Annotated in this window: 56 protein-coding genes, 1 other RNA gene, 2 pseudogenes and 2 other annotated features (1 of these 61 only partly in view); of the genes and pseudogenes, 53 read left to right on the forward strand and 6 right to left on the reverse strand. The window is 31.4% G+C overall.

Annotated features, from left to right (window positions below; translation table 11 throughout):
- From hemB to HMPREF2953_RS05175, 3 genes are all read left to right on the forward strand, one after another.
- On the forward strand, positions 1 to 868 hold the 3' portion of the coding sequence (hemB, locus tag HMPREF2953_RS05165; protein ID WP_002455232.1) for a porphobilinogen synthase. 107 nt of this gene lie to the left of the window's left edge; only the last 868 of its 975 coding nucleotides appear in the window; its start codon lies beyond the left edge, outside the window; its stop codon occupies positions 866 to 868.
- Between the two features lie 21 nt (positions 869 to 889).
- Positions 890 to 2,173 (forward strand): glutamate-1-semialdehyde 2,1-aminomutase, encoded by a 1,284-nt coding sequence (gene hemL, locus HMPREF2953_RS05170; protein WP_002455233.1) that lies wholly within the window; start codon positions 890 to 892, stop codon positions 2,171 to 2,173.
- A 103-nt stretch (positions 2,174 to 2,276) separates the two neighbouring features.
- Complete coding sequence (locus HMPREF2953_RS05175; protein ID WP_070672145.1) at positions 2,277 to 3,347, forward strand: AbrB family transcriptional regulator; 1,071 nt, start codon at positions 2,277 to 2,279, stop codon at positions 3,345 to 3,347.
- Between the two features lie 48 nt (positions 3,348 to 3,395).
- On the opposite strand, the gene HMPREF2953_RS05180 is transcribed toward HMPREF2953_RS05175, so the two are convergent.
- The gene (locus HMPREF2953_RS05180) at positions 3,396 to 3,953 is read right to left on the reverse strand and encodes a DNA-3-methyladenine glycosylase I (RefSeq protein ID WP_049335986.1); all 558 of its coding nucleotides are present in this window, start codon (positions 3,951 to 3,953) and stop codon (positions 3,396 to 3,398) included.
- Between the two features lie 58 nt (positions 3,954 to 4,011).
- Positions 4,012 to 4,238 (forward strand) — a binding site (T-box leader).
- Between the two features lie 39 nt (positions 4,239 to 4,277).
- Here HMPREF2953_RS05180 and HMPREF2953_RS05185 point away from each other — a divergent pair.
- From HMPREF2953_RS05185 to HMPREF2953_RS05215, 8 genes and pseudogenes are all read left to right on the forward strand, one after another.
- Positions 4,278 to 6,908, forward strand: coding sequence for a valine--tRNA ligase (locus HMPREF2953_RS05185; RefSeq protein ID WP_070672148.1), 2,631 nt, complete (start codon positions 4,278 to 4,280; stop codon positions 6,906 to 6,908).
- An 11-nt stretch (positions 6,909 to 6,919) separates the two neighbouring features.
- Complete coding sequence (locus HMPREF2953_RS05190; protein WP_070672150.1) at positions 6,920 to 8,188, forward strand: bifunctional folylpolyglutamate synthase/dihydrofolate synthase; 1,269 nt, start codon at positions 6,920 to 6,922, stop codon at positions 8,186 to 8,188.
- Between the two features lie 249 nt (positions 8,189 to 8,437).
- The gene (locus HMPREF2953_RS11035) at positions 8,438 to 9,127 is read left to right on the forward strand and encodes a prepilin peptidase (protein ID WP_083310588.1); all 690 of its coding nucleotides are present in this window, start codon (positions 8,438 to 8,440) and stop codon (positions 9,125 to 9,127) included.
- Between the two features lie 23 nt (positions 9,128 to 9,150).
- Positions 9,151 to 9,690, forward strand: a pseudogene (radC, locus tag HMPREF2953_RS05195) (DNA repair protein RadC); the annotation flags it as partial.
- Positions 9,691 to 9,823: 133 nt separating this feature from the next.
- On the forward strand, positions 9,824 to 10,909 hold the full coding sequence (locus HMPREF2953_RS05200; RefSeq protein WP_000868132.1) for a tyrosine-type recombinase/integrase: 1,086 nt from the start codon (positions 9,824 to 9,826) through the stop codon (positions 10,907 to 10,909).
- The gene (locus HMPREF2953_RS05205) at positions 10,906 to 12,798 is read left to right on the forward strand and encodes a site-specific integrase (RefSeq protein ID WP_001557544.1); all 1,893 of its coding nucleotides are present in this window, start codon (positions 10,906 to 10,908) and stop codon (positions 12,796 to 12,798) included. The genes HMPREF2953_RS05200 and HMPREF2953_RS05205 overlap by 4 nt, the downstream gene beginning before the upstream one ends.
- A gap of 6 nt (positions 12,799 to 12,804) precedes the next feature.
- Complete coding sequence (locus tag HMPREF2953_RS05210; RefSeq protein WP_000361059.1) at positions 12,805 to 13,182, forward strand: DUF6262 family protein; 378 nt, start codon at positions 12,805 to 12,807, stop codon at positions 13,180 to 13,182.
- 150 nt (positions 13,183 to 13,332) lie between these two features.
- A complete protein-coding gene (locus HMPREF2953_RS05215; RefSeq protein WP_000067268.1) occupies positions 13,333 to 14,115 on the forward strand; it encodes an aminoglycoside nucleotidyltransferase ANT(9)-Ia in 783 nt (260 codons plus the stop codon).
- Positions 14,116 to 14,240: 125 nt separating this feature from the next.
- On the opposite strand, the gene erm(A) is transcribed toward HMPREF2953_RS05215, so the two are convergent.
- Together erm(A) and HMPREF2953_RS11800 are read right to left on the reverse strand one after the other, a co-directional pair.
- A complete protein-coding gene (erm(A), locus tag HMPREF2953_RS05220; protein WP_001072201.1) occupies positions 14,241 to 14,972 on the reverse strand; it encodes a 23S rRNA (adenine(2058)-N(6))-methyltransferase Erm(A) in 732 nt (243 codons plus the stop codon).
- A gap of 57 nt (positions 14,973 to 15,029) precedes the next feature.
- Entirely contained in the window at positions 15,030 to 15,089 is a 60-nt protein-coding gene (locus tag HMPREF2953_RS11800) for an erythromycin resistance leader peptide (protein WP_010959190.1), read from the reverse strand.
- Positions 15,090 to 15,480: 391 nt separating this feature from the next.
- On the opposite strand from HMPREF2953_RS11800, the gene HMPREF2953_RS05225 reads away from it, so the two are divergent.
- The 3 genes and pseudogenes from HMPREF2953_RS05225 (at position 15,481) to HMPREF2953_RS05230 (ending at position 16,874) form a co-directional block, all read left to right on the forward strand.
- On the forward strand, positions 15,481 to 16,143 hold the full coding sequence (locus HMPREF2953_RS05225; RefSeq protein WP_001092058.1) for a class I SAM-dependent methyltransferase: 663 nt from the start codon (positions 15,481 to 15,483) through the stop codon (positions 16,141 to 16,143).
- Between the two features lie 228 nt (positions 16,144 to 16,371).
- Positions 16,372 to 16,515, forward strand: a pseudogene (locus HMPREF2953_RS11045) (JAB domain-containing protein); the annotation flags it as partial.
- Between the two features lie 77 nt (positions 16,516 to 16,592).
- Positions 16,593 to 16,874, forward strand: coding sequence for a hypothetical protein (locus HMPREF2953_RS05230; RefSeq protein WP_002455240.1), 282 nt, complete (start codon positions 16,593 to 16,595; stop codon positions 16,872 to 16,874).
- Positions 16,875 to 16,965: 91 nt separating this feature from the next.
- Here the strand turns inward: HMPREF2953_RS05230 and HMPREF2953_RS05235 are convergent, their stop codons facing one another.
- Positions 16,966 to 17,145 (reverse strand): hypothetical protein, encoded by a 180-nt coding sequence (locus tag HMPREF2953_RS05235; protein ID WP_002455241.1) that lies wholly within the window; start codon positions 17,143 to 17,145, stop codon positions 16,966 to 16,968.
- Between the two features lie 167 nt (positions 17,146 to 17,312).
- Here HMPREF2953_RS05235 and HMPREF2953_RS05240 point away from each other — a divergent pair, with 167 nt between their 5' ends.
- The 24 genes from HMPREF2953_RS05240 (at position 17,313) to HMPREF2953_RS05350 (ending at position 40,543) form a co-directional block, all read left to right on the forward strand.
- Positions 17,313 to 17,783 (forward strand): DUF4930 family protein, encoded by a 471-nt coding sequence (locus HMPREF2953_RS05240; RefSeq protein ID WP_002448941.1) that lies wholly within the window; start codon positions 17,313 to 17,315, stop codon positions 17,781 to 17,783.
- 80 nt (positions 17,784 to 17,863) lie between these two features.
- Positions 17,864 to 17,992, forward strand: coding sequence for a hypothetical protein (locus tag HMPREF2953_RS11650; RefSeq protein WP_049335993.1), 129 nt, complete (start codon positions 17,864 to 17,866; stop codon positions 17,990 to 17,992).
- Positions 17,993 to 18,162: 170 nt separating this feature from the next.
- Positions 18,163 to 18,996, forward strand: a complete 834-nt coding sequence (mreC, locus tag HMPREF2953_RS05245) for a rod shape-determining protein MreC (protein WP_070672155.1) — start codon at positions 18,163 to 18,165, stop codon at positions 18,994 to 18,996.
- Positions 18,996 to 19,496: a rod shape-determining protein MreD gene (gene mreD, locus HMPREF2953_RS05250; RefSeq protein ID WP_049335997.1), complete on the forward strand. Its 501-nt coding sequence runs from the start codon at positions 18,996 to 18,998 to the stop codon at positions 19,494 to 19,496. Before mreC ends, mreD begins: the two co-directional genes overlap by 1 nt.
- Before the next feature lie 54 nt (positions 19,497 to 19,550).
- Positions 19,551 to 19,635, forward strand: a sequence feature (ribosomal protein L21 leader region).
- 13 nt (positions 19,636 to 19,648) lie between these two features.
- Positions 19,649 to 19,957, forward strand: coding sequence for a 50S ribosomal protein L21 (rplU, locus tag HMPREF2953_RS05255; RefSeq protein WP_002448968.1), 309 nt, complete (start codon positions 19,649 to 19,651; stop codon positions 19,955 to 19,957).
- 2 nt (positions 19,958 to 19,959) lie between these two features.
- The gene (locus HMPREF2953_RS05260; protein WP_002448953.1) at positions 19,960 to 20,280 is read left to right on the forward strand and encodes a ribosomal-processing cysteine protease Prp; all 321 of its coding nucleotides are present in this window, start codon (positions 19,960 to 19,962) and stop codon (positions 20,278 to 20,280) included.
- Positions 20,281 to 20,291: 11 nt separating this feature from the next.
- Positions 20,292 to 20,576 (forward strand): 50S ribosomal protein L27, encoded by a 285-nt coding sequence (gene rpmA / locus HMPREF2953_RS05265; RefSeq protein ID WP_002449010.1) that lies wholly within the window; start codon positions 20,292 to 20,294, stop codon positions 20,574 to 20,576.
- A 143-nt stretch (positions 20,577 to 20,719) separates the two neighbouring features.
- The gene (gene obgE / locus HMPREF2953_RS05270) at positions 20,720 to 22,012 is read left to right on the forward strand and encodes a GTPase ObgE (protein ID WP_049336000.1); all 1,293 of its coding nucleotides are present in this window, start codon (positions 20,720 to 20,722) and stop codon (positions 22,010 to 22,012) included.
- A gap of 12 nt (positions 22,013 to 22,024) precedes the next feature.
- Positions 22,025 to 22,480: an ACT domain-containing protein gene (locus HMPREF2953_RS05275; protein ID WP_049336002.1), complete on the forward strand. Its 456-nt coding sequence runs from the start codon at positions 22,025 to 22,027 to the stop codon at positions 22,478 to 22,480.
- An 11-nt stretch (positions 22,481 to 22,491) separates the two neighbouring features.
- Entirely contained in the window at positions 22,492 to 23,097 is a 606-nt protein-coding gene (gene ruvA / locus HMPREF2953_RS05280) for a Holliday junction branch migration protein RuvA (RefSeq protein WP_049336004.1), read from the forward strand.
- Between the two features lie 29 nt (positions 23,098 to 23,126).
- Complete coding sequence (gene ruvB, locus HMPREF2953_RS05285) at positions 23,127 to 24,122, forward strand: Holliday junction branch migration DNA helicase RuvB (RefSeq protein WP_049336006.1); 996 nt, start codon at positions 23,127 to 23,129, stop codon at positions 24,120 to 24,122.
- A 9-nt stretch (positions 24,123 to 24,131) separates the two neighbouring features.
- A complete protein-coding gene (queA, locus tag HMPREF2953_RS05290; RefSeq protein ID WP_049336008.1) occupies positions 24,132 to 25,157 on the forward strand; it encodes a tRNA preQ1(34) S-adenosylmethionine ribosyltransferase-isomerase QueA in 1,026 nt (341 codons plus the stop codon).
- A gap of 19 nt (positions 25,158 to 25,176) precedes the next feature.
- A complete protein-coding gene (gene tgt / locus HMPREF2953_RS05295; protein ID WP_049336010.1) occupies positions 25,177 to 26,316 on the forward strand; it encodes a tRNA guanosine(34) transglycosylase Tgt in 1,140 nt (379 codons plus the stop codon).
- Positions 26,317 to 26,332: 16 nt separating this feature from the next.
- A complete protein-coding gene (yajC, locus tag HMPREF2953_RS05300) occupies positions 26,333 to 26,593 on the forward strand; it encodes a preprotein translocase subunit YajC (protein ID WP_002448938.1) in 261 nt (86 codons plus the stop codon).
- Between the two features lie 196 nt (positions 26,594 to 26,789).
- Positions 26,790 to 29,075, forward strand: coding sequence for a protein translocase subunit SecDF (gene secDF, locus HMPREF2953_RS05305; protein ID WP_070672157.1), 2,286 nt, complete (start codon positions 26,790 to 26,792; stop codon positions 29,073 to 29,075).
- A 125-nt stretch (positions 29,076 to 29,200) separates the two neighbouring features.
- Positions 29,201 to 31,474 carry a single-stranded-DNA-specific exonuclease RecJ gene (gene recJ, locus HMPREF2953_RS05310; protein ID WP_070672159.1) on the forward strand — a complete coding sequence of 758 codons (2,274 nt, stop codon included), beginning with the start codon at positions 29,201 to 29,203 and terminating at the stop codon, positions 31,472 to 31,474.
- Positions 31,475 to 31,495: 21 nt separating this feature from the next.
- The gene (locus tag HMPREF2953_RS05315) at positions 31,496 to 32,014 is read left to right on the forward strand and encodes an adenine phosphoribosyltransferase (protein WP_002448963.1); all 519 of its coding nucleotides are present in this window, start codon (positions 31,496 to 31,498) and stop codon (positions 32,012 to 32,014) included.
- Between the two features lie 335 nt (positions 32,015 to 32,349).
- Positions 32,350 to 34,539 (forward strand): RelA/SpoT family protein, encoded by a 2,190-nt coding sequence (locus HMPREF2953_RS05320; RefSeq protein ID WP_049434667.1) that lies wholly within the window; start codon positions 32,350 to 32,352, stop codon positions 34,537 to 34,539.
- A gap of 15 nt (positions 34,540 to 34,554) precedes the next feature.
- Positions 34,555 to 35,007 carry a D-aminoacyl-tRNA deacylase gene (gene dtd / locus HMPREF2953_RS05325; protein WP_019835426.1) on the forward strand — a complete coding sequence of 151 codons (453 nt, stop codon included), beginning with the start codon at positions 34,555 to 34,557 and terminating at the stop codon, positions 35,005 to 35,007.
- Entirely contained in the window at positions 35,004 to 35,879 is an 876-nt protein-coding gene (locus HMPREF2953_RS05330; protein ID WP_070672161.1) for an N-acetylmuramoyl-L-alanine amidase family protein, read from the forward strand. The genes dtd and HMPREF2953_RS05330 overlap by 4 nt, the downstream gene beginning before the upstream one ends.
- Positions 35,880 to 36,230: 351 nt before the next feature.
- Entirely contained in the window at positions 36,231 to 37,508 is a 1,278-nt protein-coding gene (gene hisS / locus HMPREF2953_RS05335) for a histidine--tRNA ligase (protein ID WP_049336017.1), read from the forward strand.
- A complete protein-coding gene (aspS, locus tag HMPREF2953_RS05340) occupies positions 37,508 to 39,274 on the forward strand; it encodes an aspartate--tRNA ligase (RefSeq protein WP_049336019.1) in 1,767 nt (588 codons plus the stop codon). The genes hisS and aspS overlap by 1 nt, the downstream gene beginning before the upstream one ends.
- 214 nt (positions 39,275 to 39,488) lie before the next feature.
- Positions 39,489 to 39,679, forward strand: a non-coding RNA gene (gene ssrS / locus HMPREF2953_RS05345) — 6S RNA.
- Positions 39,680 to 39,766: 87 nt separating this feature from the next.
- Positions 39,767 to 40,543, forward strand: a complete 777-nt coding sequence (locus tag HMPREF2953_RS05350) for a tRNA threonylcarbamoyladenosine dehydratase (RefSeq protein ID WP_002455249.1) — start codon at positions 39,767 to 39,769, stop codon at positions 40,541 to 40,543.
- Between the two features lie 55 nt (positions 40,544 to 40,598).
- Here the strand turns inward: HMPREF2953_RS05350 and HMPREF2953_RS05355 are convergent, their stop codons facing one another.
- The gene (locus HMPREF2953_RS05355; RefSeq protein WP_070672163.1) at positions 40,599 to 41,867 is read right to left on the reverse strand and encodes a replication-associated recombination protein A; all 1,269 of its coding nucleotides are present in this window, start codon (positions 41,865 to 41,867) and stop codon (positions 40,599 to 40,601) included.
- Positions 41,868 to 41,950: 83 nt separating this feature from the next.
- Between HMPREF2953_RS05355 and cymR the strand changes: the two genes are divergently transcribed.
- Together cymR and HMPREF2953_RS11280 are read left to right on the forward strand one after the other, a co-directional pair.
- Complete coding sequence (cymR, locus tag HMPREF2953_RS05360) at positions 41,951 to 42,373, forward strand: cysteine metabolism transcriptional regulator CymR (protein ID WP_002448977.1); 423 nt, start codon at positions 41,951 to 41,953, stop codon at positions 42,371 to 42,373.
- A 109-nt stretch (positions 42,374 to 42,482) separates the two neighbouring features.
- A complete protein-coding gene (locus HMPREF2953_RS11280; RefSeq protein WP_017176172.1) occupies positions 42,483 to 42,626 on the forward strand; it encodes an SAS049 family protein in 144 nt (47 codons plus the stop codon).
- Between the two features lie 98 nt (positions 42,627 to 42,724).
- Here HMPREF2953_RS11280 and HMPREF2953_RS05365 read toward each other — a convergent pair whose 3' ends face one another.
- A complete protein-coding gene (locus HMPREF2953_RS05365; RefSeq protein WP_049336022.1) occupies positions 42,725 to 43,729 on the reverse strand; it encodes an LLM class flavin-dependent oxidoreductase in 1,005 nt (334 codons plus the stop codon).
- Between the two features lie 199 nt (positions 43,730 to 43,928).
- Between HMPREF2953_RS05365 and HMPREF2953_RS05370 the strand changes: the two genes are divergently transcribed.
- The 13 genes from HMPREF2953_RS05370 to greA all read left to right on the forward strand — a co-directional run bounded on the left by HMPREF2953_RS05370 (position 43,929) and on the right by greA (position 57,606).
- Positions 43,929 to 45,068 (forward strand): cysteine desulfurase family protein, encoded by a 1,140-nt coding sequence (locus HMPREF2953_RS05370; protein ID WP_070672166.1) that lies wholly within the window; start codon positions 43,929 to 43,931, stop codon positions 45,066 to 45,068.
- Between the two features lie 3 nt (positions 45,069 to 45,071).
- Positions 45,072 to 46,184 (forward strand): tRNA 2-thiouridine(34) synthase MnmA, encoded by a 1,113-nt coding sequence (gene mnmA, locus HMPREF2953_RS05375; RefSeq protein ID WP_070672168.1) that lies wholly within the window; start codon positions 45,072 to 45,074, stop codon positions 46,182 to 46,184.
- An 86-nt stretch (positions 46,185 to 46,270) separates the two neighbouring features.
- Positions 46,271 to 46,942, forward strand: coding sequence for a tetratricopeptide repeat protein (locus HMPREF2953_RS05380; RefSeq protein ID WP_070672171.1), 672 nt, complete (start codon positions 46,271 to 46,273; stop codon positions 46,940 to 46,942).
- Between the two features lies 1 nt (position 46,943).
- On the forward strand, positions 46,944 to 49,358 hold the full coding sequence (locus HMPREF2953_RS05385) for an SF1B family DNA helicase RecD2 (protein WP_070672173.1): 2,415 nt from the start codon (positions 46,944 to 46,946) through the stop codon (positions 49,356 to 49,358).
- Between the two features lie 279 nt (positions 49,359 to 49,637).
- Positions 49,638 to 52,268, forward strand: a complete 2,631-nt coding sequence (gene alaS, locus HMPREF2953_RS05390) for an alanine--tRNA ligase (protein WP_049336030.1) — start codon at positions 49,638 to 49,640, stop codon at positions 52,266 to 52,268.
- 64 nt (positions 52,269 to 52,332) lie between these two features.
- Positions 52,333 to 52,593, forward strand: a complete 261-nt coding sequence (locus tag HMPREF2953_RS05395; RefSeq protein ID WP_002448947.1) for an IreB family regulatory phosphoprotein — start codon at positions 52,333 to 52,335, stop codon at positions 52,591 to 52,593.
- The gene (gene ruvX / locus HMPREF2953_RS05400; RefSeq protein ID WP_002455257.1) at positions 52,594 to 53,022 is read left to right on the forward strand and encodes a Holliday junction resolvase RuvX; all 429 of its coding nucleotides are present in this window, start codon (positions 52,594 to 52,596) and stop codon (positions 53,020 to 53,022) included.
- A 14-nt stretch (positions 53,023 to 53,036) separates the two neighbouring features.
- A complete protein-coding gene (locus HMPREF2953_RS05405) occupies positions 53,037 to 53,345 on the forward strand; it encodes a DUF1292 domain-containing protein (RefSeq protein WP_002448965.1) in 309 nt (102 codons plus the stop codon).
- A 261-nt stretch (positions 53,346 to 53,606) separates the two neighbouring features.
- Positions 53,607 to 54,242, forward strand: a complete 636-nt coding sequence (locus tag HMPREF2953_RS05410; protein WP_070672175.1) for an O-methyltransferase — start codon at positions 53,607 to 53,609, stop codon at positions 54,240 to 54,242.
- Positions 54,243 to 54,244: 2 nt separating this feature from the next.
- Entirely contained in the window at positions 54,245 to 55,168 is a 924-nt protein-coding gene (locus HMPREF2953_RS05415) for a peptidase U32 family protein (RefSeq protein WP_070672177.1), read from the forward strand.
- Between the two features lie 13 nt (positions 55,169 to 55,181).
- Positions 55,182 to 56,450 (forward strand): peptidase U32 family protein, encoded by a 1,269-nt coding sequence (locus tag HMPREF2953_RS05420; RefSeq protein ID WP_070672178.1) that lies wholly within the window; start codon positions 55,182 to 55,184, stop codon positions 56,448 to 56,450.
- Entirely contained in the window at positions 56,450 to 57,073 is a 624-nt protein-coding gene (gene udk / locus HMPREF2953_RS05425; protein ID WP_002448951.1) for a uridine kinase, read from the forward strand. The genes HMPREF2953_RS05420 and udk overlap by 1 nt, the downstream gene beginning before the upstream one ends.
- Positions 57,074 to 57,129: 56 nt before the next feature.
- A complete protein-coding gene (greA, locus tag HMPREF2953_RS05430; protein ID WP_002448959.1) occupies positions 57,130 to 57,606 on the forward strand; it encodes a transcription elongation factor GreA in 477 nt (158 codons plus the stop codon).
- Positions 57,607 to 57,671: the final 65 nt, after the last annotated feature.

The following is a 57,671-nucleotide window of genomic DNA, read 5'->3' on the forward strand; positions in this document are numbered from 1 at the left end:
AGAAAAAGATAATGTTAGAAGCGAAATTAAATCGTTACCTGGTGTATATCAAATAAGTTTAAATCTATTAGATGATGAAATTAATGAAGCATATGAGTTAGGTATTAGAGCGATTATGTTCTTTGGTGTACCTAATGAAAAAGATGATGTGGGTTCTGGTGCATACGATCATAATGGCATCGTTCAAGAGGCAACACGTAGAGCAAAAAAACTTCATAAAGATTTATTAATCGTTGCTGATACTTGTTTATGTGAATATACGGATCATGGTCATTGCGGTATCATTGATGAACATACGCATGATGTTGATAATGACAAATCTTTACCATTATTAGTTAAAACAGCAATTTCTCAAGTCGAAGCTGGCGCTGACATTATTGCTCCAAGTAATATGATGGATGGTTTTGTTACCGAAATTCGACAAGGTTTAGATGAAGCTGGTTATTATAATATTCCAATTATGAGCTATGGCATTAAATATGCTTCTAGTTTCTTTGGACCATTTAGAGATGCTGCAGATTCAGCTCCTTCATTTGGAGATAGAAAAACGTATCAAATGGATCCAGCTAATCGTTTAGAAGCACTAAGAGAATTAGAAAGTGACTTAAAAGAAGGCGCGGACATGATGATTGTCAAACCAGCTTTAAGTTATTTAGATATTGTTAGAGATGTAAAAAATAACACTAATATTCCTGTTATTGCTTATAATGTTAGTGGTGAATATGCTATGACTAAAGCAGCATCTCAAAATGGTTGGATAGATGAAGAACGTGTGGTTATGGAACAAATGGTATCAATGAAACGTGCGGGCGCAGATATGATTATTACTTATTTCGCGAAAGATATTTGTCGTTACTTAGATAAATAATGGTTAAGGAGGAACAAGTTAATGACTTATGAAAAATCACAAGAAGCAATGCGCATTGCTGAAACACTTATGCCTGGCGGTGTCAATAGCCCTGTAAGAGCATTTAAATCAGTAGATACACCAGCAATTTTTATGGATCATGGTGAAGGTTCAAAAATTTATGATATAGATGGCAATGAATACATTGATTATGTATTAAGTTGGGGACCATTAATTTTAGGTCATAAAAATAAACAAGTCATTAGTAAATTACATGATGCTGTAGATAAAGGTACTAGTTTTGGTGCTTCAACACTAGAAGAAAATAAATTAGCTGAACTTGTTATTGAAAGAGTGCCTTCAATTGAAAAAGTAAGAATGGTTTCTTCAGGTACTGAAGCTACTTTAGCGGCATTAAGACTGGCTAGAGGTTACACTGGTAAAAATAAAATTGTTAAGTTTGAAGGTTGCTATCACGGACATAGCGATTCATTGCTTATCAAAGCAGGTTCAGGTGTAGCAACTTTAGGTCTTCCAGATTCACCAGGAGTACCTGAAGGCACAGCTAAAAACACAATTACAGTGCCTTATAATGATTTAGATGCGATTAAAGTAGCATTTGAAAATTATGGAGATGATATTGCTGGTGTGATAGTAGAACCAGTTGCAGGAAATATGGGCGTTGTACCTCCTAAAAAAGGTTTCTTAGAAGGATTAAGGGAAGTCACTAAAGAATATGATTCTTTACTTATCTTTGATGAAGTCATGACAGGTTTCCGTGTAGGGTATAACTGTGCTCAGGGTTATTTTGGTGTGACACCAGATATCACATGCCTAGGAAAAGTGATTGGCGGTGGTTTACCTGTAGGTGCTTTTGGAGGCAAAAAAGAAATTATGGATAAAATTGCCCCAGTAGGTAATATTTATCAAGCGGGAACTCTGTCTGGTAATCCTTTAGCAATGACAAGTGGTTATGAAACACTAAGTCAATTAACGCCTGAATCATATGAGTATTTCCAAAAATTAGGCGATATATTAGAAAAAGGACTTAAAGAAGTATTTGCTAAACACAATGTTCCTATTACAGTAAATAGAGCTGGTTCTATGATTGGTTATTTCTTAAATAAAGGACCTGTAACCAACTTTGAAGAAGCGAATCAAAGTGATTTAGAGCTATTTAGTAATATGTATAGAGAAATGGCTAAAGAAGGTATATTTTTACCACCTTCCCAGTTTGAAGGAACATTCTTATCTACCGCACATACCAAAGAAGATATTGAAAAAACGATTCATGCTTTTGATAATGCATTAAGTAGAATTGTTTAATATTTAAAAGTTAATATAATAAAAGTGGAACAAAGATGAGATAATATCATCGTTCCACTTTTTTTAATTTAAATGCTTTTACTCTAGAAAGAAGTGATGATTTTTGAGGCGAATTTGGCTAAATAATATTATATTATTAATAATAGCGATGATCATGAGTTTAATATTAAAATTATCTCATATGCTTTTACCCTTTATGTTTGGGCCCATTATAGCCTCAATTATTGTGGTTAAAGTACTAAAACTAAATATTAAATGGCCTTTTTGGATTAGTCAGATTGGCTTAATATTACTTGGAGTACAAATAGGATCTACGTTTACGTCACAAGTCATTAACGATATCAAAAATGAGTGGTTAACCATTGTGACGGTGACTGTTTTACTCATCACGTTATCATTATTGATTGCTTATTTTTTCAAAAAAATTGCAAGAATTAATACTGAAACTGCTATCTTGAGTGTAATACCTGGTGCTTTAAGTCAAATGTTAATTATGGCTGAAGAAGATAAAAAAGCGAATATCTTAGTAGTAAGCTTAACCCAAACTTCTAGAGTTATTTTTGTAGTCGTACTTGTACCACTGATTTCTTTTTTATTTAGCAATTCATCATCAAGTGAAGAGATGATTCATAAAGCTACACCATTAACAAAAGCTTTAAATGTGCCCCAAATTGCCTTAATTATGATTAGTATAGCTTTTGTTTATTTCTTAATGTCAAAAATAAATTTTCCAACAAAACAATTACTCGCTCCAATTGTCGTTTTAATTGTTTGGAACTTATCAACTCATCTGATTTTTACTTTAGATAATTATATTCTTGCTTTTGCACAAGTGATTTATATGATTAGAATTGGTTTACAAATTGCACATTTATTAGGTGATTTAAAAGGTCGCATTGCTATAGCAATTATGTATCAAAATATAAGTTTAATTTTAGGGTCATTTTTGATGGTCTTTATGGTTCATTTGTTTACTCATAATTCATTAAACGAATTATTTTTAGGTGGAGCTCCTGGAGGTATGAGTCAAATTGTGCTAGTTGCCATAGCTACTGGTGCAGATGTTGCTGAGATATCAAGTTTTCACATCTTTAGGATATTTTTTATATTATTTTTAGTAGCACCAATAATTAATTACTTTTTAAAACGTAAAAAAAGTGATAATCAATCATAAGGAGTAGAACTACGAATTCAAAATAATCTGTTCTACTCCTTTTAATATTTAATGATTAGGTTTTGAAGGACATCCTTCTAAGTGAGCATCATATAGACCAGCCGCTTCCATAAAAGAGAATACAGTCACAGGTCCTAAAAATTTAAAACCATAAGTTTTTAAATCTTTTGAAAGTTGTTTTGCTCTTTCATCAACTGTGATACGTTCTGAAGGAGTTTTATAGTGCAAATCAATGGGATGTCCATCAACATATGACCATAAAAACTTACTGAAGCTACCATATTCTTTTTCAATTTGTAAATAACCCTTAGCTTGAGATACTATGGCTTCTAATTTCTTTCTATTATGTACGATATTTGGAAAGGTCATTAAAGCATTAATATCTTTCTCTGTCATTTTAGAAATTTTTATAGGATCAAATTGATGAAATGCTTTTTCATAAGCCTCTTTCTTTTTTAATATAGTTAACCAAGATAAACCAGCATGTTGAGATTCAAGTGCAAGTAATTTGAAAAGTGAAAGACTATTAAAATCTGGTTGTCCCCATACTTTATTATGATAATCTAAATAAATAGGGTCTGTAGTTCCAAAGGCACATGCGTTCATAAATATTCCTCCAAAAGATTGACTTATCATTGTTTTCTATTATACTATTAATTAGTAATTAAATATATTTTTTGGGAAGAGTACGTTTGATACTTATCAAAGAGAGCATATGGACGGTGTAAATATGTATAATGATCAAACTGAAGGTAGCCCACAAGTTCTTTTATTGAATACACATATAATAGTAGATAGAAGCGTGTATGAGCGTTAATCATAAATAAGTGCAAGAAGATATGAAGGTATCGTCTTGAATTTAGGTGGTACCACGGAGCATCCGTCCTATATATTAGGAAGGATGCTTTTTTATTTTAGGAGGTTATTTCAATGAAAATGGAATCAAAGTATAATCCTCGTGAAGTTGAAGCGGGGCGTTATGAAGAATGGGTAAAAAATGAATACTTTAAACCTCTAGAAGATGAATCTAGAGAAGCATATACAATTGTTATTCCACCACCGAATGTGACTGGTAAATTACATTTAGGACATGCTTGGGATACAACATTACAAGATATTATTACTCGAATGAAACGTATGCAAGGATACGATACGCTTTATTTACCTGGTATGGATCATGCGGGTATTGCCACACAAGCTAAAGTAGATGCTAAATTAAAAGAACAAGGTATTTCTCGTCATGATATAGGACGTGAAAAATTTTTAGAACATGCTTGGTCTTGGAAAGAAGAATATGCATCTTTTATTCGTAAACAATGGGCTAAATTAGGCTTAGGTCTTGATTATAGTAGAGAACGTTTTACTCTTGATGACGGCTTAAGTAAAGCGGTTAGAAAAGTATTTGTTGATTTATATAATAAAGGAATTATTTATCGTGGAGAGCGAATTATAAATTGGGATCCAGTCGCACGTACAGCATTGTCAGATATAGAAGTGATTCATGAAGATGTGCAAGGTCATTTTTATCATTTTAAATATCCTTATGCTGATGGTAATGGATATATTGAAATTGCCACAACTCGTCCTGAAACAATGCTAGGGGATACTGCTATAGTCGTTAATCCAAATGATGAACGTTATAAAGATGTCATCGGAAAAAAAGTGATTTTACCAATTATAGGTAGAGAATTACCAATTTTAGCAGATGAGTATGTTGATATTGAATTTGGTAGTGGCGCTATGAAAGTTACACCTGCACATGATCCTAATGACTTTGAAATTGGTCAGAGACATCATTTAGAAAACATTATCGTAATGGATGAAAATGGAAAAATGAATGACAATGCATCTCAGTATGCTGGTTTAGACCGTTTCGAATGTCGTAAAAAATTAGTAGAAGATTTAAAAACTCAAGATTTAGTGATTAAAATTGAAGAACATATGCATTCTGTAGGTCATTCAGAACGTTCTGGTGCAGTAGTAGAACCTTATTTATCTACACAATGGTTTGTAAAAATGAAACCACTTGCGCAACAAGCACTAGATAATCAAAAAACAGATAATCGAATTGATTTTTATCCACCACGTTTTGAAAATACATTTAATCGTTGGATGGAAGAAATTAGAGATTGGACTATTTCTAGACAATTATGGTGGGGTCACCAAATTCCAGCTTGGTATCATAATGAAACAGGTGAAGTATATGTTGGAGAAGAAGCGCCTGCTGATATCGAAAATTGGACTCAAGATGAAGATGTATTAGATACATGGTTCTCAAGTGCGTTATGGCCATTCTCAACTTTAGGTTGGCCTAATGAAGAAGCAAAAGATTATCAACATTACTATCCAACGAATGTTCTTGTAACTGGTTATGATATTATCTTCTTCTGGGTAGCAAGAATGATTTTCCAAGGATTAGAATTTACTGGTAAACGACCATTTAATGATGTACTTCTTCATGGTTTAGTAAGAGCTGAAGATGGTCGTAAAATGAGTAAATCACTTGGTAATGGTGTAGATCCAATGGATGTCATCGAAAAATACGGAGCAGATAGTTTACGCTACTTCTTAGCAACTGGTTCTTCTCCAGGTAATGACTTACGTTATTCTACCGAAAAAGTTGAATCTGTATGGAACTTTATTAATAAAATTTGGAATGGCGCTCGCTTTAGCTTGATGAATATTGGAGAAGACTTTAAAGTGGAAGACATTGATTTATCTGGTAATTTATCTTTAGCGGATAAATGGATTTTAACACGACTAAATGAAACAATAGAGACCGTTACTAATCTGAGTGAAAAATATGAATTTGGTGAAGTTGGACGTGCTTTATATAACTTTATTTGGGATGAATTCTGTGATTGGTATATTGAAATGAGTAAAATACCAATGAATGGTGAAGATGAAGCTCAAAAACAAACAACACGTTCTGTTCTAAGTTATACACTTGATCAAATAATGAGAATGCTACATCCATTTATGCCATTTGTAACTGAAAAAATTTGGCAAAGTTTACCGCATGAAGGAGAAACAATTGTAAAAGCAGCATGGCCGACAGTTAAAGAAGAGTTTGTGTTTGATGAAAGTAAACAGACAATGGAACAATTAGTTGAAATTATTAAATCTGTGAGACAATCACGCGTAGAAGTCAATACACCACTTTCTAAATCAATCCCTATTCTCATTCAAGCTAAAAATGAAGAAATTAAAACAATCTTAGAAAAAAATGCTGATTATATTCATAGATTTTGTAATCCAAGTGAATTAACCATTGATACAAATGTAGATATTCCTGAAAAAGCGATGACAGCGGTAGTAGTTGCTGGTAAAGTAATTTTACCGTTAGAGGGACTTATTGATATGGATAAAGAAATTGAACGTTTAGAGAAAGAGTTAGACAAACTTCAAAAAGAGTTAGACCGTGTTGATAAAAAATTATCAAATGAGAATTTTGTTAATAAAGCACCTGAAAAGATTATAAATGAAGAGCGCGAAAAACAACAAAAATATCAAGAAAAATATAATGGTGTTAAAAACAGAATTGAACAATTAAAAGCATAGGAGAATTGTCAATGAATTACCTAGATAGCTTATATTGGATACATGAGCGCACTAAGTTTGGTATTAAACCTGGTGTTAAAAGAATGGAATGGATGCTTAACCACTTAAATAATCCTCAATTAAATATTCGCGGTATTCATGTGGGTGGAACAAATGGTAAAGGTTCTACAGTAGCTTATTTAAGAGCTGCATTAGTTGAGAATGGATATGAAGTTGGAACATTTACTTCTCCTTTTATTGAAACGTTTAATGAACGAATTAGTTTAAATGGTTATCCGATCTCAAATGACGAAATAGTTGAATTAGTAGAGCGAGTTAAACCAGTAAGTGAAGCGTTAGAACAAGAAACCGAACTCGGTTCTGCAACAGAATTTGAAATTATAACAACAATGATGTTTTTATATTTTGGAGATATACATCCTGTAGATTTCGTTATTGTAGAAGCGGGACTAGGAATTAAAAATGACTCAACTAATGTGTTTACTCCTATTCTTTCAATTTTGACAAGTATAGGATTAGATCATACTGATATTTTAGGAAGTACGTATTTAGATATCGCAAAAGATAAAGGTGCTATCATAAAACCTAATGTACCCGTCATCTATGCAGTAAAAAATGAGGAAGCTTTAAAATACATTAGAGATTTAGCGGAAAATCAGAATGCAAAGCCAATTGAACTAGATAGAGAAATTATTATTGTATCTGAAGATGATGAATTTACTTATAGATATAAAGATTATGAGTTAGAAACAATCATCTTAGATATGATAGGTGATCATCAAAAAGAAAATGCTTCATTAGCTATTACAGCTTTAATAGAGTTGAACGAAGAAAATATTATTGAATTAGATTTTAATAAAATGATTGATGCTATTGAAAGTGTTTGTTGGATAGGACGTATTGAGCAAGTTAAAGAAAAGCCTCTTATTATTATTGACGGAGCACATAATAATGAAAGTGTTGAAGCATTAGTTTCAACAATCAAAAATTATTATGATCTTGAGAAAATGGATATTTTATTTTCAGCCATTAAAGGTAAACCTGTAAACGAAATGTTAAGTAAATTACAAAATTTAGCTGGTACCTTTTATTTTACTGAATTTGATTTTCATAAAGCCTTATCTAAACAAGAATTACTTGAGAGTATAGATGCTGATAACATCGAATATATTGATGATTATGTAGATTTTATAAATCATTATGATGGTGAGGGCTTATTGATTACAGGCAGTTTATATTTTATTAGTGAAGTAAAATCGAAAGTTGAATTTAATTCATAATATATAGTATGTTAAATATCTAAATATAGCTATGAAGAAAGTTACAAATTAAACTTCTTCATAGCTTTTTTATTAGTTATATAATTGATAGATTAAGAGTGGACTGATTATTTTTAATAAAGGTTTTATTCATTTTATTGAATTTAAAATGCTTTAAAGAAGATATATTTATTTATTGAAATGAATTTAATCTAATCCTCGTTATTCCATTTACTTAGACCATATTTTAGTTATAATGAATGATATGAGGTGATAAGTATAATAGTATTATTAGCATTTACGTGTAGTGTAATATTTAGTTTTTTATATCAATTTTCAAGTATAGAGAAAGTGAATCTTCAATATTTCAAGCGACGATCCCAATGTGATTATTGTCATACATCATTAAAGTGGTTTGATACTATACCATTATTAAGTTTCATATTCTTAAAAGGACGCTCGAGATGTTGTTCAAATCCTTTAAAGCGCTCCTATATTATAGGTGAAATATTATCGTTTCTTATTGTCCCATATTTAATATTTATCGATATACATATAAATTATTCTCTCTTTATATTAACTTGTTTAATGTTAATAACGATGTCTCTAACCGATATTCAAACATTAACAATCAACAGTAACTTAATCCTCATTTTTTTCATTGTCGGTATATATATTTCTTCATTACATTTGATTTCATTTATATTTATTTTCTTTCTATTACATACATTTTTTCTGTTAAATTCTAAAAGTATAGGGTACGATGATATTTTATTACTTAGTATACTTTCTATATTTTATACTTATGAATTTATGCTTCATCTAATATTATTAACTTGTGCAATTGGTCTTATGTTTTATATCATCATGTTTCGTTTTAAGATACGTAAAATCCCACTTATTCCTTTTATTTCAATCTCATATATTTTATTAATTAATTTTTCCAACAATATTATGTAACTAATAAAGAAAAGGTGATGTTTTTGAAAATTAAAGATATGGCCAAAAGTGAGCTTCCTAAAGAGAGACTCATTCAATATGGTGAAAAAAGCTTGTCTAACAGTGAATTATTAGCAATTTTAATTAACACTGGACGACGAGGGGTTTCAAGTATTGATATTGCGAATGAAATGATTAATAAAGTAAATAATTTAAAAGAATTAAAATTACTTTCAATACATGATTTGTTAAAAATAAAAGGTATAGGATTGCATAAAGCAGTGACATTAAAAGCCGCTTTCGAATTGGGAGAAAGAATAAATAAACGTAATTCGATTGAAAAAGTAAAGATTAAATCTCCTAAAGATGTCGCAGATATGATGATGTCTAAAATGAAAGATTTAACTCAAGAGCATTTAGTTGCTTTATTTTTAAATACTAAAAATATAGTGATTAAAGAAGAAACTATATTTATAGGAACATTAAACTCTTCAGTGATACACCCGAGAGAAGTCTTTAATGCTGCCATTAGAGCTTCATGTAATGCAGTAATTGTGATTCATAATCATCCATCTGGAGATGTGTTAACCATAGTATAATAAATAATAGTAGTTAAAGTAGTTTAAGAGGAGATATTAAAGGGATATTTTACTTTAAATAAAAATTAACAAGGTTTATAATTTGTAGTAGTTAAAGTATTTAAAGAGGTGGGAACATGTGAAGGTTCAAAGGATAGAAGTGGAGAATAAGCCGTATCCATTGTATTTATTACTAGATAAAGAATACCAGCTAATAGAACCAGTAATGAAATTTATTAAATACTTAGATAATACTGGTAAGTCTCCTAATACCATTAAGGCATACTGCTATCATTTAAAGTTGCTGTACGAGTTCATGGAACAGAGAGGTGTTATTCTTAATGATATTAACTTTGAGTTGTTAGCAGACTTCGTAGGTTGGTTGAGATATCCTTCAGCATCAAATGTAATTGATCTTCAGTCAAAAAAAGCCATAAGAGAAGAAACGACAGTGAATACAATTTTAAATGTAGTTATGAGTTTTCTTGATTATTTAAGTAGATTAGGAGAATTTAAATCAATTGATGTATTTAAACAAGCAAAGGGAAGAAATTTCAAAGGATTTTTACATCATGTTAATAAGGGTAGATACCAAAAGAATGTCTTAAAGTTAAGGGTTAAAAAGAAACAGATAAGAACATTGAGATCAAAGGAAGTTAAGCAAATTATTGATGCTTGTCATACGAAAAGAGATAAATTAATTTTAATGCTTATGTATGAGGGTGGTTTAAGAATCGGTGAAGTGTTATCGCTTAGGCTTGAAGATATTGTCACTTGGGACAATCAAATCCATTTAACACCTAGAGATGTTAATGTTAATGAAGCTTATATTAAATTAAGGAAGGAAAGAACAATACATGTGAGTAAAGAACTTATGTCACTTTATACAGATTACTTGATATATGAGTATAGTGAGGAATTGGAGCATGATTATGTTTTTATTTCCTTAAAAGAAGGCTATTTTGGGAAACCACTAAAGTACCAAAGTGTTCTTGATCTAGTTAGAAGAATAGTTAAAAGGACTGGAATAGAATTTACATCACATATGCTTCGCCACACTCACGCAACGCAGCTAATTAGGGAAGGATGGGATGTTGCGTTCGTTCAAAAGAGATTAGGTCACGCACATGTTCAGACAACGTTAAATACCTATGTTCATCTTTCAGATCAGGATATGAAAAATGAGTTTAATAAATACCTCGAGAGAAAGGAGCATAAGAAATGAATGCTTCTAGTAAAAGGAAAATTATTAGTCAGAGTGAGATTAGCAAAAAAATAGCTGTAATGAATGAAGAAATGCAGGGGTTTTGGGCTAATAATAGTTGGGATATAAGAAAATGTCCACATCCTTCTGCCATAGAATTAAGTAAGAATCCTGCTTTAAGGAATCGTTGGGTTCGTTTTGAACGTGTTAAAAATCTGTGGTTAAGAACAGAATTGAAATATTTTTATTTTTACCATTTAAACAATGGAATATGGAATGCAAAAACTGTCTGGATTAGAAAAGGAACAGTAATTAATAAAATGTTAGATTTCTTAGATTTAAAGTATCCTAGCATTACTTCAATTACTGAAGTTCCTATTGAAAAAGCAATGACGGAGTATAGAACTTATTTGACAAAACGGGGTGTTAGAATTACCACTACTAATTATAAGATTACTGCTAATCAAGAAAAAACACCTGTAAAAGCTAATTCCTACTATGTTACTAATCTAAAACAATTTATGGAGTTTTATGAGAACTTTTATTTTGATGGAGAGGAGTGGGATAAAGACGTTTGGGATAGACGTAACTTACCTTTGCCAGATGATAAGGTTAACCCAACACAATATGAATATACAATTAACTTTAAAGGGTTTCGGAATACATATTTTAAACAACTTGTAAAAAGATATTGTAAGTTGAGATTGAACGTGGATAGCTTTTCCTATGTAAGTGATATTGCCCAAAGACTTAAAGAGTTCTTTAATTTTCTGGACATGAAATTTAAACAAGTTCAGAGAGTACACCAATTAACGAGAGTGGAAATTGAAGCATATTTAAGTGAACTAAACATGATGGGAATAAAACCTAGTACAATAACTGGGAGGATCTCTATATTGGAAGGACTATTTAGTACCCTTCTTAGGCTAGAATGGGATGATGTTCCTTCCAAAATATTAATTTATTCTGAGGACTATCCGAAAATACCAAGAGCAAAACCACGCTTTATAGATGAATTCGTCCTAGAGCAATTGAACAGTCATCTTGATAAATTACCCGAATATATAGCTACGATGACTATGATTGTTCAAGAATGTGGAATGAGGATAAGTGAATTGTGCACCTTGAAAAAAGGCTGTCTATTAGAGGACAAAGATGGAGATTTCTTTTTAAAGTATTATCAATGGAAAATGAAAAAGGAGCATATAGTTCCAATATCTAAAGAGGTAGCTTTACTTATTAAAGTTCGGGAAGATAAAGTTTCAGAGGAATTTCCAGATAGTGAATACCTCTTTCCAAGAAAAGATGGATCGCCATTAAAACAAGAAACATTTAGAGGTGAGTTAAATAAATTAGCTTATGAGCAAAATATAGTGGATAAATCAGGTGAGATTTATAGATTCCATGCCCATGCCTTTCGCCATACAGTAGGAACAAGAATGATTAACAACGGGATGCCCCAGCATATTGTGCAGAAATTTTTGGGGCATGAAAGCCCAGAAATGACAAGCAGATACGCTCATATCTTTGATGAAACTCTAAAAAATGAATTTACTAAATTTCAGGAAAAACTGGTTACCAATAATGGAGATGTGCTTGATCTAGATGAAGATAATGAAGTCGATGATGTAGAGCTTCAATGGTTCAAGAAAAATATAAATGCACAAGTGCTTCCAAATGGTTATTGTAGATTGCCAGTAGTAGCAGGTGGTTGTCCACATGCGAATGCATGCTTAGATTGCACTCACTTCTGTACCAGTAAGCAATTCTTACCACAGCACGAAGAACAGTTAGAGCGTACAGAAGAGTTATTAGCCATAGCTAAGGATAAACAATGGCAAAGACAAGTAGAGACTAATAGCCGTGTTAAAGAGCGTTTAGAACAAATCATTGGAAGTTTGACGGGGTAATTATCAATGGATAAACAAGTTAGAAATACAACAGAAATTGTACGTTTGGCGAAGCAGAAATCAAAAAAGACAAGGGAAAAAGTAGACAAAGCGATTTCTAAATTTTCGATTGAAGGTAAAGTTATTAATTTTAATTCAATAGCAAAGGAAGCTAATGTTTCTAAATCATGGCTTTATAAGGAACACGATATTAGGCAAAGAATCGAATCCCTTCGTGAGCGTCAAATAACAGCAAATGTAGTCTCAAAACCCAAGAAAAGTTCTCGTTCGGAGGAAATCCTTATTAAAACCTTAAAAAGAAGAGTAATGGAATTAGAAAAAGAAAATAAAAAATTACAGAACCAAATTCAAAAATTATATGGAGATCTGTATAATAAAGAATAATTATTAATCTGTAGACAAATTGTGAAAGGATGTACTTAAACGCTAACGGTCAGCTTTATTGAACAGTAATTTAAGTATATGTCCAATCTAGGGTAAGTAAATTGAGTATCAATATAAACTTTATATGAACATAATCAACGAGGTGAAATCATGAGCAATTTGATTAACGGAAAAATACCAAATCAAGCGATTCAAACATTAAAAATCGTAAAAGATTTATTTGGAAGTTCAATAGTTGGAGTATATCTATTTGGTTCAGCAGTAAATGGTGGTTTACGCATTAACAGCGATGTAGATGTTCTAGTCGTCGTGAATCATAGTTTACCTCAATTAACTCGAAAAAAACTAACAGAAAGACTAATGACTATATCAGGAAAGATTGGAAATACGGATTCTGTTAGACCACTTGAAGTTACGGTTATAAATAGGAGTGAAGTTGTCCCTTGGCAATATCCTCCAAAAAGAGAATTTATATACGGTGAGTGGCTCAGGGGTGAATTTGAGAATGGACAAATTCAGGAACCAAGCTATGATCCTGATTTGGCTATTGTTTTAGCACAAGCAAGAAAGAATAGTATTTCTCTATTTGGTCCTGATTCTTCAAGTATACTTGTCTCCGTACCTTTGACAGATATTCGAAGAGCAATTAAGGATTCTTTGCCAGAACTAATTGAGGGGATAAAAGGTGATGAGCGTAATGTAATTTTAACCCTAGCTCGAATGTGGCAAACAGTGACTACTGGTGAAATTACCTCGAAAGATGTCGCTGCAGAATGGGCTATACCTCTTTTACCTAAAGAGCATGTAACTTTACTGGATATAGCTAGAAAAGGCTATCGGGGAGAGTGTGATGATAAGTGGGAAGGACTATATTCAAAGGTGAAAGCACTCGTTAAGTATATGAAAAATTCTATAGAAACTTCTCTCAATTAGGCTAATTTTATTGCAATAACAGGTGCTTACTTTTAAAACTACTGATTTATTGATAAATATTGAACAATTTTTGGGAAGAATAAAGCGTCCTCTTGTGAAATTAGAGAACGCTTTATTACTTTAATTTAGTGAAACAATTTGTAACTATTGAAAATAGAAAGAAATTGTTCCTTCGATAGTTTATTAATATTAGTGACATTTGCATGCTTCAAAGCCTGTCGGAATTGGTTTTTAGTGAAAAGAACACGATATTCACGGTTTACCCACTTATAAACAAAAGATCGATACTTTTTGTAGTCCTTCTTTGAAATCAATGGTTGATGTCGTTCAAGAACAATCAATACAGAGTCTACACTTGGCTTAGGATGAAAATATAGTGGTGGTACTTTTTTGAGCATTTTTATATCCATCTCCACCATTAATAGTAAACCCAAAGCTCGTTGCAGATTTTGCAATCTTTTCGCAAATCCCTTCTCAACGATAAGATAGCTATATTTAGCCTGACTTTCAAAGGTAATTCTTTTGACAATATCCGTACTGATGTTATAAGGAATATTACCATATATCTTATAGTTTATATGTTTTGGGAAGGAAAATTTTAGAATATCCGTTTGAATCACTTTTATATTCTCAGAGGGGTTTACCGCTTCTTTAGTCACTTGACATAAGCCTCCATCAATTTCTATAGCAGTAACTGATCGACTCATTTTGACTAGCTCTTTGGTAAAATGTCCTTTTCCTGATCCGATTTCTATTACGTTGTCTTGTTTACTGATATTCGTGTGATTCAATATTTCTTTTACATGCTTTTTAGAAGTAATAAAATTTTGCGTGTCTTTAGGGTTTTTCTGGTTCATTATAACCTTCTCCTTACTGGTTATAATGAACTGACATTAAGCGTTCATTATAACCAATTAATTTTGATTTGGTTGATAACGAACTTTATTAATAACAAATATAGAAAAAGTACCCATACTTTTATCTCCTTTCCATTTTTTTCATTATGAATGAGATAAAGTAATTTCTACTACTGCGATACTGGTGCACATAATTGAAACCTCCTTATGTAACTGAATATGATTGTATCATCTTTTCATTTTAGAATAAACCTTTATATGTAATTTTGCACTTGACACTTCAGATGGACGTTTTCTTCAAAATAATATGTTTTGAAACTTGATAAGAGAAGCCACTGTCTTTACTAAAAAGTAAAGGCTGCGATAAAGGACAGTGACTTTAATAAAGTTGCACTGTTGTATTGTCTTTGGATAAAATTGTCTAAAGGGAAGTTTTATCCCCAACGAAAAAACATCTAAAGTGGTAAGTAATGAAAGAATGTCGATAAAGTAGGAATGGGGGATCTTTTTGAATACAATAGAATCACAGTTTGATAAGGTTGCAGAAGATTACGATTTCGTGAATGAGCTTTTGAATGATTATTCATTCTTTGTGTCTAATATGTCTCCAAAGAAAGGCAGAGCATTAGATATCGGATGTGGCTCGGGTTTGTTAGTGGAGAAATTAGCAAGTTATTATGATGAAGTGGTAGGGATTGATATTTCTAATCAAATGCTCGATCTTGCCAAATCTAAACGTCAACTAACAAATACGGTCTATCTGAATATGAATGCAGAACAACTTAATTTTAATGAGAAGTTTGATTTTATTGTAAGCCGAACAACCTTTCATCATTTGGATGATATAGCCAGCGTAATACAGCAAATGAAGGAACTGTTGAATGAGGAAGGAAGAATAGTTATTCTTGATAATGTATCTGAAGTCGAGACACCGCCTACCTATGTTTATAAATTAGGGGCAATCCAAGAGTTTTTACCGCATTGTTTCAAATTTGGAATAAAAAATGCGATTAGAATTTATAATCACAACACATCTAAATCATGGCTTGAGCATTTAGCTTCAGATAAGTACCTATCTGAACAAAATTATTACGATTTATATGAAAAGTTGTTGCCTGGATGCCAATTCCATAAAATGGGTTGGGCAATGGGGGTTGTCTGGACAAAATAACTTAAAGCTGTGGCTTTGAAAAGTTGAATTTGTGATTGTTTTCAGAGCTATCGGGTGCTTTAGTATAAATAACAATGAATAAAAAATCAGCCTGTATCTTATGTTACTATTAAGTAATTTAAGATACAGGTTTTACTATTTTTGAAATAAGTACCTTCCACTTCAAATACATGTATTCAAAGTGAAAGTATTGATTTAAATGATTCTTTTGTAATTTACTCTTGATAAGATGTAACGCCTTCAAAAGAAGATATTGCTACTACCATTAGACTTAAAGAATGTGGACAAATTCTTGGCATTGAATTACTTGACCATATTATTATCGGTGATCAAAAATTTACTAGTTTAGTAGAGGAGGGATATTTCGTATAAAAGGTTAAAAAGTATTTATAGTCTCATTGTTAAAATTTTAGTATAATAAACCTTAATTATATATTTAGAGGTGTACGATGACTTTATTTTTAATCATAGGGGTATTAATACCTATTATTTACATAATGAGATTGAATATTAAACAAGAAACAATTCGTTTAAAAGAAACACTTAATACTGTATTATTATCGATTGTTGGTATTACAACTTTTTCTTTTATTGGAGTATTCGTTAACCAAACGCATACTCAATTATATATTTTACTCATTAGTGATATAGTAACTGGAACGATATTTGGGTTACTATTAGCAACAATATATAAAATTTATGAATACTTGTCTCAAAGCAATCGTAAATAAAGCTAGTTAACTTTTCATACAATACAATCATAAACGAATTAATAAAGGGATAGATTGTATCAATTACATTGAAAAGTAACTAGCTTTTTCATTATCTTATATAAGCTGAAAGCACATTAAAATTTTCTAAAATCCAAAGAACACCTTGATAGGCTAAATACAGTCCGAGAATAATAAAAGCAGCAGAGATTAAAAATCTTAAAAGTGCAAATCCTACTTTAAAAAGTATAACTGCAAGCAAGATAAGTAAAATAATTGTAAGAATGTTCATTTCTCACACTCCTCTAAATTTATTTTACGAGTGATATTAATTATTATAATATATTTTAAGAAAATGTTAATCAGTCTAAAGAATTTACTTAATTTACTTCTTTAGACCGATGGATGAAATCTATTTTATATTTATAATAATTTAGGTTTAAAATTGGAGGGATTTAATTGCGAATGGTATTTAGTATTTTTAAAAATATAGTAGCAGTTATTGCAATCCTTAGTATTGTTTATTTTGCATTAAAATATGCCCCATTTTTAAGAGAACAGGACTGGAATCCTATGAATCAACCTCTCAGTAACCAATTCGAGCTTCTACCAAGTAATCAAACATCAACACCAGTGCCCACTAATGGAAAAAGTTATACTATAGAAGAAAACAATTTACTTCAGAATATTCCTGCTAGTCAAACGAAAAATGTATTTAAATTTATAGATAAAAAAGAATTTATGGAAGTTTCAGGTATAGTTAGGATGGGATATAATGAAAATTACATTGTAGGACAAAGAGATAATGAATTTATCATCTATAAATTCGGAAGTGATACGATTAAAGTCTTTAGTACGGAAATTGAAATGGAACAGGAATTAAATCGTCTAGGACAATCAATTACTTTAAAACCTCAGAATGAGTATTAAAAAATATAATTTGAAAAAAATAAATAAATGCGTTAATGTCTAGAATAGATACAATAATCTTTTGAAGGTTGGTGTAATGTATGTCTGAACAATCTAAAGAAAAACAAGCAAATGAACAAGCAAAAGCACAAAATTTATTTTCGAAATGGAGAAAAGATGAAACGCTCTATGAAGAAGATAAAAAAGATAAGTCGAATAAAGAATCGTAAAATTAAATAAGATGACATTTGATAGGAGCAAGTACTAGAATTCAATGAAGATTCTGACTTGTTCCTTTTTTCTTCTTTGAAGATAATATTTAATATTATTCTTTATTTCAATCCTAGAGTAATATAAAATAGAATATAATAGTTTAAAATAAATAGTAGAGGTGTTATGAGTGTTAAATTTTTTTAAAAATAACAAGTTAATTGTTGTTTTTTGTGCAATAATTATTTTTATTGCATTGATTGGTTTGTCCATTCGTTCACAAACTCAATCACCTCCTGAGCAATATGTGGGGGACTCAGTGTCATTTGGTCAGAGAGTAATTAGTTACCCGGTAAACTTTGTGACTGGAGCTATAGGTAACTTCTTTAAATCTAACAAATCAAATCATAATGAAGTTAATCAATTAAAAGCAAAAAACGAAGCATTAGAAGCGGAAAATAAAAACTTAAAAAAAGAACTTGATATGACTGATGCTTCAAAATACGATGCAATTTCAGGTGCCATCATAGCACGTAATCCAGATCAATGGATGAATACAGTGATTATTGATAAAGGTAAAAAAGCTGGTATAAGCAATAATATGGCAGTGTTTACTAGTGATGGTTTAATTGGAAGAGTAACTAGAGTGAATCAATTTTCTTCTCAAGTTGATTTACTTTCTACAAATACAAGAGCTGGAAAACTATCAGTCAATATTCAACATCATTCTAAAAATGTTTTTGGATTAATTGATCACTATGATAATAAAACTCAAGAATTAATTATTAGTAATATCAATAATAAGGATAAAATTTCAAAAGGTGACAAAGTAGTAACAAGTGGATTAGCCGATCAATTGCCAAGTGATTTATACATAGGAGAAGTGACGAAGGTAGAAAATGATGAATATGGTTTAGCAAAAGAAGTGAGAGTGAAAACTGGAGCTAATTTATCAGATATTCAACATGTATACATAGCGAAAAAAAGTAATAATACGGATTTCAATGAAAGAGAGACCCGATAATGAAAGCGTTCGTTTATATAATGATTGGTATCATCGTTTTTTATCTTGATACACTTGTTAGTTTAGTTATTCCCTTTCATATAGGAAACCTAACATTTATCTTAGTTCCTCATTTAACTTTAATGTATTTATTACTTTTATCAATTTATAGACCATTTATGGTCACATTATTACTAAGCATTTTTTTAGGTATTATAACTGATATCTACTTTGGCAGTGTATATGGTTTATATTTGTTTGGTTATATATTCTTAATAACAATATTTAATAAATTCTTGAAGATTTTTTACCGAGACTATATTATGGTATATTGGTTCAGTATCATTGGTGTAATGATTCTTGAAATATTTGTAGCAATTATATATTCTGTCATTAGCTATGTAGAATTTGATTTACTAAATTTTATATTACTACGTATTATCCCAACACTTATATTAAATATTATTTTATTAATTATTTTTATGCCTATATTCTTTAAATTTTTTAAAAAGCCAATATAATAGATTGACATTGAATATAAGTAATGGTAAGATGAAGTAGTTGAGTAGTTTTATAGCTACATACAACCGCTCAAATACAGGTTTAAGCGTTAAAATGTTTTTATTTTATCACCTGTATATGGCGTGACTTATAATTATAGGAGGTGCAAAGTATGTTTGCTATTATCGAAACAGGCGGTAAACAAATTAAAGTAGAAGAAGGTCAAGAGATCTTCGTTGAAAAATTAGATGTTAATGAAGGTGATTCATTTACATTTGATAAAGTATTATTTGTAGGTGGAGATTCAGTTAAAGTTGGTGCTCCAACTGTTGAAGGAGCTACAGTAACTGCTACTGTGAACAAACAAGGTCGCGGTAAAAAAATTACTGTTTTCACTTACAAACGTCGTAAAGATTCAAAACGTAAAAAAGGTCATCGTCAACCTTATACTAAATTAACAATTGATAAAATCAACGCTTAATTATGATTACTGTTGATATTTCAATTAATGATGAAGGTAAAGTAACAGACGTCATTATGGATGGCCATGCTAATCATGGTGATTATGGCTATGATATTGTTTGTGCAGGGGCTTCAGCTGTTCTTTTTGGAAGTGTAAATGCTATTTTAAGTTTAACTTCTGAAAAGCCGGATATCGATTATGATGATGACGGTGGTCATTTTCACATTAGATCAGTAGACACTAACAATGAGCAAGCACAATTAATTCTTCAAGCAATGCTTGTGTCTTTACAAACGATTGAAGATGAATATAATGAAAATATCAGATTAAATTATAAGTGAGGTGTATCCCGATGTTAAAATTAAACTTACAATTCTTCGCATCTAAAAAAGGGGTAAGTTCTACAAAAAACGGTCGTGACTCAGAATCAAAACGTTTAGGTGCTAAACGTGCAGACGGTCAATTCGTAACAGGTGGCTCAATTTTATATCGTCAACGCGGTACTAAAATTTATGCTGGTGAAAATGTAGGTCGTGGTGGCGATGATACATTATTCGCTAAAATCGACGGCGTTGTTCGTTTCGAACGTAAAGGTCGCGACAAAAAACAAGTTTCTGTATATGCAGTAGCTGAATAATTTTTGTCTAATTAACACCAGAAGTGAAGACTTCTGGTGTTTTATTTTTGTTTAAAAATGATTATAATAGAATCTAACGTTTTAGAGTTAATGATATAATATTAGCGATAAATTAATAAAATATATAAAAAGAGGTGAGATATATGTTTGTCGATCAAGTAAAAATATCTCTAAAAGCAGGCGATGGAGGTAATGGTATTACTGCTTATCGTAGAGAAAAATATGTACCATTTGGTGGCCCTGCCGGTGGTGATGGAGGTAAAGGTGCTTCAGTTATTTTTGAAGTTGATGAAGGTTTAAGAACACTTTTAGACTTTAGATTTCAACGTCATTTTAAGGCTAAAAAAGGTGAAAATGGTCAAAGTAGTAATATGCATGGTAAAAATGCGGAAGACTTAGTTTTAAAAGTGCCTCCTGGTACCATTATTAAAAGTGTAGAAACAGAAGAAGTTTTAGCAGATTTAGTTGAAGAAGGTCAACGTGCAGTCATTGCTCGAGGAGGTCGAGGAGGTCGAGGAAATTCACGTTTTGCAACCCCTCGAAATCCAGCTCCAGACTTTAGTGAAAATGGAGAACCTGGAGAAGAGCTAGATGTTACCTTAGAATTAAAGCTACTTGCTGATGTGGGACTCGTTGGATTCCCAAGTGTAGGAAAATCAACATTGTTATCTATTGTATCTAAGGCAAAACCTAAAATTGGTGCTTATCATTTTACAACAATTAAACCAAATTTAGGTGTGGTTTCAACACCTGATCATAGAAGTTTTGTAATGGCAGATTTACCAGGTTTAATTGAAGGAGCTTCAGAAGGAGTCGGTTTAGGTCACCAATTTTTACGTCATGTTGAGAGAACAAAAGTTATTGTTCATATGATAGATATGAGTGGTTCTGAAGGAAGAGATCCACTTGAAGATTATCAAATTATCAATAATGAACTGATAAATTATAAACAAAGATTAGAAGATAGACCTCAAATTATAGTGGCAAATAAAATGGATATACCGGAATCAAAAGATAACCTAGAATTATTTAAAAATGAAATTGATGAAGAGGTAACTATTGTTCCGGTTTCTACAATTACAAGAGATAATATTGATCAATTACTATATACAATTGCTGATAAATTAGAAGAAGTAAAAGATATTGATTTTAGTGTAGAAGAAGACGAAGATGCAGGTGTTAATCGCGTATTATATAAACATACACCATCTCAAGATAAATTTACGATTACAAGAGATGATGATGGTGCCTATGTCGTAAGCGGTAATGCAATCGAACGTATGTTTAAAATGACAGACTTTAATAGTGATCCAGCAGTAAGACGCTTTGCACGTCAAATGCGCTCTATGGGTATTGATGATGCATTAAGAGAACGTGGATGTAGTAATGGTGATATTGTTAGAATACTTGGGGGAGAATTTGAATTCGTCGAATAGGAGGGCTTTTTAGTGGACAGCAAAGATTATAAAAAGTTTTATTTAATACGTGAAGACGTTTTACCAGAATCAGTGGTTAAAACGCTTAAAATTAAAGACGCTTTAAAAAATGATTCCACACTGTCCATTTATGAAGCAGTTAAGCAGTTTAATCTATCAAGAAGTGCTTTTTATAAATATAGAGATACTATTTTTCCTGTAGATGACAAGATTTTTGAACACCGTGAATTCACCTTGATTCTCTATGTTAATGATATAGTAGGAATGCTTGCTCAAGTATTACAAACTATTTCAAAACTAGCGTTATCCGTTTTAACTATTCATCAAAGTGTTCCAATGGAAGAAAAAGCAACGATTACACTCTCTTTGAGTGCAAAAGATCAATCATTATCAATAGAAAAGGTCATGGGCACTTTGAGAAATATTCAACATGTTTATAAAGTTGAATTAATTAGTATGAGTATGTAAGGAAGGTATCTATGTACGCTTATATAAAAGGACATTTATCTCAATTGTATCCAACACATATTGTTGTAGAAACGTCTAGTGGTATCGGTTATGAAATTCAAACTCCAAATTCATATCGATTTCAAAAATATTTAAATCAAGAATGTAAAGTTTTTACTTCACTTATTGTAAGAGAAGACGCACAATTATTATATGGTTTTATTAGCGAAGAAGAAAAAGAGATGTTCTTAAGCTTAATAAAAGTTACAGGTATAGGCCCTAAATCAGCTTTAGCTATTCTAGCAACAAGTACACCTAACGAAGTTAAACGTGCAATTGAAAATGAAAATGATACTTATCTAACTAAATTTCCTGGTATAGGTAAAAAGACTGCACGACAAATTGTATTAGATTTAAAAGGTAAAGTTAAGATTACAGAAGAGACTAGTGAGACCTTATTACAAGTTGAGGGACAAGTTGAAGAAAACGACAATATAATTAAGGAAGCGTTATTAGCGCTTGCAGCTTTAGGATACTCTAAGAGAGAGCTTTCTAAAGTTGAAAAAGTACTTAATAAAACATCCATTCACTCTGTTGATGAAGCAGTTAAGATTGGTTTAAAAACGCTTGTATCTTAATATTATGAACGATAACTGGGGGGATAAATATGGATGATAGAATGGTAGATCAATCATTACACAATGAAGAATCCTCTTTTGAATTCTCACTCAGACCAACTAAATTAAAACAATATATTGGACAATCATCAATAAAGAACAATTTAGAAGTTTTTATAAAAGCGGCTAAACTAAGGGATGAGCCATTAGATCATGTATTACTTTTTGGGCCTCCAGGATTAGGTAAAACAACACTTTCAAATATTATTGCTAATGAAATGGAAGTCAATATAAGAACTGTATCTGGTCCATCATTAGAGCGACCTGGAGATTTAGCGGCAATTTTATCTGGGTTACAACCTGGCGATGTTTTATTTATTGATGAAATTCATCGCTTAAGTAGTGTAGTAGAAGAAGTTTTATACTCTGCTATGGAGGATTTTTTCTTAGATATTATTATCGGTAAAGGTGATGAAGCACGTAGTATACGTATTGATTTACCACCTTTTACTCTAGTAGGTGCGACAACACGTGCTGGAAGTTTAACAGGCCCTTTAAGAGATCGATTTGGTGTCCATTTAAGATTAGAGTACTATTCGGAATCAGATTTAAAAGAAATCATTATTCGAACTGCTGAAGTATTAGGTACAAAAATTGATGATGAAAGTGCAGTTGAGCTTGCTAAGCGTTCAAGAGGAACACCTCGTGTTGCAAATCGACTACTAAAAAGAGTAAGAGATTTTCAACAAGTAAATGAAGATGAACAAATTTATATCGAAACAACAAAGCAAGCTTTAAACTTATTACAAGTGGATGATGAAGGCTTAGATTACATTGATCATAAAATGATGAATTGTATTATTAATCAATATAATGGAGGACCTGTGGGACTGGATACGATAGCAGTGTCAATTGGAGAAGAACGTATTACAATCGAAGATGTCTATGAACCCTTTTTAATACAAAAAGGATTTATAGAACGAACACCAAGAGGTAGAAAAGCAACACCATTTGCCTATGAACATTTCAAAAAAACTAAAGAATGAGGGAATAATATGAACGTTGAGGAGTTTGATTATCATTTACCTGAATCGTTGATTGCTCAGACACCTTTAAAAAATAGAGATCAAAGTAGATTACTTGTGTTAGGTAGAAAGACTGGAAATATTGCACATAAACACTTTACAGATATTATGGATTATTTTGAATCTGGAGATACATTAGTGTTAAATGACACACGTGTTATGCCAGCGCGTTTATTCGGTTTGAAAGAAGAAACAGGTGCAAAGGTAGAAATGTTAATGCTTACTAGGATAGAGGACAATGACTGGGAAGTATTATTAAAACCAGCAAAACGTATTAAAGTAGGTAATACTTTATCATTTGGTAATGGCAAAATCATTGCTGAATGTATAAAAGAATTAGAACAAGGTGGGCGTATTATGCGTCTACATTATGAAGGTATTTTAGAAGAACGCTTAGATGAGTTAGGTGAAATGCCTTTACCACCTTATATTAAAGAACGTTTAGACGATCCGGATAGATATCAAACTGTGTATGCTAAAGAAAATGGTTCCGCTGCAGCGCCTACTGCAGGGTTACATTTTACAGATGAGCTTTTACAGAAAATAAAAGATAAAGGTGTCAATATTGCATTTATTACACTACACGTTGGCCTAGGTACCTTTAGACCAGTAAGTGTGGAGGATATTAATGATCATGAAATGCATAGTGAATACTATCAAATGACTAAAGAAACGGCAGATATTCTGAATAAAACTAAAGAAAATGGGCATAGAATTATTTCCGTAGGTACAACGTCTACTAGAACGTTAGAAACCATTCGTCGTGATCATGAACAATTTGTTGCCACAAGTGGTTGGACAGATATATTTATTTATCCAGGGTTTGAATATAAAGCAATTGATGGGTTAATTACTAATTTTCATTTGCCCAAATCAACATTAGTGATGTTAGTCTCTGCTTTTAGTAGTCGAGAATATATTTTGAATGCTTATAAAGAAGCGGTAACACTTAAATATAGATTCTTTAGTTTTGGAGATGCAATGTTAATAATTTAATGAATGAGAGGTACAGATTATGCCAGCAGTAACTTATGAGCACATTAAAACTTGTAAGCAATCAGGTGCACGTTTAGGGATTATTCATACACCCCACGGCTCATTTGAGACACCCATGTTTATGCCAGTAGGTACGAAAGCAACAGTTAAAACAATGAGTCCAGAAGAGTTAAGACAAATTGAAGCTAAAATTATATTAGGAAATACATATCATTTGTGGTTACAACCTGGAAATGATATTATCAAACAAGCTGGGGGCTTACATAAGTTCATGAATTGGGATGGCCCTATTCTTACAGATTCTGGTGGTTTCCAAGTATTTAGCTTGAGTAATCTTAGAAAAATATCAGAAGAGGGTGTCGAATTTAGACATCATACAAATGGCTCTAAGTTGTTTTTAAGTCCAGAAAAATCAATGCAAATTCAAAATGACTTAGGTTCAGATATTATGATGGCATTTGATGAGTGTCCACCTATGCCTGCCGAATATAAATATGTAAAAGATTCAATTGAACGTACAACGAGATGGGCTAAACGATGTCTTGAAGCACATCAACGTCCAGAAGACCAAGCATTATTTGGTATTATACAAGGTGGAGAGTACAAAGACTTAAGAGAACAAAGTGCTAAAGAACTTGTATCATTGGATTTTCCTGGATATGCTATTGGTGGTTTATCTGTAGGTGAACCAAAACCAGTGATGTACGATATGGTTGACCATACGGTTCAATTTATGCCAGAAGATAAACCAAGATACTTAATGGGAGTAGGATCACCTGATGCCTTAATAGAATGTAGCATTCGCGGTATGGATATGTTTGATTGTGTGTTGCCAACACGCATAGCTAGAAATGGAACATGTATGACATCTCAAGGACGATTGGTTATAAAAAATGCTAAATATGCAGATGATTTTAGTCCTATAGATAAGAATTGTGATTGCTATACTTGTAAGAATTATACACGTGCATATATTAGACACCTAATTAAAGCAGAGGAAACGTTTGGTATCCGTCTTACTACTATTCATAATTTACATTTTCTGCTAAAATTAATGGAAGATATTAGACAGGCCATTCGAGAAGATCGTTTATTAGATTTTAAAGAAGAATTTTTCGAACAATATGGGCTAAATGTAGAGAACCCTAAAAACTTTTAATAAGGAGAACAACATAATGAATGTTTCAGCATTAATCTTGCCTATAATTTTAATTATAGTATTTTATTTCTTTTTAATTAGACCGCAACAAAAACGTGCGAAAGAACATCGTGAAATGATTAGTCGTATCGAAGCAGGTCAAAAAATTACAACTATTGGTGGAATCAAAGGAACAGTTAAAGCTGTGGATGAAACAGCAGTTGTAATCACAGTAAATGGTCATGGTACTGAAATGACATTTGAAAAACCTGCGATTAAACAAGTTGATCCATCATAAATTATAATAAAAAGACATTCCACGACAGTTTGTTGTCGTGGAATGTCTTTTTATTAACTATCTATCTTGATTACACTAATAATGAGGTTATGTTAAGATAGATAAGTCTTGTCACATAGATGTAATCTTTAATTCACTTGCACATGGTTTATTAAAAGATTATTCTAATTACATAAGTAAATAATGAGGTGTTCATGTGAAAAAAACAAGTAGAATAATTGCATTCATACTCATTGTAGCGCTACTGTTTGTAGGTATGGGCTTTACATATAAGAATGTAGTTAAGAATGTAAATCTAGGTTTGGATTTACAAGGTGGTTTCGAAGTGTTATATCAAGTTAAACCACTTGGCGGTGATGGTAAAATCGACGATAAGGCTTTACAATCTACCGCTCAAACTTTAGAAAATCGTGTTAATGTATTGGGCGTATCTGAGCCTCATATTCAAGTTGAAGATCCTGATAGAATTAGGGTACAACTCGCAGGGGTAAAAAATCCTGATGAAGCTCGAAAAATTTTGTCTTCACAAGCAAATCTGACTATACGTGATGCTGATGACCACGTTAAATTAACAGGTAAAGATATTGTACAAGGTTCTGCAAAACAAGAATTTAAACAAGGTACAAACGAACCTGCAGTCACTTTTAAATTAAAAGACCGTGCGAAATTCAAAAAAGTTACAGAAGAAATTTCTAAAAAACAAGAAAATATGATGGTAGTGTGGTTAGACTATAAAAAAGGTGATAGCTATCATAAAGAGTTGGAAAAACCTGAAGATAAACGGAAATACGTTTCAGCCGCTTCAGTAGATCAACCCATTAATTCAGACAGTGTAGAAATTTCAGGTGGCTTCCAGGGTCAACAAGGCGTAGAACGTGCTAAGCAAATTGCAGAATTATTAAATGCAGGTTCATTACCAGTTGATTTAAAAGAAGTTTATTCTAATTCTGTAGGTGCACAATTTGGTCAAGATGCATTAGATAAAACAATCTTTGCATCAATGGTTGGTGTTGCAATTATCTATTTATTTATGGTAGGTTTTTACAGATTACCAGGTATTGTAGCAGTGATAGCTTTAACAGTATATGTTTATTTAACATTAGTAGCATTTAACTTTATTTCAGGTGTACTTACATTACCAGGTTTAGCTGCATTAGTATTAGGTGTTGGTATGGCTGTAGATGCAAACATCATCATGTATGAACGGATTAAAGATGAACTTAGAGTAGGACGAACGCTTAAACAGGCTTATTCTAAAGCAAATAAAAGTTCTTTCTTAACAATTTTTGATTCAAACTTAACAACGGTTATAGCAGCAGCAGTATTATTCTTCTTTGGTCAAAGTTCAGTTAAAGGATTTGCTACGATGTTATTATTAGGTATTTTAATGATATTCATCACAGCTGTCTTCTTATCAAGAGGACTATTATCACTTTTAGTTTCTTCTAATTACTTTAAGAAGAAATATTGGATGTTTGGTGTAAATAAAAATAATCGCCATGATATCAATGAAGGTGTAGATGTTCATGACTTAAAAACAGCTTTTGAAAAATGGAATTTTGTTAAATTAGCAAAACCATTAATTGGAGTAAGTATTTTAATTTTAGTAATTGGTATAATTATTCTAAGTATATTTAAACTTAATTTAGGTATTGATTTCTCATCTGGTACAAGAGTAGATCTTGATTCTGATACGAAGTTATCTCAAACGAAAGTTGAACGTACGATTAAAGATGTTGGTTTGACACCTGATCAAATTCAAATTAATGGTAATGACAATAAACAAGCAACAGTTCAATTTAAAAATGATTTATCTAAAGATGAAACTTTGAAACTTAATAAAGTCATTAATGATCAATATGGTCATAAACCGACAGTGAACACAGTCTCTCCAATGATTGGTCAAGAGTTAGCTAAAAATGCAATGAAAGCATTAATTTATGCAGCTATTGGTATTATTATCTATGTTTCATTAAGATTCGAATGGAGAATGGGGCTTTCTGCTGTCTTAGCATTACTTCATGACGTATTTATTATCGTTGCTTTATTCAGTTTATTAAGACTTGAAGTAGATATTACATTTATCGCTGCAATCTTAACGATTGTAGGTTACTCAATAAATGATACAATTGTTACTTTCGATCGTGTAAGAGAAAATCTTCATAAAATTAAAGTCATAACAGAACCTCATCAAATCGATGATATTGTTAACCGATCTATTAGACAAACGATGACTCGTTCTGTTAGTACAGTTCTTACAGTCGTTGTAGTAGTTATCGCCATACTGATCTTTGGTGCATCAAGTCTGTTTAACTTCTCATTAGCATTACTTATTGGATTATTATCTGGTGTATTCTCTTCTATCTTTATCGCAGTTCCACTATGGGGCATCATGAAGAAACATCAGTTGAAAAAATCTGAAAACGGTAAGCTTGTAGTTTATAAAGAGAAAAAATCAAATGATGAAAAAATCTTAGTATAATTAAATATATGATATAAAATTAGTGGAAGAAACAAAAGAATTCTAATTGAATTCAGTGTTTCTTCCTCTTTTTATTTATTCTTTTTTTAGGTATAATTGCTTGTGGAAAAAGGAAGGATAACTTTATGATTCAATCTAAATATAAATGGCTTTATGAAGCACCTAAACAAAATATATCGTCTGAGATTATTAAGGAATTTAATTTATCTCCTATTGTAAGAAAGATTTTAGAAAGTAAATCGATTACACAGTACGATGAGATAAATACATTAATTAATGGTACAAATAAAAAGCATGATTCATGGCTAATGAGTGATATGCAAAAAGCTGTTGATCGAATTAATTTAGCGATTGATAAAAATGAAAGAATATTAGTATATGGAGACTATGATGCCGATGGCGTAACATCTACAACGATATTAGTTCAAACACTGCAGAAATTGGGCGCTGAAGTCGGTTGGTATATTCCTAATCGATTTAGCGAAGGTTATGGTCCAAATAAATACGCCTTTCAAAATGCTTACGATGAAGGCGTATCACTTATTATTACAGTCGACAATGGAATACAAGGTCATGAAGAAATTGAAATGGTACAAGCATTAGGAGTCGATGTAATTGTTACAGACCATCATGAAATAGGCCGTACATTACCAAAAGCATATGCCATTATTCATCCTATGCATCCAGAATTTGAGTATCCATTTAAATATTTATGTGGAGCCGGTGTCGCATACAAATTATCGCAATGTTTAATAGATCATCCTCCAGAATATTTCATAGTTCTTGCAACTATTGGGACGATTGCAGATTTAGTGTCACTGACTGATGAAAACAGAACGATTGTTCAAGAAGGTCTTAAATATTTAAATCAATCCTGTCCATTTCAAATTCAATCATTATTAAATCAAGCAGGATTTAATGATGAGATAGATGAAGAAACAATTGGTTTCATTATTGGACCTCGTTTAAATGCGGTAGGTAGATTAGAAGATGCGTCATTAGCAGCGGAATTACTGATGGCAGAAGATTCTGAAGAGGCGAATTTTTTAGCTGAACAAGTAGAGGCATTTAACATTGAACGTAAAGATATTGTAGCTCAAATAACAGAAGAAGCCCTATTGATGGCTAATGAAAAAGTTGAAAATGGCGACAAATTTTTACTTTTAGCTAAAGAAGGATGGCATGAGGGAGTATTAGGTATTGTGGCTTCAAAAATTGTAGAAACTTATGCTTTACCCACTCTTATTTTAAATATAGATATAGAACAACATCATGCAAAAGGTTCAGCTAGAAGTATTGAACAAGTGTCTATGTTCGAAATTTTAAGTGCACATCAAGATTTGATATCTAAATTTGGTGGTCATCATATGGCAGCTGGAATGACGATGGAGATTGATAATATTGATGCATTATCAAAAGGATTAAATGAGTGGATGGTTCAGCTTTCTAAACATACTTCTTTAGAACCAACAAAACATATTACGACTAAACTTTCAGAAGATGACATTACTGTATCAAATATTCATGATATTAAAATACTGAAACCGTTTGGTACTGATTTTGAAAAACCTTTGTTTGAATTGGATGATACAGAAGTTAATGATGTTAAAGCGATTGGAAAAGATAAAAATCATTTAAAATTAGTAACTGGTCAAGCTAAGTTACAACATTTATTTTGGAAAAATGGTGGTTTAATTACACAAATAGAATTAGGCCAACCTGTCAATATCATAGGACATTTACAAATAAATGAGTGGAATGGCAATCAGACACCTCAAATGATGATACAAGATTTAGCGACTCAAAATGAGCAAATATTAGATTATAGAAGTAAACGTAAACAACTTAACATTGATACGTCATCTAAAAATGTTGCTTTTGTCATTCATTCTAAAAAAGAGAAGCTAGGGGAGAATTATTTCCACTACGGTGAAACAATTGATTCATCATATAATACGATTGTATTTCGTGATTTACCAACTGATTTAGATAGTGTTAAACAATCTCTAAAACATTTAGAATACTCACAACTCTATTTAGTATTACACCATCAACATTCAATTTATTTCGAGGGGTTACCGAGTAGTCATCTATTTAAACAAAGTTATAAGGCACTATTCATTAGGAAAGAAATGAATTTAGAAAAAGAAGGTTTACAATTATGTCAATACTTAAATATTAAGCCAAATACTTTAAAGTTTATTTTAAAAGTATTTCTTGACCTAAGTTTTATTTACGAAGAAAATGGTATAATCAAAATAAATGATAATCCAAGTAAACAATCTATTGAGTCGAGTCAAGTTTATAAATCGAGACAGTCAAGAATTGAAGTTGAAAAATTAATGCTTTATGATGACTTTTCACATCTTAAGAATTGGATTAAAGCTCAAAAAGCGTAACGCATAGGAGGAAATTTTTAAATGGATTTAAAGCAATACGTATCTGAAGTACAAGGCTGGCCTAAACCAGGTGTTAGTTTCAAAGATATTACAACTATTATGGATAATGGTGAAGCATACGGTTATGCAACTGATCAAATTGTAAAGTATGCAAAAGATCGTAACGTTGATATTGTTGTAGGCCCTGAAGCAAGAGGATTTATTATTGGCTGTCCAGTTGCGTACTCAATGGGAATTGGATTTGCACCTGTAAGAAAAGAAGGAAAATTACCACGTGAAGTTATTCGTTATGAATACGACTTAGAATATGGGACAAATGTTTTAACAATGCATAAAGATGCAATTAAACCAGGACAACGTGTTTTAATCACTGATGATTTATTAGCGACAGGTGGAACAATCGAAGCGGCTATTAAATTAGTAGAAAAATTAGGTGGTATTGTTGTTGGAATAGCTTTTATTATTGAATTAAAATATTTAAATGGTATGGAAAAAATTAAAGACTATGATGTCATGAGTTTAATTTCTTACGATGAATAGTCATTAATTTAGTAATTAGATTAATATATACTTTAAAGCGAGTGTAGGAATTCAGATTGAATACTATCTCGCTTTTTTATTTATCGTTGTATCATCATTAATCTAATCACATTTATTTATTTAAAAACTTGTAGTATTATATAACTATTATTTAAACTAAAGTTAATCTTTTAGAGATTTTAATACTTTTGTTAAAATTACATTAATACTCACGCATCTTTAATTAATAGGAGTGGTACTCGGATTAATTAAGTAATGAAAAGAAATTTCTTGATTTTCAATGATTCGGTTATCGGTAGAGTATTTGAAATATTAAAAAGTCGGGGTGTCATATATTGAATAACGAGTATCCATATAGTGCTGATGAAGTACTAAATAAAGCTAAATCCTATTTATCAGCAGATGATTATCAATATGTTTTAAAAAGTTATCATATTGCTTATGAAGCACATCAAGGACAGTTTCGAAAAAATGGGCTACCTTATATCATGCATCCAATTCAAGTAGCAGGTATATTAACAGAAATGCGCTTAGATGGACCAACAATTGTAGCTGGCTTTTTACACGATGTGATAGAGGATACACCATATACATTTGAAGACGTAAAGCATATGTTTAATGAAGAAATTGCACGAATTGTAGATGGTGTAACGAAGTTAAAAAAAGTTAAATACCGTTCTAAAGAGGAACAACAAGCAGAAAATCATAGAAAGTTATTTATTGCGATAGCTAAGGATGTTCGTGTCATATTAGTTAAATTAGCTGACCGCTTACATAATATGAGAACGTTAAAAGCAATGGCTAGAGAAAAACAAATTCGTATTTCCAAAGAAACATTAGAAATCTATGCACCTTTAGCGCATCGTCTAGGTATTAATACCATTAAATGGGAATTGGAAGATATTGCGTTACGTTATATTGATAGTGTTCAGTATTTTAGAATTGTTAATTTAATGAAGAAAAAACGCAGTGAACGTGAAGCATATATTCAAAATGCTATGGATAAAATTCAAACTGAAATGAATAAAATGAATATCCAAGGTGAAATAAGCGGTCGCCCTAAACATATTTACAGTATTTATCGTAAGATGGTAAAACAAAAAAAACAATTTGATCAAATATTTGATTTATTAGCTATACGCGTGATTGTGAATTCAATTAATGATTGTTATGCTATTTTAGGCCTAGTTCATACATTATGGAAACCGATGCCAGGTCGTTTTAAAGATTATATCGCTATGCCAAAGCAAAATATGTATCAATCATTACACACTACTGTTGTTGGACCTAATGGTGATCCTTTAGAAATTCAAATTCGAACATTTGAAATGCACGAAATTGCTGAGCATGGGGTGGCAGCGCATTGGGCATATAAAGAAGGTAAAACAATAAATTCTAAAACACAAGATTTCCAAAATAAACTTAACTGGTTAAAAGAGCTTGCAGAAACTGACCATACATCTTCAGATGCACAAGAATTTATGGAATCACTTAAATATGATTTACAAAGTGATAAAGTATATGCATTTACGCCAGCAAGTGATGTGATTGAATTACCTTATGGCGCAGTCCCTATTGATTTTGCTTATGCCATTCATAGCGAAGTTGGTAATAAAATGATTGGCGCAAAAGTTAATGGTAAAATTGTGCCTATAGATTATATACTTAAGACAGGCGATATTATAGAAATTCGCACAAGTAAACATTCATATGGTCCAAGTAGAGATTGGTTGAAAATTGTTAAATCATCTGGAGCAAAAAGTAAAATAAAAAGTTTCTTTAAAAAGCAAGATCGTTCTTCTAATATAGAAAAAGGTAAATTTATGGTAGAAGCGGAAATTAAAGAACAAGGTTATCGAGTTGATGAGATTCTAACAGAAAAAAATATTGAAGTCGTTAACGAAAAATATCATTTTGCCAATGATGATGATTTATATGCTGCAGTAGGCTTTGGTGGAGTTACTGCATTACAAGTAGTGAATAAATTAACAGAAAGACAGCGTATACAAGATAAACAAAAAGCATTAAATGAAGCACAAGAAGTCATTAAAACGTCACCAATTAAAGAAGATATCATTACAGATAGCGGGGTTTATGTCGAAGGATTAGAAAATGTTTTAATCAAACTATCTAAATGTTGTAATCCAATTCCTGGTGATGATATTGTTGGATACATCACTAAAGGACATGGTATTAAAGTTCATAGATCAGATTGCCCAAATATTAAAAATGAAAACGAGAGATTAATTAATGTCGAATGGGTTAAATCAAAAGATTCAACACAACGTTATCAAGTAGATTTAGAAGTCAATGCATATGATCGAAATGGGTTACTCAATGAAGTGATTCAAGCCGTAAATTCAACCGTAGGAAGTATTATTAAAATGAATGCACGATCTGATATTGACAAGAATGCAATCATTACAATTAGCGTTATGGTTAAAAATGTAAATGATGTATTTCGTGTAGTTGAAAAACTTAAACAATTGAGTGATATTTATACAGTTTCTAGAGTATGGAATTAAAAGAGGTGCTAAGATATGAAAATAGTTGTACAAAGAGTAAAACGAGCATCTGTCACTAATAAATCTATTCATAACCAAATTGAAAAAGGTTATTGTTTATTAGTAGGTGTTGGGAAAAATTCGACGGAAGCTGATATAGAAGTATTAGCGAAGAAAATTGTTAACGCACGTTTGTTTGAAGATGAAAACGGGAAATTAAATTTAAATATTCAACAAATTAATGGTGCAATTTTATCTATTTCTCAATTTACACTTTATGCAGAAGTTAAAAAAGGTAATAGACCAGGTTTCTCACAATCCATGCGACCTGAAGATGCCAAAATATTATACGATAAGTTTAACTCTGAACTTCAAAAGTATGATATTGATATTCAAACTGGTGAATTTGGGACAGATATGGACGTAGAAATTATTAATGATGGTCCCGTAACGATTATATATGAAAGTCAGGATGGCAAAGTAATATGAATAAATTAGATACATGGTTAACTAAACATGATCTAAAAAATATGTTGACGTTAGTAGTAGTGTTATTATTTATTCTTTTTATAATATTATTATTTATGTTTATGAATCATAATGATCAAGATAGTAATAGACTAACAATAACGGAAGATGCAGAAATAAGAACAGGTCCTAATGCAGGCTATCCGGTGATATATAAAGTTGAAAAAGGAGATAGTTTTAAAAAATTAAAGACTACAGGAAAATGGATTGAAGTCCAAAATGCTAAAGGAGATAAAAAAGGATGGGTTGCTGGTTGGCATACGAGTTTGAATATTAAAGCTGATGTCAATAAACAGGAAAATCCTTTTAAGAATAAAACTGTGGTACTTGATCCTGGTCATGGAGGTAGTGATCAGGGAGCCTCAAGCTCCACGGCTCTTAAATCTCTCGAAAAAAACTATACTTTGAAAACAGCACTTGAATTAAAACGTGCATTAGAAAAAGCAGGAGCGCATGTTAAATTGACGAGAACAGATGATAGTTATGTAAGCTTAGATAATAGAAAAGCGACAGGCGATGTATTTATAAGTATTCATAATGACTCATTAGATAGTCATAATGCTAATGGCGCTACTGTATATTGGTATCAAAATAGTCAAAAAACATTAGCAGAAATATTAAATGCGAATATTCAAAAAAAGTCATTACTTTCTAATCGTGGTGTTCGTCAACAAAATTATCAAGTTTTAAGACAAACGAATAAACCAGCTGTGTTACTTGAATTAGGCTATATAAGTAATCCTACTGATGAAAAAATGATTAGAAATCAATTACATAGACAGGTTGTAGAAGAAGCAGTCGTAGATGGATTAAAACAATATTTTGCTTCATAATACTTGCAAACTTTTCCTAAAATCGGTATCATAATCAGTGAACTTTATAAATAATACCGTTTGTATTCTTGAAAAGACTAATGAAATAGTGGACAATCATATTGATTGTGAAGAGAAGTAATCCTAGGCTGAAAGATTATACTAGTACATTGGTATCTTTGAACACAAGAAAAGGTGCTTTGATAAAATAAAGCCGGTTTGCGTACGTTACACGTGATGAGTGGAGAATATTTTTATTCTCAATTAGGGTGGCAACACGGCATATCGTCCCTTATATAGCATGAAGCTATATAAGGGACTTTTTTATTAAAGAATTTTAATAGTTAACAACAATTTAGAAGGAGTGATTGTATGATTAAGATTCCTAGAGGAACGCAAGATATTTTACCTCAAGAGTCTGCAAAGTGGCGATATATTGAAAATAAATTAGATGAATTAATGAAATTATACAATTATAAAGAGATACGTACCCCAATATTTGAAAGTACTGACTTATTTGCAAGAGGTGTAGGAGATTCTACTGATGTCGTTCAAAAAGAGATGTATACGTTTAAAGACAAAGGCGATAGAAGTATCACATTAAGACCTGAAGGAACTGCAGCAGTAGTGCGATCATATATTGAAAATAAAATGCAGGGTGAACCTAATCAACCTATTAAGCTTTACTATAATGGACCAATGTTTAGATACGAACGAAAACAAAAAGGACGCTATCGACAATTTAATCAATTTGGTGTAGAAGCAATAGGAGCAGAAAATCCAAGTATTGATGCAGAAGTATTAGCAATGGTAATGCATATATATGAATCATTTGGTTTAAAACATCTAAAACTAGTGATTAATAGTATAGGAGACCAAGCATCTCGTAAAGAATATAATGAAGCATTAATTAAGCATTTTGAACCTGTCATTGATACATTTTGTAATGATTGTCAATCACGTTTGCATACAAACCCAATGAGAATCTTAGATTGTAAGATTGATAGAGACAAAGAAGCAGTTAAACATGCTCCAAGAATTACAGATTACTTAAATGATGAATCAAAGGCTTATTATGAAGCGGTTAAACATCATTTAGATCAACTAGATATCAATTATGTTGAAGATCCTAATTTAGTGCGTGGACTTGATTATTATACTCATACGGCATTTGAACTCATGATGGATAATCCAAATTATGACGGTGCTATTACTACACTATGTGGTGGAGGTCGTTATAATGGACTTCTTGAGTTATTAGATGGTCCTAAGCAAACAGGAATAGGTTTTGCCCTTAGTATTGAACGATTACTTCTTGCACTTGAAGAAGAAGATATAGAATTGAATGTAGATGAAGATTTCGATTTATTTGTAGTAACGATGGGTAAAAAAGCAGAACAATATAGCGTGAAACTTTTAAATGATTTAAGAAAACATGGCGTGAAAGCTGATAAAGATTACTTAAATCGAAAAATTAAGGGACAAATGAAGCAAGCTGATCGTTTAAATGCTAAATATACGATTGTAATAGGTGACCAAGAGCTAGACAATAATAAAATTGATGTTAAAGAAATGTCTACAGGTGAAACAAAAACAATTCAATTAGATGAAGTAGTTAGTTTCTTTAATAAAGAAAAGGAGAATAAATAATGGGTAAAAGAACAACATACTGTGGTTTAGTAACTGAAGAATTATTAGGTCAGAAAGTAACACTAAAAGGTTGGGTTCATAATCGACGTGATTTAGGAGGCCTTATTTTTGTTGATTTACGTGATAGAGAAGGAATTGTACAAATTGTATTCAATCCAGATTTTTCAAAAGAAGCTCTATCTATTGCTGAAACTGTAAGATCAGAATATGTGGTCGAAGTCGAAGGTTCAGTCACTAAAAGAGACCCAGAAACAGTTAATCCAAAAATAAAAACGGGTCAAGTAGAAGTTCAAGTATCTCATATTCATATAATTAATAAATCAGCGACACCTCCATTTTCAATTAATGAAGAAAATCAAAGTGTTGATGAAAATATTCGTCTTAAATATCGCTATTTAGATTTAAGACGACCAGAATTAGCTCAAACATTTAAAATGAGACATCAAACAACTCGATCAATTCGTCAATATCTTGATAATAATGGTTTCTTTGATATTGAAACACCCGTATTAACAAAATCTACACCAGAAGGTGCGAGAGACTATTTAGTGCCATCTCGTGTACATGAAGGCGAATTTTACGCTTTACCACAATCACCACAATTATTTAAACAATTATTAATGATTAGTGGTTTTGATAAATACTATCAAATTGTAAAATGTTTCCGTGATGAGGATTTACGTGCTGATCGTCAACCTGAATTTACACAAGTAGATATCGAAATGAGTTTTGTTGATCAAGAAGATATTATTCAAATGGGCGAGGAAATGCTTTCTAAAGTTGTAAAAGATGTAAAAGGTATTGATATCCAAACACCATTCCCTCGTATGACATATGATGAAGCAATGAGACGATATGGTTCTGATAAACCAGATACACGTTTTGGTATGGAATTGCAAGATGTGTCTCAATTAGGAAAAGAAATGGATTTCAAAGTATTTAAAGATACTGTAGAACACGACGGAGAAGTTAAAGCAATTGTTGCTGAAGGTGCTGCAGATAACTATACACGTAAAGATATGGATGGATTAACAGAATTTGTAAATATCTATGGTGCTAAGGGTCTAGCTTGGGTGAAAGTTGTAGATGAAGGCTTAAGTGGTCCGATAGCAAGATTCTTTGAAGAAGAGAATGTTAACACATTAAAAGAATTAACAGGTGCTAAACCTGGAGATTTAGTAATGTTTGTTGCAGATAAGCCAAATGTTGTGGCACAAAGTTTAGGTGCACTTCGAATTAAAATTGCAAAAGAATTAAAATTAATTGATGAATCAAAATTAAACTTCTTATGGGTAACAGATTGGCCTTTATTAGAATATGATGAAGATGCTAAACGTTATGTTGCTGCGCATCATCCGTTTACATCACCTAAAGAAGAAGATATTGCTAAACTAGACTCTGAACCAGAAAAAGTTCAAGCAAACGCTTATGACGTAGTATTAAATGGATACGAATTAGGCGGTGGATCAATCAGAATATCTGACGGAGAATTACAAGAAAAAATGTTTGAAGTTTTAGGATTTACTAAAGAACAAGCTAGAGATCAATTTGGTTTCTTATTAGATGCCTTTAAATACGGCGCACCACCACATGGAGGTATTGCTTTAGGTCTAGATAGATTAGTTATGTTACTTACAAATAGAACTAATTTACGTGATACCATCGCTTTCCCTAAAACTGCTTCTGCAACTTGCTTATTAACGGATGCACCAAGTGAAGTATCAGATAAACAATTAGAAGAATTATCGTTAAGAATTCGTCATTAATCTTCATTTTTAAAGTAGAATAATTTAGTGCTAAATTGGGACGGAAATTGAATTTCTGTTCCAATTTTTGTATAAACTAACTTAAATTTTAAATAACAATAATTATATTATGTAAACTAATATATTTAAAAATATTTTAATACATAAAATATCTCCATATAGTATTTAAGGATTTATTTAATAAGCTCTTTATGATAAAATATGTCTATAAGATAGTCATCTGTGTTGTTCGTATGTTTGCTTTTTATTTGGGCCTAACACTTTTTGATCAGGGAGCCCAATAGGTTTTCTTGCAGCGCACACGCCTCATTTGGAGGACTTGCAAAACAAGAAACAGGGCACCCACCTGTATATAGCAGGCCGAATGATCAAGCTTTTTATAACTACGGCAACTACGGACTCTATCGGTACGTAAGGCTTTAGGCCTTACGTATTTTTTTTGCTTTTTTCTGTTAATATAGTATTAATATTTGCTAAGTAAAGGAGTTAATTATGAAACATCAATTTTCTAGAAATGAATTAGCCTATGGACAAGAAGGACTAGATTTACTAAAAGACAAGACAGTAGCGGTCTTAGGGGTAGGTGGAGTTGGTTCATTTGCTGCTGAAGCTTTAGCAAGAACTAACATTGGTCACATTATTCTTATTGATAAAGATGACGTAGATATCACTAATGTAAACCGTCAAATTCATGCATTAACTACTACCATAGGTCAAAGTAAAGTAACATTAATGGAAGAACGAATTAAACTCATCAATCCAAATTGTAAAGTTACACCTCTTCATATGTTTTATACTGAAGAGACATATGAAGATATTTTTAATAATTACAATATTGATTATTTTATCGATGCAAGTGACACGATTATATACAAAGTTCATTTAATGAAAGAGTGTTTAGATAGAGGAATCAAGTTGATTTCAAGTATGGGCGCTGCGAATAAAATAGATCCAACACGTTTCAAAATTGCTGATATTTCAAAAACATACATGGATCCAATGGCAAAAATTATTCGTAACAAGTTGAAAAAACTTGGAATAAAAAAAGGTGTTCCTGTTGTTTTTTCAGATGAGAGTCCAATAGTTATTCGTGAAGATGTTAAGAAAACAGTTGGAGATGCAAATGCAATAAATCGAAAAGGTCAAATGCCTCCATCATCGAATGCATTTGTACCAAGCACAGTAGGTTTAATTTGTGCAAGTTATGTCGTAAATGATATTTTAAAAGATATTCCTGTACGTAGAATTAAAGATAAAGGTAACAACTAACAAAAAACCTATGGAAGAGATGAATGAAGTATTATCATCTTTTCCATAGGTTTTATTAGTTTTTATGATTTAAATTATCATACACTATTTTAAATTGTTGTTCACTTTTAGAAGTTGTTTTTGGTTCATAATATATTTTATTTTTTAAAGCGTCAGGTAAATATTGCTGTTTAATATAACCATTCTCATAATCATGAGGATATTTATAACCGATAGATCGGCCTAAGTCTTTTGCTCCTTGATAGTGACCATCACGTAGGTGATTAGGTATTTGACCAACTTTGCCTTTTCTGATATCACTTAATGCACTATCAATTGCTTTTATAGCTGAATTAGACTTAGGAGATAGTGATAATTCAATTACTGCTTGACTTAGAGGAATTCGTGCTTCAGGCAATCCGAGTCGTTCAGCTGATTGAATAGCTGCTAGTGTTCTTTGACCAGCACTTGGAGAAGCTAAGCCAATATCTTCATAACTAATGACGAGTAAACGTCGTACGATTGTTGGAAGATCACCTGCTTCGATTAATCTCGCCAAATAATGTAAAGCAGCATTAACGTCACTTCCACGAATAGACTTTTGAAATGCACTCATGACATCATAATGCATGTCGCCATCTTTATCACTGATAAAAGCACCTTTTTGTAAACAATCTTTAGCATCTTCTAAAGTAACATGACGTTGATTATTGGAAACTTTAGCACTTAATACTGCTAATTCCAAAGCATTTAAAGCGCTTCTTACATCACCATGACTTTGAGTAGAGAAATATTTTAGTGCATCTTCATCAATTTTTGGTTGATACGATTTTAAACCATTTTGATCATCATTTAATGCTCTAGTTAATGCTTGATATACATCCTTTTCATCAAGTGGATATAATTCAAAAATTTGTACACGTGAGCGAATCGCTGGATTAATTGCATGATAAGGGTTAGAAGTTGTAGCACCAATTAAAATGATTTTACCATTTTCTAAATGTGGTAATAAAAAATCCTGTTTTGCTTTATCTAAGCGGTGAATCTCATCTAATAATAAAATGACTTGTCCTGACATTTTAGCTTCTTCAACTATCATTTGCATATCTTTTTTTGTATTCGTTACTGCATTTAATTGTCTAAATTTATATTCAGTACTGCCAGCAATGGCTTTAGCAATACTAGTTTTTCCAATTCCAGGAGGTCCATAAAAAATCATAGAAGATAATTTTTTAGTTTCTACCATACGTCTTATAATGCCTCTTGGACCAACTAGATGTTGTTGTGAAATAATTTCATTTATATTTATAGGCCTCATTCTTGAAGCTAAAGGTTCTGTATTCAATTTTTTCACACCTTTCTATTACTATATTAACTGAAAAAATGATAGAATGGGACTATATTATTCGAATTAAGTGAGGTAAAACTATGAAAATATCAACGAAAGGGAGATATGGGTTAACTTTAATGATTTCCCTAGCAAAAAGAGAGGGGCAAGGGTGTGTATCATTAAAAACAATTGCTGAAGAAAATCATTTAAGTGATTTATATTTAGAACAACTCGTGGGTCCTTTAAGAAATGCTGGATTAATTCGAAGTATTCGTGGCGCTAAGGGTGGATATCAATTAAGAGTCCCATCTGAAGAAATTTCAGCTGGCGATATTATTCGCTTATTAGAAGGACCTATTACTATTGTAGAAAGTATAGATTCTGAACCACCAGCACAAAAAGAATTATGGTTGCGAATGAGAGATGCTGTTAGAGAAGTTTTAGATAATACAACATTAAAATATTTAGCTGATTTTGTAGAATCAGATAACGATTTAGATGGTTATATGTTTTACATTTAAAAATTTAAATGAATTATGTTTAAAACTTTTTTACTGTGGTATTGGATTAAAGTAAGTAAAAATTACTTATTAAAAATTAAATGCTTAAATTCGAAAGGAGAATTTCAATATGGGATTCATGGATAAAGCAAAAGATGCAGCAGAGAAATTTAAAAATAGCGATAACGAACAAGTAAATAAAGTAAAAGATAAAATTAATGAATATACTGGTGGAAATAACGACAGTAAAGATGACAAAAAAGACAATAAATAATTAAAATTGTGAGTGATGATTTTAGTCATCACTCTTTTTTTATGAAAAATTTAAAACCTGTTGACAATTTATTTATGTTCAACAGGTTTTAATCAATATTATTTATTTAATTTTTGAATTACTCGTTTAAAACGCTCATATGATTCAAATTGTCTATCTTGGTCATAAATATAGCTTACGGCCATTATTTCATCAATATCACCATATTCCTCTAAAAATGCTTCTAATTTAGCTTTTACAGTTTCTTCAGAACCAATAAGAGAATCATCAAATCTTTGTTTTGCCATTTCATACTCTCTCGGTGTTAAAAGACCTTTTAAATCATCAGTTGGTGGTTGAACTGGTTGCATTCTTCCTCGAGCAATACTAATGAATACTTGTGCTAAAGAACTAGCTAAATATTCTGCTTCTTTATCAGTTTCTGTCACGATAGCATTTAAACATACAATCATATATGGTTTATCTAATGCTTCAGATGGTTCAAATAAGTCGTGATAAATTTCAATTGCTTCTTTCATTTGCTGTGGTGCAAAATGACCTGCAAAAACATAAGGTAGACCTTTTCTAGCTGCTAAATGTGCAGAGTCAGTTGATGATCCGAGTATATATAACGGTACATTTTTATCTACCGCAGGATAAGCCCTTACATAAGCTTGTTTATTTCCTGGACCAAAATAAGTTTGTAATTGTTCTACTTCTTCAGGGAAAGCATACACACCATTATGTTGATCTCGTCTCAATGCACTTGCTGTCATCATATCAGTACCAGGTGCTCTACCTAATCCTAAATCTACACGATTGGGATAAATGGTTTCTAAGGTGCCAAATTGCTCAGCAACAACTAAAGGTGCATGGTTTGGAAGCATGATGCCACCTGAACCAACTTTAATATTATGAGTATGTTCAAGTGTATGTTGTATTAACAATGATGTAGCTGAGCTTACTAAATTAGGTGCATTATGATGTTCTGCAATCCAATAACGCTCATAATCTAATTCATCTAATTTCTGAGCTAAAGCCACCATATCATTAATTGCATCTTTATCAGTTTGACCTTCTCGTATAGGAACTAAATTTAATGCAGAAAATTTTATATCAGACATAGACTATTTCTCCTTTTTATCTTTATTATCTAATAGTTTAACAACTTAAAACAATTACAGTTATTAAATTGCTCATACTTAAAATGATTATTGAAAGAAAAATAGTTAATATATTAATTCATAAACAAGAAGGTAGAAAATTTTAGAATGAGGTGCTATTATAGGAACATTGATAATATTGTGAGGAGTGTACTTAATAATGGAAGTATACGCAGATTATGCTGCAACTACACCAGTCAAACCAGAAGTTATAGAAGCAATGATGGATATGTATCAATCACACTACGGCAATCCATCTTCTATTCACTCAGTAGGTAGAGATGCTAGACGCTATTTAGATGAATCTAGAAGAAATGTTGCTCAATTACTAGGTGCTAAACCAAGCGAAATTATTTTTACTAGTGGTGCTACAGAATCAAATAATACTGCTATTAAAGGGTTAGTCTATGCTAATGAGCATTTAGGTAATCATATTATTACTACAAAAATTGAACATCATTCTGTATTACACGTATTCGAGCAATTAGAGAAAGAAGGATATGAAGTCACATATTTAGATGTAGATGATACAGGTAGAGTTGATTTGGATCAATTGGAAGAATCTTTAACAGATGATACTATCTTAGTATCTATTATGTTTGTCAATAATGAAGTGGGCACAGTAGAACCTATTTACGATATCGAAAACATTGTTTCTAATTCAAATGCTCTATTACATGTAGATGCAGTCCAAGCAATTAGCCATTTAGATATTAAATTTAGTGAGTTTAATATTGATACTATGAGTATTACTGCTCATAAATTTGGCGGACCTAAAGGTGTAGGTATTTTATTAGTAAAAAACAATACACCAATCGAGTATTCTCAATTAGGCGGCGAACAAGAAACTAAACGTCGTGCTGGAACGGAAAGTGTTCCACAAATAGTTGGAATGACCAAAGCTCTAGAAATAGCTACTAAAAATCGAGATCAAAATAATGTTCATTTAATGCAATTAAAAGAACTTTTTTTAGTAAGTTTGCAAGAACGTGCAATTCCATTTGAAGTCAATGGTTCCATGGTAGAAACGACTGGCCATATACTTAATTTATATCTTCCATTTATAGATGTAGAAACAATGTTAACTTTATTGGATTTGGCAAATATTTATGTTTCGTCTGGTTCTGCATGTACAGCTGGCTCAACAACTCCGTCACATGTACTTGCTGCTATGTATGAAGATGAAGATCGTGCAAAACATTCAGTTAGATTTAGTTTTAATGAAATCACAACCGAACAAGATATAAAGTATATTGTTGCTGAAATTCATAAAATATATCATAAATTTAAGGAGGAATAGAACTTGTCAAATAAAGATATACGTGTTGTAGTTGGTATGTCTGGAGGTGTAGATAGTTCAGTCACAGCATATCTTTTAAAGGAACAAGGATATGATGTCATTGGCATTTTCATGAAAAACTGGGACGATACAGATGAAAATGGTGTATGTACAGCTACAGAAGATTATAATGATGTTATAGCAGTATGTAATCAAATTGGTATACCATATTATGCTGTGAATTTTGAAAAAGAATATTGGGATAAAGTATTCACATATTTCTTAGATGAATATAAAAAAGGTCGTACTCCTAATCCAGACGTCATGTGTAATAAAGAAATTAAATTCAAAGCATTTTTAGAACATGCATTAAAATTAGGAGCCGATTATGTGGCTACTGGTCATTATGCACGAATCCGCAGACATGAAGATGGTCACGTAGAAATGTTACGTGGGGTAGATAATAATAAGGATCAAACATACTTTTTAAATCAATTATCTCAAGAACAATTATCTAAAGTCATGTTTCCTATTGGAGACATAGAAAAAAAAGACGTTCGTAAAATCGCTGAAGAACAAGACTTAGCAACAGCTAAGAAAAAAGATTCTACGGGTATTTGTTTTATTGGGGAACGTAATTTTAAATCATTCCTTTCTCAATATTTACCGGCACAATCTGGTGAGATGAGAACACTCAATGGTAAAAAAATGGGCATACACAGTGGTTTAATGTACTATACTATTGGCCAACGTCATGGACTAGGTATTGGTGGAGATGGAGATCCATGGTTTGTTGTTGGTAAAAATCTTGAAGATAATATTTTATATGTCGAGCAAGGCTTCCATCATGATGCATTATATAGTGATTATTTAATTGCTTCTGACGCATCATTTGTTAATCCAGTTGATTTAGAAAATGGATTTGAATGTACTGCTAAATTTAGATATCGTCAAAAAGACACTAAAGTATTTGTTCAAAAAGAAGATGAACAATCTATTCGAGTTACTTTCGACGAACCTGTTCGAGCTATTACACCAGGCCAAGCAGTGGTATTCTATAACGAAGAAGTTTGTTTAGGTGGCGCTACTATAGATGATGTATATAAAACAACAGGGCAACTTAGCTATGTTGTTTAATTTTTAGTAAACCGTTAACTCATTGTAAATGAGAATTAGCGGTTTCTTTTTAATTGTAAATTTATGTTAGAAATGGAGACATGGAAATGATTGAACAAGAAACAATATATCAGTGGATGAATAATGGTAATTATGAAGAAGCCATTAAAGCATTATTTAATAACATTGAAGAGAATCCTAATATTATTGAAAATTATATTAATGCTGGTATCGTTTTAGCTGATGTTGGTGAGATTGAGAAAGCAGAAAGATTTTTTCAAAAAGCAATAACATTAGATGACAAAAATGGCGCTGTTTACTATAATTTAGCTAATCTATATTATGAACAATCGCGTTTTCAAGAAGCGATAAAACTTTATCAACGAGCTTTAAAATATAATATGAATCCCGTTGATGCTAATTATATGATTGGTATGTCTTTTAGCCAACTAGATGCGCAAAGAGAAGCATTACCCTTTTTTATGACTGCTGCTGAATTAGATCAAACTTTGGACACAGAAGTTCAATTTCAATATGGTTTAACATTATGTCATTTAGAAATGTTTCAAGAAGCCATTAAGCAATTAAATTATGTTTTATCTATTAATTCTAATCACGTAGATGCATTATATAATTTAGGTCTTGCAACATATATGGAAACTGAGGATGTTGATAAAGCAATTCAGTATTTTGATAAAGCAATTCAAATTGATCCTAAACATTTATTAAGTCAGCATGCTAAACAAACATTTAAATCTCTAAAAAATGAGGAGGAATAATATGTCAAACCCTACACTATTTGATTACTCAATGGTTAAAGGAACAGTTGATACCATTCTATTTCAAAATAAAGATAACTTTTATACTGTTTTAAAAGTAGATTCCATTGAAACTAATGAATCATTTGATAATCTGCCTACAGTTGTAGGCTTTTTTCCTAATATTGTTGAAGGAGATGTCTATACGTTTAAAGGACAAATTGTTCAACATCCTCGTTATGGTAAACAACTTAAAGCTGAAACATTTGAAAAAGAATTGCCTCAAACTAAAGATGCCATTATAAGTTATTTATCTAGTGACTTATTTAAAGGTATTGGTAGAAAGACTGCTCAGAATATTGTAAATACATTAGGAGAAAATGCAATAAATGATATTTTAACTGATCCTTCTGTTCTTGAAAATGTTCCTAGTTTAGCAAAAACGAAACAAAAACAGATTGTAGAACAGATTAGTGCAAATCAAGAGTCAGAAAAAATAATGATTCGCTTACATGACTTAGGTTTTGGTCCAAAATTATCTATGGCGATTTATCAATTCTATCAATCAGAGACTTTAAAAGTTTTAGAAAACAATCCATACCAATTAGTTTATGATGTAAAAGGTATTGGTTTTCAAAAAGCTGATACATTAGCTAGAAATAATGGTATTGCTTATAACGATTCAGAACGTTTAAAAGCTGGATTATTATATACTCTTGAAGAAGAATGTATAAAACAGGGGCATACTTATTTAGATGAAAATGCTGTATTAGAAATTACAGAAGATATGCTTTCAGATAAGCATTTAGATGAAACAATTGAACAACAACAATTAAAACATGTACTACAAACACTTTTTGAAGAAAAGAAAATTATTTTAGAGAATAGTCATGTTGCGATTCCAAGTTTATACTATTCAGAACTTAAAAGTGTTCAAAATTTGTATCGTATCAAAACTTACAAAAATCACTTTAAAATAATAGAGCAATCAGATTTACAGATACATATTGGTGAACTAGAAGATCAAAATAATGTTAATTATGCTAAATCACAACAAGAAGCACTTGAAACGGCGATGAATTCGAAAATAATGTTACTGACTGGAGGGCCAGGAACAGGTAAAACAACTGTTATTAAAGGGATTGTAGAATTATATGCTGAAATTCATGGTCTATCTCTTAAGTATTCTGATTATCAAGAAGATGATTATCCAATCGTATTAGCCGCCCCAACTGGAAGAGCATCAAAGCGTTTACAAGAATCAACTGGCTTAGAAGCAATGACGATTCATCGATTAATAGGATGGAATCAAGATACTCAACCAGAAGATATTCTTGAGAATGAAATTAAAGCTAAGCTCATTATAATTGATGAAATGTCAATGGTTGATTCTTGGTTGTTCCACCAATTTTTAAGTGCCGTTCCACTAGATGCACAAATCATTCTAGTAGGGGATGAAGATCAATTGCCATCTGTCGGTCCTGGCCAAGTATTTAAGGATTTAATTGAGTCTAAAGCATTTCCAAGAGTTAATTTAACTGAAGTTTATCGCCAACAAGATGGTTCTAGCATTATTGACTTAGCGCATCGCATGAAGCATCATGAGTCAATAGATATTACAAAACGTTATCATGATAGAAGTTTTATTCATTGCAATGTAGAACAAATTCCAACTGTAGTGGAGAAAGTAGTATCTAGCGCTGTAAACAAAGGATATGATATGAGTGATATTCAAGTTTTAGCACCTATGTACAAAGGAAGTGCAGGGATAAAAAGACTTAATCAAGTATTACAAAATATTTTAAATCCTAAAGAAAAAGATACAAGAGAAATAAAGTTTGGCGATATAACGTTTAGAAAAGGAGACAAAGTTTTACAACTAGTCAATCGACCAAATGATAACATTTTTAATGGTGATATTGGCGTCATAGTAGGTATATTCTGGGCTAAAGAAAATGCACTTAACAAAGATGTACTGATTATTGATTTTGAAGGAAATGAAATTACATTTACTAGACAAGATTTATTAGAACTCACACATGCTTATTGTACCTCAATCCATAAATCACAAGGGTCAGAATTTCCTATTGTCATTATGCCTATTGTTAAACAATATTTTAGAATGTTGCAAAGACCTATTTTATATACAGGTCTGACACGTGCAAAACAATCTTTAGTACTATTAGGAGATCCAAAGGCATTTGACATCGCCTTAAATACGCAAGGTCAAGAAAGACATACACAATTAAAAACACTAATTATAAATTATTTTGGTATGAGTCAGGTTAATATAGACGTAGAAGAGAATGATGAACAGATAAATATAGATGATAATAATGCAGTTGAACACATTACTTTAAGTGAAGAAACAATTTATCAAATTAATCCAATGATTAATATGGGAAATGTTTCACCTTACGACTTTGTTGAACATTGACAATTTAAACAAAAATACTTAAAATAAATTTGAATTCGCATAAAGATGAGTAAACTTTTTAACTTAAGCAGAGATGTACTGGTTGGTGAAAAGTACAAGTTAATTTGTTGAACGCTACTTTGTGTTATCGTTAATATGATAATTAAGTGATGAGAAATTAAATATATTTCAAAAGTATTTATTTCTTGTAACTAGGGTGGTACCGCGAAAACGTTCGTCCCTTTGTTGGATGAACGTTTTTTTATTTATAAATGTATTAATTATATTAGGAGTGAAAAAATGAAAAAACTTAAAGCAAGTGATATACGTCAAAAATATATTGATTTCTTTGTTGAAAAAGGTCATATGGTAGAACCATCTGCACCACTTGTGCCTATTGACGATGATTCGTTACTTTGGATAAACTCTGGTGTTGCAACTTTAAAAAAATACTTTGATGGACGAGAAACACCTAAAAAGCCTAGAATAGTTAATTCTCAAAAAGCAATTAGAACAAATGATATTGAAAACGTAGGTTTTACTGCGCGTCATCATACTTTCTTTGAAATGCTTGGAAATTTCTCAATTGGTGACTATTTTAAAAAAGAAGCAATTGAATTTGCTTGGGAATTTTTAACTAGTGACAAATGGATGGGAATGGAACCAGAAAAGCTATATGTAACAATTCATCCAGAAGATGTTGAAGCCTATCGTTTATGGCATGAAGATATTGGCTTAGAAGAAAGTCGTATTATTAGAATTGAGGGGAATTTCTGGGATATTGGAGAAGGACCATCAGGACCTAACACCGAAATTTTCTATGATCGTGGTGAAGCATATGGTCAAAATGATCCAGCAGAAGAAATGTATCCTGGCGGTGAAAATGAGAGATATTTAGAAGTATGGAACTTAGTGTTTAGTGAATATAACCATAATAAGGATCATACTTATACACCACTTCCAAACAAAAATATTGATACCGGCATGGGATTAGAACGCATGACGTCTATTTCCCAAAATGTTCGTACCAATTATGAAACAGATTTATTTATGCCAATTATTGAAGAAGTAGAGCATATATCAGGAAAAAAATATCTTGAAAATAACGAACAAGATGTAGCATTTAAAGTCATCGCTGACCATATCAGAACAATCTCATTCGCAATCTCTGACGGCGCTTTACCTGCAAATGAAGGGCGTGGTTATGTTTTACGTCGTCTCTTACGTCGTGCTGTACGTTTTAGTCAAACCCTTGGCATTAATGAGCCATTTATGTATAAATTGGTTGATATCGTTGCTGACATTATGGAGCCATATTATCCAAATGTAAAAGAAAAATCAGATTTTATTAAACGTGTTATTAAATCTGAAGAAGAACGTTTCCATGAAACACTTCAAGAGGGCGTATCTATATTAAATCAACTCATTACGCAAGCAAAAGAATCTACACATCAGATTAATGGTTCTGATGCGTTTAAATTATATGATACGTATGGATTCCCAATTGAGTTAACTGAAGAACTAGCAAGTCAAGAAGGTATTACAGTCGACATGGCAACATTTGAAGTTGAAATGGAACAGCAACGTACTAGAGCGAGAGAAGCTAGACAAAGTTCACAATCTATGCAAGTTCAAAGTGATGTTTTAAAAAATATTAATACTGAAAGTCAATTTGTTGGTTATGAAACAACAGAATATCAAACAATTTTAACAGATTTAATTTATAACGGTAAAACTGTTACATCTGCTGAAGCTGGAGAAACAGTTTACTTTATCTTAAAAGAAACACCATTTTATGCAGTAAGTGGTGGACAAGTTGCAGATAAAGGAACAGTAGGAAATGATCAGTTCGAAATAGCCGTTCACGAAGTTACAAAGGCACCAAACGGACAAAATTTACACCAAGGTATAGTTCAATTTGGACAAGTAAGTGTAAATAGTCATGTAGATGCAACTGTAAATAAAGAAGAACGTAAAGATATACAAAAAAATCATAGTGCCACTCACTTACTACATGCTGCATTAAAAGAGATTTTAGGTGAACATGTTAATCAAGCGGGTTCACTTGTTGAAAGTGAACGATTAAGATTTGACTTTTCTCACTTTGGTCCAATGACAAAAGAAGAGATTGATCAAGTTGAAAGAAGAGTAAATGAGGAAATTTGGAGAGGAATTTCAGTTCATATTCAAGAAATGCCTATTCAAGAAGCTAAAGAAATGGGTGCTATGGCTCTGTTTGGTGAAAAATACGGTGATATTGTAAGAGTAGTCAATATGGCTCCATTTTCAATTGAATTATGTGGTGGTATTCATGTAGATAATACGGCTGAAATAGGGTTGTTTAAAATTGTAAGCGAATCAGGTACAGGTGCAGGTGTTAGACGTATTGAGGCACTTACCGGTAAAGCTGCATTTTTATATTTTGAAGATATTCAAAATAAATTTAATTCTGTCAAAGAACAACTTAAAGTAAAATCAGATAAACAAGTTTATGATAAAGTTGTTCAAATTCAAGAAAATGAAAAACAATTGAATAAGCAATTAGAGCAACGTAATAAGGAAATTACTTCACTTAAAATGGGTAATATAGAGGATCAAGTAGAAATGATTAATGGATTTAAAGTATTAGCTACAGAGGTAGAAGTATCTAATCCAAAAGAAATCCGTCAAACAATGGATGATTTTAAATCAAAACAACAAGATACAATTATTATTTTAGCAGGTCATGTTGGTGAAAAAGTTTCGTTAATTGCCGCTGTACCTAAAGAGTTTACAAGTCAGATTAAAGCCGGGGATATCATTAAAAACATGGCTCCAATTGTAGGAGGAAAAGGTGGCGGTCGTCCAGATATGGCACAAGGTGGCGGCACACAACCTGAAAACATCTCAGAATCATTACGCTTTATTAAAGATTATATTAAAAACCTATAACTTTTTAATCAACTGGTGTAAAATTAATATGTAAGTTAATACATGTCAGAGGAGTGTCGCATCTATGGAAAATATTGATAAAACTATGAAATTCGATTATGATGAAATTCCAAAAGAAAATGTCCAAACAGTTTTAAAAAATGTACATCAAACTCTAGAAGAACGAGGCTACAATGCTGTAAATCAAATTGTCGGCTATTTACTTTCAGGAGATCCTGCATACATTCCTCGTCAAAATGATGCACGTAATCAAATACGACACATTGATAGAGATGTAATTATGGAAGAACTCGTTTCAAACTACTTAAAAGAGAATAATAAATAAATGTTACGTCATAAAATTTTAGGATTAGATGTAGGTAGTAGAACTGTAGGTATCGCAATTAGTGATTTGATGGGCTGGACTGCTCAAGGACTAGACACTCTAAGAATAAATGAAGAAAATGAAGAATTTGGTATTGATAGACTGGTTTCAATCATAAAAGACAATAATGTTGGTTCAGTAGTCATAGGCTTACCGAAAAACATGAATAATTCTATCGGTTTTCGTGGAGAAGCCTCCCTTAAATACAAAGAATTGCTTCAAGAAGCTTTACCAAATATTGAAATTATTATGTGGGATGAACGTTTAAGTACCATGGCTGCTGAGCGATCATTATTAGAAGCTGATGTCTCAAGACAAAAAAGAAAAAAAGTAATTGATAAAATGGCAGCAGTTTTTATACTGCAAGGCTATTTAGATTCAATTCAATAAAGGAGAATTTCATTATGACTGAACATAATCACAATACAGAATTAAATATTAGTAATGAAGAAGAATTATTAACGTTATTCGATGAAAATGGAAATGAAGTTTTATATCGAAAAATGCTTGAATTTTATCATCCAGAATTTAAAAAAGAGTATGTTATTTTAGCTGAAGAAGGTGCTCAATCTGATGATGATGACATGATTGAGCTCATTCCAATGATTAATGAACCAGATGAATCTGGTGATGGTGGTAAACTTGTTCCTATTGAAACAGATGAAGAATGGGATATGATTGAAGAAGTTGTAAATACAAATATGGAAGAATAAACAGTCTTTTGTTAATAATAAATCTCTAATCAATTCACTTTGGTTAGAGATTTTTAATATTTCAGACTTAAATTTAATTTAGAATTATGATAAAATATTTAAAGTTAAATTACTGTAAGCATAAATTTTTAAATATACAGTCAGTTACTATATTTATACATTAAAACATAAAGTAGGTTTATTATTTTATTTTAAATAATGTAATATTAGTTGACTGATTTTATTTTTATGCCTATTGATATTAAAAGGGAAGTTATAGAAGTGGAATCAAATCAATCCTATTTATTAAATCTTCATGAACAGTTAAATAATAATATTGAAGAACTAAGATTTTATGCAGAAGAACACGCTGTTCCAATAGTGGATAAATTAACTTTAGACATGATAAAACAATTAATTAGAATTCATCAATCGAAAAATATTTTGGAAATTGGAACTGCTATTGGATATAGTTCGATGCAATTTGCTTCTGTTTCACCAGATATTTCTATTACTACTATTGAACGTAATGAGAATATGATAAAACAAGCAAAATTTAATTTTAAAAAATTTGAATACGAAAATCAAATTCGTCTTATAGAGGGCGATGCGCTATCACAGTACGATAAAGTGAGCAATCATTTATATGATATGATATTTATCGATGCAGCTAAAGCGCAATCTCAAAAATTTTTTGAATATTATACACCGTTATTGAAAAATGGTGGCTTAGTTATTACTGATAACGTTTTGTATCATGGATTTGTATCTGATATAGATATCGTACGATCAAGAAATGTTAAGCAAATGGTAAAAAAGGTACAAAAATATAATACTTGGCTTATGAAACAAAAGAACTATAAAACAAATTTTTTAAATATGGATGATGGTTTAGCCATATCTATTAAAGGAGAATGAATATGACTGAATTACTTGTCACTCCAAAATCTTTAAATCATATGAAAACATTGATAGAACTCGGTGCTGATGCATTTGTGATTGGAGAGCAAAAATTTGGATTGCGATTACCCGGAGAATTTAATCGTGAAGATGTTCGAAAAGCAGTTAATTTAGCACACGAACATGATAAAAAAGTATATGTGGCAGTTAATGGTATTTTTCATAATTATCATTTAAATGCTTTAGAAAACTATATTGAATTTTTACATGAAATAAGAGTGGATAGAATTATTTTTGGTGATCCTGCTGTCGTGATGTATGTTAAAAAACAAGATAATCCGATACCATTAAATTGGGATGCAGAAACAATTGTTACGAATTATTTCCAATGTAATTACTGGGGTGAAAAAGGCGCTAAAAGAGCTGTATTAGCACGTGAATTAAACCTAGATGAAATTTTAAATATTAAAAAACATGCAAAGGTTGAAATTGAAGTTCAGGTTCACGGTATGACTTGTATGTTCCAATCTAAACGTATGTTATTGGGTAATTATTACACTTTTCAAGATAGACAAATGAAAATCCAACGTAGTGAGAATGAGCAAGATTTATTATTATACGATGAAGAAAGAGAAAATAAATATCCTGTTTTTGAAGATTACAATGGTACTCATATTATGTCTCCTAATGATATCTGTTTAATTGAAGAATTAGAGCCATTCTTTGAAGCAAATATCGATTCATTTAAAATTGATGGTATCTTACATAGTGAATCATACATTAATACTGTTACAGCACAATATAGAGAAGCCATTGACTTATATCATGAAGATCCAGAAACTTATGAAGATGAAAAATTTATGTTAATTGATCCAATAGAAGAAATTCAACCTGAACATCGTCCATTTGATGAAGGGTTCTTATATAAACAAACAGTATATTAAGGGAGGCGCCAGTATGAAGACGTTAAATGAAATTGAAGTAAATGCTAAAAGAAAAATAAAAAAACCTGAATTATTAGCGCCTGCTGGAAACCTAGAGAAGTTAAAGATTGCGGTTCACTATGGTGCTGATGCTGTATTTTTAGGTGGACAAGAATACGGGTTACGTTCTAACGCTGATAACTTTACTATGGAAGAAATTAAAGAAGGCGTTGAATTTGCAAACCGTTATGGTGCAAAAATTTATGTTACGACTAATATAATCGCTCATGATGAAAATATAGAAGGTTTAGAAGATTATTTACGTCAATTAGAAGCTACAGGTGCAACAGGAATTATTGTAGCAGATCCACTTATTATTGAAACATGTAAGAAAGTAGCTCCTAAATTAGAAATTCATCTCTCAACACAACAATCTCTTTCTAATTACAAAGCTGTGGAATACTGGAAAGAAGAAGGACTTGATCGAGTAGTATTAGCTCGTGAAACAGGCGCTATGGAAATGAAAGAAATGAAAGACAATGTTGATATCGAAATAGAAGCCTTTATTCACGGTGCGATGTGCATTGCTTATTCAGGTAGATGTACTTTAAGTAATCACATGACAGCACGAGACTCTAACAGAGGCGGTTGTTGTCAAAGTTGTCGTTGGGATTATGATTTACTAGCTGTTGATGAAGAGGGAGAATTAGATTTATTTTATCAAGATGGCGAAGTTTTGCCTTTTGCTATGAGCCCAAAAGATTTAAAATTAATTGAATCCATTCCTCAAATGATGGATATTGGTATAGATTCTTTAAAAATTGAAGGGCGAATGAAATCTATTCATTATATTGCTACAGTAGTATCAGTTTATCGTAAGGTTATTGATGCATATGCAGAAGATCCGGATAATTTTAAAATTAAACCAGAGTGGTTAATTGAATTAGACAAATGTGCTAATCGAGATACAGCACCTGCTTTCTTTGAAGGAACGCCTGGATATGAAGAGCAAATGTTTGGTGTTCAACAAAGTAAAAAGTCACCATATGATTTTTGTGGATTAGTTTTAGATTATGACGAAGCAACTCATATTGCTACAATACAACAAAGAAATCACTTTAAACCTGGTCAAGAGATTGAATTTTTTGGACCTGAAATTGAATCATTTAAACAGGTTATTGATGTCATTTATGATGAAGAAGGAAATCACCTTGATGCAGCACGTCATCCTCTTCAAATTGTTCAAATTAAAGTGAATCATCCTATTTATCCTAATAATATGATGAGAAAGGAAATTGGCTAATGACACAGACAACAATCATCGGAATCGCTGGCGGTTCAGGATCAGGAAAAACAACTGTCACAAATGAAATAATGAAAAACTTAGAAGGCCATAGTGTTGCTTTACTTGCTCAAGATTATTATTATAAAGATCAATCACACTTAACATTTGAAGAACGACTTGAAACTAATTATGACCACCCTTTTGCATTTGATAATGATTTACTTATTAGTAATTTAAAAGATTTGCGTAACGGTCAATCGGTTGAAGTTCCAACATATGATTATAAAAATCATACTAGAAGTGATGAAACAATTGCATTTGAACCTAAAGATGTTATTATCGTAGAGGGTATATTTGCTTTGGAAAATAAAACATTACGTGATATGATGGATGTTAAAATATACGTTGATACTGATGCAGATTTACGTATTTTAAGAAGACTTGTACGTGACACAAAAGAGCGAGGGCGCTCAATGGAATCAGTTATTAACCAATATTTAAATGTTGTCAGACCTATGCATAATCAATTTATAGAACCAACAAAAAAATATGCTGATATTATTATTCCAGAAGGTGGAAGTAATAAGGTGGCAATTGATATAATGACAACAAAAATACAAACGCTTGTTGGGAAGCATTAACGAATAATATGTATTTTTCAAAATTAAATTAACTTGTTGAAAAGGAAGATGAACTTATGGAAAATCAAAAACAATATCCAATGACACAGGAAGGTTATGAAAAATTAGAACAAGAATTAGAAGAACTTAAAACAGTTAAACGTCCTGAAGTAGTAGAAAAAATCAAAGTTGCTAGATCTTTTGGTGACTTATCTGAGAACTCAGAATACGATGCTGCTAAAGATGAACAAGGTTTTATTGAGCAAGATATTCAACGTATTGAACACATGCTTAGATATGCTTTGATTATTGAAGACAACGGTGATAATAATGTTATTCAAATTGGTAAAACTGTTACGTTTGTCGAATTACCTGGTGATGAAGAAGAAAGCTATCAAATTGTTGGATCTGCAGAAGCAGATGCGTTTAAAGGAAAAATTTCAAATGAATCTCCAATGGCAAAAGCACTTATTGGTAAAAATTTAAATGATGAAGTTCGTGTTCCACTTCCAAATGGTGGAGAAATGAAAGTTAAAATCGTTGATATTAAGTAACAAAAAATCCAAAAATCATTTTGATTTTTGGATTTTTTTATAGTTAAATATTTATAATTATTTAA

It is taken from the genome of Staphylococcus sp. HMSC072E01 (assembly GCF_001814125.1).
Taxonomy (GTDB): Bacteria; Bacillota; Bacilli; order Staphylococcales; family Staphylococcaceae; genus Staphylococcus; species Staphylococcus hominis.

Coding starts and splice junctions, on each gene's coding strand:
- hemL (WP_002455233.1), top strand. CDS start 890: ATGACTTATGAAAAATCACAAGAAGCAATGCGCATTGCTGAAACACTT.
- HMPREF2953_RS05180 (WP_049335986.1), bottom strand. CDS start 3,953: ATGAACGCATGTGCCTTTGGAACTACAGACCCTATTTATTTAGATTAT.
- HMPREF2953_RS05185 (WP_070672148.1), top strand. CDS start 4,278: ATGAAAATGGAATCAAAGTATAATCCTCGTGAAGTTGAAGCGGGGCGT.
- HMPREF2953_RS05190 (WP_070672150.1), top strand. CDS start 6,920: ATGAATTACCTAGATAGCTTATATTGGATACATGAGCGCACTAAGTTT.
- HMPREF2953_RS05205 (WP_001557544.1), top strand. CDS start 10,906: ATGAATGCTTCTAGTAAAAGGAAAATTATTAGTCAGAGTGAGATTAGC.
- HMPREF2953_RS05210 (WP_000361059.1), top strand. CDS start 12,805: ATGGATAAACAAGTTAGAAATACAACAGAAATTGTACGTTTGGCGAAG.
- HMPREF2953_RS05215 (WP_000067268.1), top strand. CDS start 13,333: ATGAGCAATTTGATTAACGGAAAAATACCAAATCAAGCGATTCAAACA.
- HMPREF2953_RS05230 (WP_002455240.1), top strand. CDS start 16,593: ATGACTTTATTTTTAATCATAGGGGTATTAATACCTATTATTTACATA.
- HMPREF2953_RS05235 (WP_002455241.1), bottom strand. CDS start 17,145: ATGAACATTCTTACAATTATTTTACTTATCTTGCTTGCAGTTATACTT.
- HMPREF2953_RS11650 (WP_049335993.1), top strand. CDS start 17,864: ATGTCTGAACAATCTAAAGAAAAACAAGCAAATGAACAAGCAAAAGCA.
- mreD (WP_049335997.1), top strand. CDS start 18,996: ATGAAAGCGTTCGTTTATATAATGATTGGTATCATCGTTTTTTATCTT.
- rplU (WP_002448968.1), top strand. CDS start 19,649: ATGTTTGCTATTATCGAAACAGGCGGTAAACAAATTAAAGTAGAAGAA.
- HMPREF2953_RS05260 (WP_002448953.1), top strand. CDS start 19,960: ATGATTACTGTTGATATTTCAATTAATGATGAAGGTAAAGTAACAGAC.
- rpmA (WP_002449010.1), top strand. CDS start 20,292: ATGTTAAAATTAAACTTACAATTCTTCGCATCTAAAAAAGGGGTAAGT.
- obgE (WP_049336000.1), top strand. CDS start 20,720: ATGTTTGTCGATCAAGTAAAAATATCTCTAAAAGCAGGCGATGGAGGT.
- ruvA (WP_049336004.1), top strand. CDS start 22,492: ATGTACGCTTATATAAAAGGACATTTATCTCAATTGTATCCAACACAT.
- ruvB (WP_049336006.1), top strand. CDS start 23,127: ATGGATGATAGAATGGTAGATCAATCATTACACAATGAAGAATCCTCT.
- queA (WP_049336008.1), top strand. CDS start 24,132: ATGAACGTTGAGGAGTTTGATTATCATTTACCTGAATCGTTGATTGCT.
- tgt (WP_049336010.1), top strand. CDS start 25,177: ATGCCAGCAGTAACTTATGAGCACATTAAAACTTGTAAGCAATCAGGT.
- yajC (WP_002448938.1), top strand. CDS start 26,333: ATGAATGTTTCAGCATTAATCTTGCCTATAATTTTAATTATAGTATTT.
- recJ (WP_070672159.1), top strand. CDS start 29,201: ATGATTCAATCTAAATATAAATGGCTTTATGAAGCACCTAAACAAAAT.
- HMPREF2953_RS05315 (WP_002448963.1), top strand. CDS start 31,496: ATGGATTTAAAGCAATACGTATCTGAAGTACAAGGCTGGCCTAAACCA.
- dtd (WP_019835426.1), top strand. CDS start 34,555: ATGAAAATAGTTGTACAAAGAGTAAAACGAGCATCTGTCACTAATAAA.
- HMPREF2953_RS05330 (WP_070672161.1), top strand. CDS start 35,004: ATGAATAAATTAGATACATGGTTAACTAAACATGATCTAAAAAATATG.
- hisS (WP_049336017.1), top strand. CDS start 36,231: ATGATTAAGATTCCTAGAGGAACGCAAGATATTTTACCTCAAGAGTCT.
- aspS (WP_049336019.1), top strand. CDS start 37,508: ATGGGTAAAAGAACAACATACTGTGGTTTAGTAACTGAAGAATTATTA.
- HMPREF2953_RS05350 (WP_002455249.1), top strand. CDS start 39,767: ATGAAACATCAATTTTCTAGAAATGAATTAGCCTATGGACAAGAAGGA.
- cymR (WP_002448977.1), top strand. CDS start 41,951: ATGAAAATATCAACGAAAGGGAGATATGGGTTAACTTTAATGATTTCC.
- HMPREF2953_RS11280 (WP_017176172.1), top strand. CDS start 42,483: ATGGGATTCATGGATAAAGCAAAAGATGCAGCAGAGAAATTTAAAAAT.
- HMPREF2953_RS05365 (WP_049336022.1), bottom strand. CDS start 43,729: ATGTCTGATATAAAATTTTCTGCATTAAATTTAGTTCCTATACGAGAA.
- HMPREF2953_RS05370 (WP_070672166.1), top strand. CDS start 43,929: ATGGAAGTATACGCAGATTATGCTGCAACTACACCAGTCAAACCAGAA.
- HMPREF2953_RS05380 (WP_070672171.1), top strand. CDS start 46,271: ATGATTGAACAAGAAACAATATATCAGTGGATGAATAATGGTAATTAT.
- HMPREF2953_RS05385 (WP_070672173.1), top strand. CDS start 46,944: ATGTCAAACCCTACACTATTTGATTACTCAATGGTTAAAGGAACAGTT.
- alaS (WP_049336030.1), top strand. CDS start 49,638: ATGAAAAAACTTAAAGCAAGTGATATACGTCAAAAATATATTGATTTC.
- HMPREF2953_RS05395 (WP_002448947.1), top strand. CDS start 52,333: ATGGAAAATATTGATAAAACTATGAAATTCGATTATGATGAAATTCCA.
- ruvX (WP_002455257.1), top strand. CDS start 52,594: ATGTTACGTCATAAAATTTTAGGATTAGATGTAGGTAGTAGAACTGTA.
- HMPREF2953_RS05405 (WP_002448965.1), top strand. CDS start 53,037: ATGACTGAACATAATCACAATACAGAATTAAATATTAGTAATGAAGAA.
- HMPREF2953_RS05415 (WP_070672177.1), top strand. CDS start 54,245: ATGACTGAATTACTTGTCACTCCAAAATCTTTAAATCATATGAAAACA.
- HMPREF2953_RS05420 (WP_070672178.1), top strand. CDS start 55,182: ATGAAGACGTTAAATGAAATTGAAGTAAATGCTAAAAGAAAAATAAAA.
- udk (WP_002448951.1), top strand. CDS start 56,450: ATGACACAGACAACAATCATCGGAATCGCTGGCGGTTCAGGATCAGGA.
- greA (WP_002448959.1), top strand. CDS start 57,130: ATGGAAAATCAAAAACAATATCCAATGACACAGGAAGGTTATGAAAAA.